The organism is Salinimonas sediminis (assembly GCF_003429285.1).
Lineage (GTDB): Bacteria > Pseudomonadota > Gammaproteobacteria > Enterobacterales > Alteromonadaceae > Alteromonas > Alteromonas indica.
The window spans coordinates 1326446-1383782 of the sequence record NZ_CP031769.1; the positions used below are offsets into that span (position 1 = coordinate 1326446).

Annotated in this window: 54 protein-coding genes and 8 tRNA genes (2 of these 62 cut by a window edge); 37 read left to right on the top strand and 25 right to left on the bottom strand. The window is 48.1% G+C overall.

What is annotated here, in order from left to right; translation table 11 throughout:
• On the bottom strand, positions 1-1408 hold the 5' portion of the coding sequence (locus D0Y50_RS05965) for a M3 family metallopeptidase (protein ID WP_117315948.1). Its footprint begins 731 nt before the window's first position; the window shows 1408 of its 2139 coding nt (coding positions 1-1408); its start codon is at positions 1406-1408; its stop codon lies beyond the left edge, outside the window.
• A 272-nt stretch (positions 1409-1680) separates the two neighbouring features.
• On the opposite strand from D0Y50_RS05965, the gene D0Y50_RS05970 reads away from it, so the two are divergent.
• Complete coding sequence (locus D0Y50_RS05970) at positions 1681-2295, top strand: TetR/AcrR family transcriptional regulator (protein WP_232366466.1); 615 nt, start codon at positions 1681-1683, stop codon at positions 2293-2295.
• 22 nt (positions 2296-2317) lie between these two features.
• On the opposite strand, the gene D0Y50_RS05975 is transcribed toward D0Y50_RS05970, so the two are convergent.
• Complete coding sequence (locus D0Y50_RS05975; protein WP_117315950.1) at positions 2318-2800, bottom strand: GNAT family N-acetyltransferase; 483 nt, start codon at positions 2798-2800, stop codon at positions 2318-2320.
• A 249-nt stretch (positions 2801-3049) separates the two neighbouring features.
• Between D0Y50_RS05975 and D0Y50_RS05980 the strand changes: the two genes are divergently transcribed.
• From D0Y50_RS05980 to efpL, 5 genes are all read left to right on the top strand, one after another.
• Positions 3050-4954, top strand: coding sequence for a GGDEF domain-containing protein (locus D0Y50_RS05980; RefSeq protein WP_117315953.1), 1905 nt, complete (start codon positions 3050-3052; stop codon positions 4952-4954).
• Positions 4955-5030: 76 nt separating this feature from the next.
• The gene (locus D0Y50_RS05985; RefSeq protein ID WP_117315955.1) at positions 5031-5531 is read left to right on the top strand and encodes a YehS family protein; all 501 of its coding nucleotides are present in this window, start codon (positions 5031-5033) and stop codon (positions 5529-5531) included.
• Positions 5532-5839: 308 nt separating this feature from the next.
• On the top strand, positions 5840-6982 hold the full coding sequence (locus D0Y50_RS05990; protein ID WP_218023562.1) for an MFS transporter: 1143 nt from the start codon (positions 5840-5842) through the stop codon (positions 6980-6982).
• Positions 6983-6987: 5 nt separating this feature from the next.
• On the top strand, positions 6988-7515 hold the full coding sequence (locus tag D0Y50_RS05995) for a phosphoribosyltransferase (RefSeq protein ID WP_108566586.1): 528 nt from the start codon (positions 6988-6990) through the stop codon (positions 7513-7515).
• A 252-nt stretch (positions 7516-7767) separates the two neighbouring features.
• The gene (efpL, locus tag D0Y50_RS06000; RefSeq protein WP_117315957.1) at positions 7768-8343 is read left to right on the top strand and encodes an elongation factor P-like protein EfpL; all 576 of its coding nucleotides are present in this window, start codon (positions 7768-7770) and stop codon (positions 8341-8343) included.
• A gap of 248 nt (positions 8344-8591) precedes the next feature.
• Here the strand turns inward: efpL and D0Y50_RS06005 are convergent, their stop codons facing one another.
• From D0Y50_RS06005 to asnS, 8 genes are all read right to left on the bottom strand, one after another.
• Positions 8592-9647 carry an alcohol dehydrogenase family protein gene (locus D0Y50_RS06005; protein ID WP_117315959.1) on the bottom strand — a complete coding sequence of 352 codons (1056 nt, stop codon included), beginning with the start codon at positions 9645-9647 and terminating at the stop codon, positions 8592-8594.
• On the bottom strand, positions 9644-10171 hold the full coding sequence (locus D0Y50_RS06010) for a TetR/AcrR family transcriptional regulator (protein WP_117315961.1): 528 nt from the start codon (positions 10169-10171) through the stop codon (positions 9644-9646). The genes D0Y50_RS06005 and D0Y50_RS06010 overlap by 4 nt, the downstream gene beginning before the upstream one ends.
• A 1582-nt stretch (positions 10172-11753) precedes the next feature.
• The gene (locus D0Y50_RS06015) at positions 11754-14918 is read right to left on the bottom strand and encodes an efflux RND transporter permease subunit (protein WP_108566590.1); all 3165 of its coding nucleotides are present in this window, start codon (positions 14916-14918) and stop codon (positions 11754-11756) included.
• Between the two features lie 12 nt (positions 14919-14930).
• Positions 14931-16082 carry an efflux RND transporter periplasmic adaptor subunit gene (locus tag D0Y50_RS06020; RefSeq protein ID WP_108566591.1) on the bottom strand — a complete coding sequence of 384 codons (1152 nt, stop codon included), beginning with the start codon at positions 16080-16082 and terminating at the stop codon, positions 14931-14933.
• A gap of 151 nt (positions 16083-16233) precedes the next feature.
• A complete protein-coding gene (locus D0Y50_RS06025) occupies positions 16234-16812 on the bottom strand; it encodes a PqiC family protein (protein ID WP_117315963.1) in 579 nt (192 codons plus the stop codon).
• Complete coding sequence (gene pqiB, locus D0Y50_RS06030) at positions 16809-18455, bottom strand: intermembrane transport protein PqiB (protein WP_108566593.1); 1647 nt, start codon at positions 18453-18455, stop codon at positions 16809-16811. The genes D0Y50_RS06025 and pqiB overlap by 4 nt, the downstream gene beginning before the upstream one ends.
• Entirely contained in the window at positions 18448-19596 is a 1149-nt protein-coding gene (locus tag D0Y50_RS06035) for a paraquat-inducible protein A (protein WP_108566594.1), read from the bottom strand. The genes pqiB and D0Y50_RS06035 overlap by 8 nt, the downstream gene beginning before the upstream one ends.
• A gap of 230 nt (positions 19597-19826) precedes the next feature.
• Complete coding sequence (asnS, locus tag D0Y50_RS06040) at positions 19827-21224, bottom strand: asparagine--tRNA ligase (RefSeq protein WP_117315965.1); 1398 nt, start codon at positions 21222-21224, stop codon at positions 19827-19829.
• 270 nt (positions 21225-21494) lie between these two features.
• On the opposite strand from asnS, the gene D0Y50_RS06045 reads away from it, so the two are divergent.
• Positions 21495-21902, top strand: coding sequence for a hypothetical protein (locus D0Y50_RS06045; RefSeq protein WP_117315966.1), 408 nt, complete (start codon positions 21495-21497; stop codon positions 21900-21902).
• On the opposite strand, the gene D0Y50_RS06050 is transcribed toward D0Y50_RS06045, so the two are convergent.
• On the bottom strand, positions 21899-22867 hold the full coding sequence (locus tag D0Y50_RS06050; protein WP_108566597.1) for a calcium/sodium antiporter: 969 nt from the start codon (positions 22865-22867) through the stop codon (positions 21899-21901). The genes D0Y50_RS06045 and D0Y50_RS06050 overlap by 4 nt on opposite strands.
• A gap of 213 nt (positions 22868-23080) precedes the next feature.
• Here D0Y50_RS06050 and D0Y50_RS06055 point away from each other — a divergent pair, with 213 nt between their 5' ends.
• Together D0Y50_RS06055 and D0Y50_RS06060 are read left to right on the top strand one after the other, a co-directional pair.
• Positions 23081-24562 carry a RimK family protein gene (locus D0Y50_RS06055; RefSeq protein ID WP_108566598.1) on the top strand — a complete coding sequence of 494 codons (1482 nt, stop codon included), beginning with the start codon at positions 23081-23083 and terminating at the stop codon, positions 24560-24562.
• Entirely contained in the window at positions 24562-25689 is a 1128-nt protein-coding gene (locus tag D0Y50_RS06060; protein ID WP_108566599.1) for a GNAT family N-acetyltransferase/peptidase C39 family protein, read from the top strand. Before D0Y50_RS06055 ends, D0Y50_RS06060 begins: the two co-directional genes overlap by 1 nt.
• Positions 25690-26110: 421 nt before the next feature.
• Here D0Y50_RS06060 and D0Y50_RS06070 read toward each other — a convergent pair whose 3' ends face one another.
• The 3 genes from D0Y50_RS06070 to bioA form a co-directional block, all read right to left on the bottom strand.
• On the bottom strand, positions 26111-26392 hold the full coding sequence (locus tag D0Y50_RS06070) for a hypothetical protein (protein WP_108566600.1): 282 nt from the start codon (positions 26390-26392) through the stop codon (positions 26111-26113).
• A 257-nt stretch (positions 26393-26649) separates the two neighbouring features.
• Positions 26650-27198, bottom strand: a complete 549-nt coding sequence (locus D0Y50_RS06075) for a DUF2937 family protein (protein WP_108566601.1) — start codon at positions 27196-27198, stop codon at positions 26650-26652.
• A gap of 28 nt (positions 27199-27226) precedes the next feature.
• Positions 27227-28498, bottom strand: a complete 1272-nt coding sequence (gene bioA, locus D0Y50_RS06080) for an adenosylmethionine--8-amino-7-oxononanoate transaminase (RefSeq protein ID WP_408640692.1) — start codon at positions 28496-28498, stop codon at positions 27227-27229.
• A 98-nt stretch (positions 28499-28596) separates the two neighbouring features.
• Here bioA and bioB point away from each other — a divergent pair, with 98 nt between their 5' ends.
• The 4 genes from bioB to bioD are packed head-to-tail and all read left to right on the top strand — an operon-like array spanning position 28597 to position 32318.
• Complete coding sequence (bioB, locus tag D0Y50_RS06085) at positions 28597-29685, top strand: biotin synthase BioB (protein WP_108566603.1); 1089 nt, start codon at positions 28597-28599, stop codon at positions 29683-29685.
• A complete protein-coding gene (gene bioF / locus D0Y50_RS06090) occupies positions 29685-30854 on the top strand; it encodes an 8-amino-7-oxononanoate synthase (protein ID WP_108566604.1) in 1170 nt (389 codons plus the stop codon). Before bioB ends, bioF begins: the two co-directional genes overlap by 1 nt.
• Complete coding sequence (locus D0Y50_RS06095; protein ID WP_117315971.1) at positions 30847-31644, top strand: methyltransferase domain-containing protein; 798 nt, start codon at positions 30847-30849, stop codon at positions 31642-31644. The genes bioF and D0Y50_RS06095 overlap by 8 nt, the downstream gene beginning before the upstream one ends.
• 2 nt (positions 31645-31646) lie before the next feature.
• Positions 31647-32318 (top strand): dethiobiotin synthase, encoded by a 672-nt coding sequence (gene bioD, locus D0Y50_RS06100; protein WP_108566606.1) that lies wholly within the window; start codon positions 31647-31649, stop codon positions 32316-32318.
• Here the strand turns inward: bioD and pepE are convergent.
• Positions 32295-33011: a dipeptidase PepE gene (pepE, locus tag D0Y50_RS06105; RefSeq protein WP_108566607.1), complete on the bottom strand. Its 717-nt coding sequence runs from the start codon at positions 33009-33011 to the stop codon at positions 32295-32297. The genes bioD and pepE overlap by 24 nt on opposite strands.
• Before the next feature lie 723 nt (positions 33012-33734).
• Between pepE and azu the strand changes: the two genes are divergently transcribed.
• From azu to D0Y50_RS06130, 5 genes are all read left to right on the top strand, one after another.
• Positions 33735-34181, top strand: a complete 447-nt coding sequence (gene azu, locus D0Y50_RS06110; protein ID WP_108566608.1) for an azurin — start codon at positions 33735-33737, stop codon at positions 34179-34181.
• Between the two features lie 166 nt (positions 34182-34347).
• Positions 34348-34824 (top strand): low molecular weight protein-tyrosine-phosphatase, encoded by a 477-nt coding sequence (locus D0Y50_RS06115; RefSeq protein ID WP_108566609.1) that lies wholly within the window; start codon positions 34348-34350, stop codon positions 34822-34824.
• The gene (locus tag D0Y50_RS06120; RefSeq protein WP_176582448.1) at positions 34821-35789 is read left to right on the top strand and encodes a FecCD family ABC transporter permease; all 969 of its coding nucleotides are present in this window, start codon (positions 34821-34823) and stop codon (positions 35787-35789) included. Before D0Y50_RS06115 ends, D0Y50_RS06120 begins: the two co-directional genes overlap by 4 nt.
• A complete protein-coding gene (locus D0Y50_RS06125) occupies positions 35786-36544 on the top strand; it encodes a vitamin B12 ABC transporter ATP-binding protein BtuD (RefSeq protein ID WP_117315974.1) in 759 nt (252 codons plus the stop codon). Before D0Y50_RS06120 ends, D0Y50_RS06125 begins: the two co-directional genes overlap by 4 nt.
• Positions 36545-36736: 192 nt before the next feature.
• Positions 36737-38080, top strand: coding sequence for a class II 3-deoxy-7-phosphoheptulonate synthase (locus D0Y50_RS06130; protein ID WP_108566634.1), 1344 nt, complete (start codon positions 36737-36739; stop codon positions 38078-38080).
• 13 nt (positions 38081-38093) lie between these two features.
• Here D0Y50_RS06130 and D0Y50_RS06135 read toward each other — a convergent pair whose 3' ends face one another.
• On the bottom strand, positions 38094-38438 hold the full coding sequence (locus D0Y50_RS06135) for a hypothetical protein (RefSeq protein WP_108566611.1): 345 nt from the start codon (positions 38436-38438) through the stop codon (positions 38094-38096).
• A 96-nt stretch (positions 38439-38534) separates the two neighbouring features.
• Here D0Y50_RS06135 and D0Y50_RS06140 point away from each other — a divergent pair, with 96 nt between their 5' ends.
• Positions 38535-38942, top strand: a complete 408-nt coding sequence (locus D0Y50_RS06140; protein ID WP_117315976.1) for a DUF3224 domain-containing protein — start codon at positions 38535-38537, stop codon at positions 38940-38942.
• Between the two features lie 49 nt (positions 38943-38991).
• On the opposite strand, the gene D0Y50_RS06145 is transcribed toward D0Y50_RS06140, so the two are convergent.
• Together D0Y50_RS06145 and D0Y50_RS06150 are read right to left on the bottom strand one after the other, a co-directional pair.
• The gene (locus tag D0Y50_RS06145) at positions 38992-39207 is read right to left on the bottom strand and encodes a DUF3820 family protein (RefSeq protein WP_108566613.1); all 216 of its coding nucleotides are present in this window, start codon (positions 39205-39207) and stop codon (positions 38992-38994) included.
• Between the two features lie 250 nt (positions 39208-39457).
• Positions 39458-41458 (bottom strand): acyltransferase family protein, encoded by a 2001-nt coding sequence (locus D0Y50_RS06150; protein ID WP_117315979.1) that lies wholly within the window; start codon positions 41456-41458, stop codon positions 39458-39460.
• Positions 41459-41709: 251 nt separating this feature from the next.
• Between D0Y50_RS06150 and moaA the strand changes: the two genes are divergently transcribed.
• Both moaA and D0Y50_RS06160 read left to right on the top strand, forming a co-directional pair.
• Complete coding sequence (moaA, locus tag D0Y50_RS06155; protein WP_117315981.1) at positions 41710-42678, top strand: GTP 3',8-cyclase MoaA; 969 nt, start codon at positions 41710-41712, stop codon at positions 42676-42678.
• A gap of 41 nt (positions 42679-42719) precedes the next feature.
• Positions 42720-43253: a GNAT family N-acetyltransferase gene (locus tag D0Y50_RS06160; RefSeq protein WP_117315983.1), complete on the top strand. Its 534-nt coding sequence runs from the start codon at positions 42720-42722 to the stop codon at positions 43251-43253.
• Between the two features lie 171 nt (positions 43254-43424).
• Here the strand turns inward: D0Y50_RS06160 and D0Y50_RS06165 are convergent, their stop codons facing one another.
• Positions 43425-43655, bottom strand: a complete 231-nt coding sequence (locus tag D0Y50_RS06165; protein ID WP_232366467.1) for a phage integrase N-terminal SAM-like domain-containing protein — start codon at positions 43653-43655, stop codon at positions 43425-43427.
• 283 nt (positions 43656-43938) lie between these two features.
• On the opposite strand from D0Y50_RS06165, the gene D0Y50_RS06170 reads away from it, so the two are divergent.
• From D0Y50_RS06170 to D0Y50_RS06185, 4 genes are all read left to right on the top strand, one after another.
• Positions 43939-44424 (top strand): hypothetical protein, encoded by a 486-nt coding sequence (locus D0Y50_RS06170; RefSeq protein WP_117315985.1) that lies wholly within the window; start codon positions 43939-43941, stop codon positions 44422-44424.
• 158 nt (positions 44425-44582) lie between these two features.
• Positions 44583-44924, top strand: coding sequence for a hypothetical protein (locus tag D0Y50_RS06175; protein WP_117315987.1), 342 nt, complete (start codon positions 44583-44585; stop codon positions 44922-44924).
• Between the two features lie 113 nt (positions 44925-45037).
• A complete protein-coding gene (locus D0Y50_RS06180; protein WP_108566618.1) occupies positions 45038-45352 on the top strand; it encodes a hypothetical protein in 315 nt (104 codons plus the stop codon).
• Positions 45353-45480: 128 nt separating this feature from the next.
• Positions 45481-45885, top strand: a complete 405-nt coding sequence (locus D0Y50_RS06185) for a GNAT family N-acetyltransferase (RefSeq protein WP_117315989.1) — start codon at positions 45481-45483, stop codon at positions 45883-45885.
• A 215-nt stretch (positions 45886-46100) separates the two neighbouring features.
• On the opposite strand, the gene D0Y50_RS06190 is transcribed toward D0Y50_RS06185, so the two are convergent.
• The 3 genes from D0Y50_RS06190 to D0Y50_RS06200 all read right to left on the bottom strand — a co-directional run bounded on the left by D0Y50_RS06190 (position 46101) and on the right by D0Y50_RS06200 (position 46382).
• Positions 46101-46176 (bottom strand) — tRNA-Val (locus D0Y50_RS06190).
• A gap of 27 nt (positions 46177-46203) precedes the next feature.
• Positions 46204-46279, bottom strand: a tRNA-Val gene (locus D0Y50_RS06195).
• Between the two features lie 27 nt (positions 46280-46306).
• Positions 46307-46382: transfer RNA gene (locus D0Y50_RS06200), tRNA-Val, on the bottom strand.
• Positions 46383-46638: 256 nt separating this feature from the next.
• Here D0Y50_RS06200 and gltX point away from each other — a divergent pair.
• From gltX to D0Y50_RS06230, 6 genes are all read left to right on the top strand, one after another.
• Positions 46639-48048 carry a glutamate--tRNA ligase gene (gene gltX / locus D0Y50_RS06205; protein ID WP_108568551.1) on the top strand — a complete coding sequence of 470 codons (1410 nt, stop codon included), beginning with the start codon at positions 46639-46641 and terminating at the stop codon, positions 48046-48048.
• A 107-nt stretch (positions 48049-48155) separates the two neighbouring features.
• Positions 48156-48231 (top strand) — tRNA-Ala (locus D0Y50_RS06210).
• Positions 48232-48482: 251 nt separating this feature from the next.
• Positions 48483-48558 (top strand) — tRNA-Glu (locus D0Y50_RS06215).
• A 121-nt stretch (positions 48559-48679) separates the two neighbouring features.
• Positions 48680-48755, top strand: a tRNA-Glu gene (locus tag D0Y50_RS06220).
• A gap of 229 nt (positions 48756-48984) precedes the next feature.
• A tRNA-Glu gene (locus D0Y50_RS06225) sits at positions 48985-49060 on the top strand.
• Positions 49061-49181: 121 nt separating this feature from the next.
• Positions 49182-49257, top strand: a tRNA-Glu gene (locus tag D0Y50_RS06230).
• A gap of 210 nt (positions 49258-49467) precedes the next feature.
• Here the strand turns inward: D0Y50_RS06230 and D0Y50_RS06235 are convergent.
• The 3 genes from D0Y50_RS06235 to D0Y50_RS06245 all read right to left on the bottom strand — a co-directional run bounded on the left by D0Y50_RS06235 (position 49468) and on the right by D0Y50_RS06245 (position 53002).
• Complete coding sequence (locus D0Y50_RS06235) at positions 49468-50202, bottom strand: SDR family oxidoreductase (RefSeq protein ID WP_117315991.1); 735 nt, start codon at positions 50200-50202, stop codon at positions 49468-49470.
• 156 nt (positions 50203-50358) lie between these two features.
• Entirely contained in the window at positions 50359-50958 is a 600-nt protein-coding gene (locus D0Y50_RS06240) for a TetR/AcrR family transcriptional regulator (RefSeq protein ID WP_117315993.1), read from the bottom strand.
• A 910-nt stretch (positions 50959-51868) separates the two neighbouring features.
• Positions 51869-53002, bottom strand: a complete 1134-nt coding sequence (locus D0Y50_RS06245) for an energy transducer TonB (RefSeq protein ID WP_117315995.1) — start codon at positions 53000-53002, stop codon at positions 51869-51871.
• A gap of 573 nt (positions 53003-53575) precedes the next feature.
• On the opposite strand from D0Y50_RS06245, the gene D0Y50_RS06250 reads away from it, so the two are divergent.
• The 6 genes from D0Y50_RS06250 to dusC all read left to right on the top strand — a co-directional run.
• Positions 53576-53881 carry a YkgJ family cysteine cluster protein gene (locus D0Y50_RS06250; RefSeq protein WP_108568540.1) on the top strand — a complete coding sequence of 102 codons (306 nt, stop codon included), beginning with the start codon at positions 53576-53578 and terminating at the stop codon, positions 53879-53881.
• 461 nt (positions 53882-54342) lie between these two features.
• Positions 54343-54669 carry an antibiotic biosynthesis monooxygenase family protein gene (locus D0Y50_RS06255; protein ID WP_108568539.1) on the top strand — a complete coding sequence of 109 codons (327 nt, stop codon included), beginning with the start codon at positions 54343-54345 and terminating at the stop codon, positions 54667-54669.
• Between the two features lie 577 nt (positions 54670-55246).
• The gene (locus tag D0Y50_RS06260) at positions 55247-56161 is read left to right on the top strand and encodes a M14 family metallopeptidase (protein WP_108568538.1); all 915 of its coding nucleotides are present in this window, start codon (positions 55247-55249) and stop codon (positions 56159-56161) included.
• A 74-nt stretch (positions 56162-56235) separates the two neighbouring features.
• Entirely contained in the window at positions 56236-56427 is a 192-nt protein-coding gene (locus tag D0Y50_RS06265) for a hypothetical protein (RefSeq protein ID WP_117315997.1), read from the top strand.
• A 5-nt stretch (positions 56428-56432) separates the two neighbouring features.
• Positions 56433-56633: a DUF1289 domain-containing protein gene (locus D0Y50_RS06270; RefSeq protein ID WP_117316000.1), complete on the top strand. Its 201-nt coding sequence runs from the start codon at positions 56433-56435 to the stop codon at positions 56631-56633.
• Positions 56634-56712: 79 nt separating this feature from the next.
• Positions 56713-57337, top strand: partial view of a tRNA dihydrouridine(16) synthase DusC gene (gene dusC / locus D0Y50_RS06275; RefSeq protein WP_108568535.1) — the 5' portion only. It continues 326 nt past the right edge of the window; only the first 625 of its 951 coding nucleotides appear in the window; the start codon lies at positions 56713-56715; its stop codon lies beyond the right edge, outside the window.

The window sequence follows — 57337 nt, forward strand, 5'->3', positions numbered from 1 at the left end:
TATTATTGTGAAAGCTCTGGGTAACAAATTCGCTCATCCACGCGCCGCCAGCTTTACCTTCACGTGCGTAAGGGTCAAAGAAGAACAGACCAATAGCGCTACCATCTTGGTTGAATACCTCAAAGGCGCGGGCGTCTTCAACGTATAGTGGAAGGTCAGTACGCTCTTTAAACGTGATACCGTAAAGCTTTTCCATGGCAAAAAATAAACCATTTTCCAGTACACTGGTCAGCTCGAAATACGGCTTAACTTCGCTGTCGTCCAAATCGTATTTCGCTTTCCGGACTTTTTCAGCATAAAACGCCCAATCCCATGGTTTAACGGCGCCACTGATGCCTTCTTCATGCATCACTTTTTCTATATCCGCAGCTTCCCGTTTGGCCTTTTCTACGGCTTTGGGGGCAAGGTCATCCAGAATATTAAAAACATTATCCGGGGTGGCAGCCATTTGATCATCAATCTGGTAAGAAGCCCAGTTGTCGAAACCCAGCAAGGCAGCTTTTTGTGCGCGAAGCTTAGTGAGTTTTAAAATAATCGGACCATTAACATCCATCGCGCGGGTAGCCGACTGCCGCCAGATTTTCTCACGCAGTCCGCGGTTTTCAAGGCTGGACAAAATAGGCTGGCGAGTTGTATTTACCAACGAAATTAAGTAGCCGTCTTTACCCGCTTTTTTCGCGGCAGATTTCAGGCTGGTTTTGTCGCTATCCGACAATCCGGCTAACTGGCCAACATCAGACACTAACAGCGTATCGTTTTTAAATGACGCCAGAACGTTCTGGGAAAAGTCCGTTTGCAAGGTGGTGATTTCTTCATTCAGCGCCCGCATCGTCGCTTTGTCGTCATCCGACAAATTCGCCCCGGCTCGAATAAACTGTTTATAGTAATACTCGGTTAAACGCTGATCTATTTTGCTTAGCGCCTCTTTATTTTCGTATACTTTTTTCACCCGCTTAAACAAGGTGTCATTCAAAAAAATATTATCAGAATGAGCCGCCAGCTTTGGCGCGATGTCAGCTTCAATGCGCTGAATTTCATCGTTTGAAGCAATGCTCGAAAGATTGAAAAACACGGTTTCCGCACGGCTTAGCAATACGCCGCTATCTTCCAGCGCCAGGATGGTGTTTTCAAAAGAGGCAGGTTGCTCGCTTTGGGCTATCAGCTCAATCTCGGCGGCTTGTTCACGCATGCCCTGGGTAAACGCTGGCTCATAGTCGGCGGTCTTAATTTTATCAAATTGGGGCGTCTGATAAGGCAGCTCGCTTGGCTGCAAAAGCACATTTTGAGTTTGGTTCTGCATTTCATTCATGGTGTTTTCGGCACTGTCGGTAGCACTGCTGTCGCTGCCTGAGCAGCCAGCAAGAAGCAGAGCTGTGGTAACAGCACTGGCGAGTAATGTCTTACGCATTAACGTCTCCATTAATTATTGTTCTTCGGCTCATTAGAAGCCGGATTGGATTGTGACCCTACCAATGTAGCAGTGTAGGACAGGGGGCTCAAACAGCTTCCTGTGTGGCGCCACTGTACGGTGCACAATATGAAGGCAAATTAGCAGTTATGCAGGAATTGTGAGCCGAATGAACGTGAAATAAAGTCAAATTGTAGCGATGCTTAGATTTTAATCCACCGTGGGGCTGTGTAGAATGCTGACAGGTATTTACAGCAGGTAGTATAAAGTCAGTGAACCGAACGCGTAGCGATATTAAACGGGATGCCATAATATGTGCTGCCAAGCAGGCATTTCAAACTTATGGCGTGGCCGGTACCAGCATGGACAAACTGGCAGAAATCGCCCAAGTGTCTAAGCGCACCGTTTATAATCACTTCCCGTCAAAAGAAGTGATAGTCATGCACCTTATACGTTCTTTATGGCACAAGTGCATGGTCAGTATTCCGGTACAGTATGAACCCGACACGGCACTGGAGCCGCAACTCACCCGGCTATTACGCGCTGAAATAGAACTGGTAACAGGCGAAGAATATCTGGAGCTGGCTAGAGTAGCCTTTGGTTATCTGTTTTATAATCCTGACCGGTTGCGCGACGAAGTAGACCAGCTTACAGCGCAGGAAACGGTGCTGCATCGCTGGATAAAGGCCGCCAGTGAAGACGAAAAGCTGCATATTACTGATCTCGCCTATAGCGTAAAAGAGTTATCCAGCTTAATAAAAGGGCACTGCTTCTGGCCCCAGTTAATGAAAATGGAGCCGCCGCTAGATGACAGCAACAAAGATTGTATTGCGCGCTGTACCGCCCAATTATTTTTAAGTCATTACGCTACCGCGTTAGCCCAATAGGTCTCGGGGCTAACCCTTATCGTTAACGTGATGCCAGAGCGTGCAAAGCATCTCCACTAAGCCGATACCCCAGCCATTCGCTTTTGGCTACGGCGCCAAGAGATTCATAAAAGTCGATGGCGGGCTGATTCCAGTCCAACACACTCCACTCAAAACGTCCGCAGTTGTGCGCCACAGCATGGCGCGCCAGATAGCTTAGCAAGGCGGTGCCAGCGCCATGGCCTCGGCGGTCAGGCGTAATATATAAATCTTCCAGGTACAAACCGTTGCGGCCCTGCCAGGTAGAATAATTGTAAAAATAGACGGCAAAACCTATTGGCTTGCCGTGTTCTTCGCATATCAGGCAATGCGAGGTGGCATTGTCGCCGAATAAGGTGGTTTGGATATCATTTACACTGGCTTCTACTTCATGTTCGGCTTTTTCGAAGATAGCGAGTTCGGTGATAAAGGTAAGGATTTGCTGACTGTCGTCAACTGTTGCGGGGCGAATTGTAAGTTCTGACACGTGGGCAGGATCCTGTCTGAATAAAAAAGTAGCTTAGCATAGCGGGGCAGGCGGGCCATAGTGCAGCCTACATTTACATCTGTAAATGCCTTTAGAAAGATATTTATTTACTTATAAATTATGGTGTTACATTTAATCTTTGAGCGCTTTTAAGCAACTGTAAAGCTAGGTATAGTGTGTTTACAGACGTCCTGTTACCCCTCGGCAAAACGGTAACAGAGTTCAGTACTCTTGCCAGCGGATAGACATTTGAGAATTTTTTTACTGCTTCTATTGTGCAGCGCCAGTTGCGTTACGGTAGCCGCGCCTCTCGCACAATACGACTACGCCCGTCAGCAGGTGCTGGCCCTGCCTGTGGGGCAACAACAAGATGCCCTAAACACCCATGCACTGTTACAGGCCGATAGCCCTGTGGCCCGCTATTATCGAATCTCACTGTCCTATGCATTGCAGGCGCACCCCGTTAAAGCAGTACAGCGTACCGCCCCGGCCACTCCGCCCTTAACCACCCCTACCGCACTTGATGATCTGATTATTGACCGAAGCCTGTTACTAGCCCTTGAACCTTTCGCCCGGGTGCATTTAGAAGCACGCCTGTTGCAATGGGCGCTAGCCGACGATTTATCCTATCAAACGCGTAGTGAGCAACTTAAACCCTTGTTAGATGAAGCGACGGATAAACAATGGCCAAGGCTTGAGCGCTGGGCCACCCGGTTGTGGGTACAAGCAGCAATAGCCAACGGGGATTACCTTACCGCTATTATGCAAATTCAGCATATAGCTGGTACTGCCAGTGCACTACGAACCCCCGTCGACGCGTTTGATTACCCGCTGGCGGCGGCGTACCTGGATATGGCGGATGCATTCTTTTATTTAGGTAATGCTGGAATGTCACTACAGTTTTGCCAGTTTTACAACCAGCATCTGGCTAGCGATCCCTTGCGGGTGGCGGCTGGCTTATTGTGCCAGATTCGCGCCCATACCAGTGACGGGCAATACAAAACCGTATGGCCGTTATTAAGCCAGTTGAATCATCTCGCTACTGCGCACCAGTTAACCTCAGTCAGAGTTAATTCAGCGCTAGCCTCTGCCCGGGTTTATTTGCATAAAGGAAATTACCGGTTAGCGGAAGAATTTGCCCAAGAGGCGCGGTTTCATGCCCGCCATAACGAATTAGCGTTCGCCCCCTGGCATTATGCGTATTATCAAATACGTATGCAGGCGTCGCTAGGGCGCGGGCAGGCCGCAGACGCTCGCCAACACTGGCAGAATATGATGCTGGGGTACAATTCGTTAGCCCAGGTGCAAGCACCGGGCTTCGAACGTATCAAACAATTAGTGCTGGAAGCCACCCTGCTGGGACTGGAACAGCAACACCAGCAAGCTTCACAGCGCTATCAGCAAATTCATGCACTGGAACATCGTCAGAAAAAGCAGTTCAGGTTGCTGGAACAATTGGCGGCGTTTACCGATGAAATCAGCCGACAGCAGTTGGCTTATCTGCAGCAGCAGGCACGGCTGAACGAAAGCCAGTCTCGCACCATGACTCACCTGGCTATTTTTACCAGTTTTTTTACCCTTATCCTGCTTATTTTACTGGTAAGGGTTTTCCGACAAAAACGTGAAATAGAACGCAATGTGACATACGACGGCCTGACTTCGCTGGATGCCCGTTGGTTTGCGCTGGATAAGATTCAACGGCACCTAAACAGCGGTGATAATCCGGGGTGCGTGGTATTGTTGGATATCGACCATTTTAGTGAGATTAACCAACATATCGGGCCTATTGAAGCGGATCAGGTACTTATACAGCTGGCACGGCTGTTTAAATATCAGGTGGGCAATAATAATATTATCGGCCGATACGGGGGAGAGAAATTTGTTTTTACCCTGTCAGGCTACCCGCTTGCCGCTGCTGAAAATTTTGTTGAGGACCTGCGGTGTGCCGTTAACCGCATGCAAGCGGGCCGCGACGCCCGTTTCAGTGTTGCCAAGTTAGGACCAATACATTTTTGTGCTGCCATCATTGAGGTCACGGCCAGGGCCAAAGTGGATATCATTATGGAGCGGTGTGAAAAGCAACTTTATCAGGCTAAAAGCCAGGGAAGTAATAAAACCTGTAGTTATGGGGGTGACCTGGCTGGGCAGTTATAAAAGCACTGTTAATATATGCGCCTAAAACCGCAACTATGTATACTGTCGCTAATCTAACTAAAAAACTGAATTGTGAATGCTGCTAAACGATGTTTTGCGACGCCTGCGCTTTGCGCTAAGCCTGGACAACAGCGCTACCATTAGTATCTTTAAGCTGGTTGACTATAGCCTTGAGGAAGACTATTTAACCAGCATGATGCGCCGCGAAGAAGAACCGGGTTTCTTACCTTGCCGGGATAAAATACTAGGCTTGTTTTTAGATGGGCTGATTATCAAAAACCGAGGTAAAAAAGAGGGCGTTACCCCCCCACCATTAGGTGCAGGCGATCGCCTGAGCAATAACGATATTCTTCGTAAAATCAAAATTGCTATGAATTACCAGCAAGATGACATGATGAATATATTGCGCGCGGCTGAGTTTCCGGTGGGCAAAAGTGAGTTAACAGCATTGTTTAGAAAATCGGACCATCGTAGCTATCGGCCGTGTAACGACCAGTTACTGAGAAACTTTTTACAAGGCATGGTTAAAGTGAACCGACCGGATGCCAAAAAGTCTCAAGGTAAACCTAAACCGTAAGCTCAACCACGCAAGGCCGTCCTTCGGTGTCAGCACACGATAGCCGCTTATTGTTTTGTTTAACCAATAATACCGGTCAATAGCGAGGCAGCATGGTCGAAGGGACGGTGTAAGCTAATGTCGTGGCAAAAGCGATATGGGCCAATAGGTTGCTGCAATAATTCACAAACCGCGATGCAGATTACACAATGCCATTCAGCTTATTATTCCCGCTACAATAAAATGTTTGGCGATGCGCCGGTTTATCAACAAATTATCCGACTGACTACACAGTTATGCATGTTAAAAAACAGGAGCAGTCTCTCAAAATGACAGGGTCACTGGCTATCGGAGGTTACCCGCAGCGTGTAGCAACCCGCATAATGTTCTTTATTGCGGGGATGATGACCGCCTCCTGGGCATCCATTATTCCGTTTATCAAACATAGCCTGAATGTAAGTGATAGTGTGATTGGAGGCTTTTTGCTTTGCCTGGGCGCGGGCGCTATGGCCGGCATGCCCCTGGCCGGTGTAGGTGCTAGCCGAATAGGCTGTCGGCCAGTATTGCTCACTTGTGTAGGTGGTTTCGCCCTGCTTTTTGCGTGTATACCGTTAGTTAACAGCCTCGTCGGGCTGGCTATTGTTTTATTGCTTTTTGGGATGTTGTTAGGCATTACCGATTGCGCTATGAATATTCAAGCGGTGGCCGTGGAAAAGGCTGCATCATTGCCTTTAATGTCTGGATTTCATGGCTTTTACAGTTTAGGCGGCATGGCCGGCGCGGTGTTTATGGCGCTACAATTAACGGTCCATGGCAATGTACTGGCCGCCTGTATGCTTACCTCATTCGTTATCATAGGACTAATGCTATGGAGCGTTAAAGGGCTATTGGGTAAATTGGCCGCCGACCCTGGCCCCTTATGGGTATTGCCAAAAAGTGTGGTGATATTGATTGGTATTGTATGCTGTATTTTATTTCTGGCAGAAGGCACTATCCTTGACTGGAGCGGGATATTTTTAATTGAATTTCGTCAGATATCGCCTTCATTGGCGGGGATGGGGATTGCCTGTTTCTCGGTGGCCATGACATTCGGCCGCTTAACCGGCGACACCATCGTCAGTCGGTTGGGCGCGCGAAAGGTTATTAACCTTGGGGCCATGACCGCGATTAGCGGTTTTTTAATTGTATTGCATATCAACCTTTGGCAAGTCGCGCTGGTGGGTTATGTGCTGATAGGCTTGGGTTGTGCGAATATTGTACCTATTATGTTTTCGGCTACCGGGCGGCAAACGGTAATGTCTCAGGCGATGGCCGTTACTGCGGTGTCAACCTTAGGCTATGTAGGGGTGTTGGCAGGGCCTGCACTGGTAGGTTTTAGCGCCGATATTATTAGTTTGCCTGTATCTTTACACATTATTTTACTATTACTTGGACTGGCTTGGTGGGTAAGCCGGCGCATACCCACAGAGTAAACGTTATGCTAACAATACACGATGAAGATGTGCTGTTTACGGCCCTACAAATACAGCAGGGTGTTGCGCAGGTAGCGGCAAAATTAAACCATCGTTATCAGGATTTGGTGATGATTACGGTCGTGCCCGGCGGGCTTTTTTTCAGTGCAGATCTAGCCCGTCAGTTAACAGCAAAACTCAGCATAGATACCATTTCCTGCCCCCACACGCCCGGCGAAAACGAAAATCGCTCACCGATCATATTTCAGCAAAATGTGCAGCTAACCGGACGTGATGTTGTATTAGTAGACGATGCCATAGAGTCTGGCGGCACAATGGCCCGGCTGGTTAGCTACCTCACCCAACACTATCAGCCGCGCTCGCTGGCGGTGGCAACATTATTTGTTAAAGCTGCCCGGCGAACCATCGAGATCCCCCAATATTATGCCTATGAAGTTGATACTGCTGATCTACTGGTGGGTTATGGACTACCGTGGAACGATCAGTACCGGAATCTACCGTATATTGCCTGCCTGCCAGCTAGTACGCGCTAAACTTCAACAAGGCACCACCCTAATCATAAACAGCACAGCCAAACGTACGATCGCTCACTCTCCCTCCTACGGCGCATGCGGGCAAATTTAGCGCAACGGCTATTATTGCCAGGAGTGAATGCATAATGCGCTTCAATCTGTTTGAAAATATCCCCTGAACAGTCTTTCTCATTGATGCAAAATAGCGGAAAATAGCCAGGTTAGTATGAAGTCCACGCCAGTCTGGTTGGTCATTTATAACAGGATTAAGACATGCCAAAGGCAAGTGAAATTAAAAAAAATAACACTATCGTATTTGATGGAAAGACCTGCATTGTAAGGGATATCGAGCGCTCCGTACCGCAGGGGCGTGCGGGCGGAAGTATTTATCGTATGCGAATGTACGATGTGGTGAGCGGCACCAAATTTGACGAAACGTTCAAAGATTCAGATATGCTCGAGATGGCCGACCTGGTTCGCCGGCCGGCTATGTTTTCTTATATGGATGGTGATGATTTTGTGTTTCTGGATAAAGAAGATTACACCCCTTATCACCTGCATAAAGACAGTATCGCTGATGAAGCGCTGTTTATTAATGATAAAACAGATGGCATTCAAGTGCTGATAGTTAGTGAAGCACCAGTGGCACTGGATTTACCCATGAGCGTGGAGCTGGAAGTGGTAGAAACAGATCCTTCAATCAAAGGCGCTTCCGCCACTTCTCGCACCAAGCCCGCTACTCTGTCAACTGGCTTGGTTATTCAAGTCCCTGAGTACATTAGTACCGGAGAGTGGGTTAAAATCAATACTGAAGAACGTAAATTTCAAAGCCGGGGCGATAAGCATTAACCGAGAAGGGTGACGCTTGCGCTATCATGGTGAACTGTGTGGTAACGCTGGTTTAGCGTATTGTATAAGGCGCTGAACATGCCAGGGCTGGTATATTAAGGCACCAGCTGGTTCAGGTCGCTTGCTGATACTTACCCAGCCCTGTGCGCTGCACATTGCAACAGCTAAACGCTATAGACAATTGTTCGATGCACGGTATAGCGTAAACGGTATAAAGGCTACCCGCGAGGCGGGTAGTTTACTGCTATTTACCGCACTGGCGTGGGTATTTCCAATACAATTTTACCCGCGTGCTGCTTTTCGGCAAAGACTTCCTGGGCTTGGTGGATATCTTTCAATGCAAAGGTATGGGCAACAATTGGGCGAATTTTTCCCTGTTCAATACTGCTAAGTAAGTTTTTAAAAACCGTTGGCCCCAGCACTGTGCAACCCAATAAACTCAAATCTTTTAAGTACAGCGTTCTAACATCCAGCTCAACCATAGCACCGGCTATAGCGCCAGCCACGGCGTAGCGAGAACCGGGTTTTAGCACCTGTAAAAATTGGGGCCACTGCTTGCCTGCCACCAGATCAATAACGACATCGACACTACTTTCACCCAAGGTGGAGACAAGGTCGGCATCACGGTCAATGGTTTCATCTGCCCCTAAGTCAAGTACAGGCTGTTTTTTAGCTGGGCTGGTAACGGCAATAACATAGGCGCCCCGTGCTTTAGCCAATTGAATAGCGGCAGATCCTACGCCCCCCGAAGCGCCTGTGATTAGCACTCGATCTGTGTTGACCACATTGGCGCGGGATAACATGTTTTCCGCAGTAGAATAGGAACAGGGAAAGGAAGCCAGTTCAACATCGGTAAGCGTGCTATTGATAGCGCAGGCGTGGCGGCTATCAACCACGGTATATTGCGCAAAACCGCCATCGCACTCTGAGCCTATATACCAGGGAACCTGGCGTTTCTCGCCATTAACATAGCTAAGGCAGGGTTCCACTAACACCCGCTCGCCTATCCGACTCTGGTCAATATTAGCACCCACCGCGACAATCTTGCCGCACACGTCAGCGCCCTGTATTCGGGGAAACCGTAACGGCTCAGCTGACCAACTGGCATCTTCATCGCTGCTATCACCTTTGGAATACCAAGCTGTTCTGGTGTTGATATCGGTGTTGTTTACCCCCGCGGCCGATACCTGCACTAATACTTCATCAGCGGTAGGTACTGGCACCGGAATATCAGTTCTGTACTCCAACATCTCGGGCCCACCATGGCCAGTCAGGTATACGCCTTTCATTGTATTGGAAATCATTGTCGTTGTGGCTCCTCGGTAATAAGTTGAGACAGTAACCTGTGCGCGGTATCAATAGCTTCATGGCCACGTACCGGCCATGCACTGGATACCCCTTCGTGCAGTAAAAATAGTGCAGTCGACAAGTCTTCACGCCCACTTTGCTGACCTAAAAAGTGTCTGACATCCTCTTTGTGCGTGGTTACTGCATCCGTAATAATGTGATTATCCGGATACGCCGCCATAGCATTCATCGACAAACAACCATTCGGAGCAAAGTCCTGCATCCATTGCTCCAGCCGATTAAAGATATGCTGAACCGCGGCAATCCCTATTGCAGGGGCATCTAACAGTAAAAAGTCCAGATAGCGCTGATGCCGAAATTGTAGCGCCGCTACAATCATCGCGTCCTTGGAAGGATAATATTTATATAGCGTGCGCAGGCTTACCTCACAGGCTTCTTTTAGCTGGGTTACACTTGGTTCGGCGAATCCGTACCGGCTGAACGCCACCTCCAGGTTTGCTGCTATCTGTTCTTTGCGCATTACTCACCATAGGTAGAATGTTTACTCTACTTTTAGGGTAGAGTAAACATTCTACTTCGTCAACACGGCGGAGTTAAACCTGTCTCAAGGACCGTGAATATAGCGGTTCAAAAACAAAAAAATAAAAAAATAAGTTGGTTATGCGCAAATATGCCAATATGCAAAATGTAGCTTATGACCAAATGCTTTGGCGGCGTCAGGCTATTAAGCGACCCATCACAACCGCGTTACACTGTATACCCATAGCAAAGCCAGAATCGGCGGCAAACTCAGGGGGTAGTAACCACTCAGGCGCTCACTTTTCGCACCGCTTTTGGTTAGCAAAAGCGGCACCATAACGCCTATATTATGTGTGACCAGACCGGTGTTTATAGTCTTACGTTACGCTCGCCTCCGTGCCTCGCCTTGGGCTGCCGCGAGCAACTGTGGGCCAGGGCCAAGGCGCCCATTATTTTCGAAATAGGCGACACCACGGGATAGAGTGTTGCCATAAAACGATACTAAGTATTCGACTGACTACGCGTTGCCGCTGGGCTACTTTTAAACAAGGCGCCAGCAAAGCAAACCAGAGTAGCGGTTTGTGCAGCTTACAAAGGGGTATGAAAAAAGCGTCCACGCCGCCTTATATATTTAGCTAGCCGGTAACAACTGGCAGTAGCAATAGCATGGGAAGAGGTGCGCAGTGAACAACATACAGCGCTACGAGCGCACAATGCATCTCTGCCTGCGTTTATCGGGATTTCTTAGCGCCGTAGCTCGTTAGCACTATGGCTTATTAGCACTATGGCACTTTGGTCGGGGTCGGGGCGGGGACGCGGGGCCAGGGCAGAGTGCAGCACATGAAAGAGGCCGCGTGTACGTTCGAAAAGGACCAAATCTGGTGGCATTATGTATTTAGCTATCCGGTAACAACTGGCAGTAGCAATAGCATGGGAAGAGGTGCGCGGTGAACAACATACAGCGTTACGAGCGCAAAAAGCATGTCAGCCTGAGTTTATCGGGGGTTCTTAGCGCCGTAGCTCGTTAGCACTATGGCTTATTAGCACTATGGCACTTTGGTCGGGGTCGGGTCGGGGTCGCGGGGCCAGGGCAGGGCGCAGCACATGAAAGAGGCCGCGTGTACGTTCGAAAAGGGCCAAATCTGGCGGCTTTAATACCACGCCATACAGCACATACAGATGCTCGTGCCCTGCTAAATGGCCGGCTGTCCGGTGAGCTTATTTGCATCTGTGGGGCGGGCTGGGCTGCACGCAGCATACGAACGCCAACATCTACGGCTAAACCAACCGCGATAAGTGCGGCAACATGGACTATACGGGGGAGCCTATAGTGGGGCTACCCGAATCATTATGAAACCTGCAGCATGACGAAATGTAAAAAAAAACAGCAAAGCGGCTGGTTGGGGTAGCCCGGGGGGAAGATCTACCACCATTAGTTAAGCCATAAATATGGCTAAAAGCGTTTTAAACCGAGACCGGTAAAAACCGGCATACAGCGTTATTACCCGCTTATTTCATTACGGATGTATTCATTATATTGATACCAGGCTATACATGTATAGCCTGGCACATTTTACTTTTAGTTAGAGCTGCGAAGGCTCGGCAGGCGCAGGCTTATTGTCGGGACTGCGCTTATTGCTGGCTACACGCCCCACCAGTCGGCCAATGTGGCTGAGGCCGCGGGTAATATCTTGTAGTACCATATACAAACAAGGCACCAGGATAAGGGTTACCAGAGTGGCATACATCACAGCAAATCCTAGCGCCGCAGCCATCGGTACAACAAAGGCGGCCTGCAGGCTGGTTTCAAACAATATTGGTAAAACGCCGGCAAAGGTAGTGATAGAGGTCAGGGTAATAGCACGAAAACGCGCTGTGCCGGCCTCTACTACCGCTTCTTTAATCGAATACCCTTGTGCACGACGCTGATTGACATAATCGGTCATGACCAGGGAGTCGTTAATAACCACCCCCGACGCAGCAATAATCCCGAAAAACGACATCATCGACAGGTCCAGATCCAGCAAGAAGTGCCCCCAAATAGCGCCGGTCATACTAAACGGGATAACTGACATTATAATCAGTGGCTGGCCGTAACTTTTCAGGGGGACCGCCAACAAGATATACACCATTACCATGGCCGCCATAAAGAATAACTGCTGCTCATTCTGTTGAGCCTGTTGTTCTTCAATATCCCCACCCAGCTCGCTCAATACCGACGGAAAAGCTTCCTTAAGCTGTGGAATCAGGTTTTCGTGGACATTTTCAACCACTTCATTAGGTTCGACTTTCTCTTCGTCAATAGAACCCCATACGTACACACTGCGATAGCCACCTTCACGACGTATGTAACTAATACCTGGCTTCTCACTTAAATTAGTCACATCCCCCAGCATCACTTCCTGCCCGGATGGGGTAGTAATAACAGAGTATTTTAGGTCAGCAAATCGTTCCCGGGTCAGTTGTGGGTATCGCACCATAACTTTTACTTCTTCGCCATCACGAATCACCCGCTGTGCCTCACCACCATAAAAACCTGCTCCCACCTGGCGGGCAATATCTGCCAGGCTTAAGCCTAGATCATAAGCAACGGGCCGCAAACTAAGCTGAACTTCTTTACTGGCAGGATCGATAGTGGAGCTCACATCAAACAATCCGGGTTGTTGTTGCAGCATCTCAATAAATTTACGTCCGGCTGCGTTTAACTCATCAATATTTGCGCCGTACAATAGGAAACCAAATTCGCCATCATCACCTCCGCTATTGACGTCATCGTATATTTGCAACGACTTCATACCGGCAATCTCGGGAATTCTTTCGCGCCAGCGTCGGGCCAGTTCAAAGGTGTTAAATGGTCGTAGTGTTTCGTCTACTAAAGGCACCACTACACGGCCCTCTGTACGACCCTGATTAAAGGCCAGTACATCACGCACCATATTCTGACCGGTTTCTTCCTTGGTCTCTTTATCAATCTCCCAAATAATTGCCTCTATTTGTTTCAGTGCATCAATAACTGCGCTATCTGAAACATTTTCGTTCATTGCAATACTAAACTGGGGGAAATCATGGGGCACTTTAGGGTTGGGCACAGTGCGTACGTAGTTGGCCATAATCAGACCTACGCTGATCATCAGTACTGCAAAAAATCCCGCAAATACAGTGTAACGCCAGGCTACCGCGCGTTCTACGGTACGCCGATAAGGGCCATGAACAAAGCCGTTAAAATGCTTATTAAAACGTGCCCGCCAGCTGTTTTCTTTGATAGGGGGGAATTTGGTATGCGCAATATGCGCGGGTAAAATAAGCTTGGACTCTATCAGGCTAAAGACCAGACATAAGATAACCACCACAGAGATATTATAGAAAAACGCGCCTTCCGGACCGCTGCTAAGTGTAGAGGGCGCAAACACAGCGATAGTGGTTAATACCCCAAAGGTAGCGGGCGTAGCGACCTTTTTGGCACCCCGTATGACATTGTCAATTCCTCCGCCTTTTTGTTCCACCTCCGTGTAGGCACTTTCACCTATGACGATGGCATCATCCACCACAATACCTAAGACCATGATAAAGGCGAACAGGGACAGAATATTAATGGTAACGCCAAATAGCGGCATCATCATAATCGCGCCTAAAAAGCAGATAGGGAGTCCTAACATTACCCAAAACGCCAGCCTGAAACGCAAAAACAAGGTAAGCAATAAGGCGACCAGTAACGCCCCTTGCGCCAGGTTCGACAGCATCATATTAAGCCGCGCATTCAGGTAATAAGTCATATCTACCAGGATCTCTAACGAAATACCGTTGGGTAGCGTCTTATTGCGAGCTTCGATGTAGTCTCTGACTGTTTGTGCAACCGGTACAATGTCCTGTGTGCGCGTTGCTTTAACGGCGATATAGATTGAGTTTTTGCCTGAATAGTTGAAGTACCATTCGCCTTCGGTAAAGCCATCGCGGATAGTGGCCACATCAGAAAGTAATACCCGCGCTCCGGTAGCGCCAAATTTGACCGGTATCTGGCCAAAATCTTTACCCGTGTAGTATTGGTTTTCTACCCGTACCGAGACTAAACCGGCATTGGTCCGCAGCTGGCCTGCCGAAATGTTAGCCGAATACTGGCTAATGGCCTGCGTGACTTCATCTATCGTTAAATTATATTTACGCAGCATATCCGGCATGATTTCAATCGCAATTTCATCTTCCGGGTATTCCACCTGCACCAGTGATACATTATCCAGTTGCAATAATTCATCTTCAATTTCACGGGCCAGTGGCTTCAATTGCTCCAGCGGTACATCCCCAACCAATGGCAGTTCTAGTACCTGTTGCTGAAATTCTTCCTGGTAAATCGTTACTGGCTCCATGCCGGCAGGGAAGGTGGCAATACTGTCTACACGCAATTTTACTTTGTCTAATACCTCGGTAAGCTCTGCCTTCTTATCTATTTCCAGCGTTACCCGCCCATTATTGCGAAAGGCCCGCGAGGTTACCTTATCGATTTCGGTAACATCTTTAATTGCCTCTTCAATTTTTATCATAATGCTTTCTTCAATTTCCTGCGGCGAAGCCCCGGGATATTGCGCAGCAATACTGATGTAATTGAACTCGATATTAGGGAACATTTGGCGCTGAATACTGCTAAAGCTAGCCAGTCCGACTACCAGAATAAAGCCCATTAACAGGTTAGCGGCCACAGAATTGCGCGCAAACCACGCAATCAGGCCTTTGTGCGTTTCGTAATCAGTTTTCATGTTGTTATCCTGTTACGTACGTGGGCGATGGGCAACCAAGTCCTGGTCGCTCTTTAGCACCTTAACCGGCATGCCTTCCTGGGGGTATTCAGGCGGCGTCATGACTATGCGGGCTCCATCAAAGTCCCCGGTAATAAAGAAGTCACCAGCTTCTTCACGCAGTACAGTCACTTGTTTTGCATACAGTTTGCCTTCGTCATCCAGCAGCCATAATTGGTTATTCGTTATCAGCTCCTGGGCCACCCGATAAACCTTGTCCAGGGTTTTGCCGCTAAAAGTAACATTGACATAGGTACCAAATTTCACTTTGGCTTCGCCACTGCGAATACCGTAAGGATCATCAATACGTAAAATAAGGTGCGTCATGCGGGTCGCGGTGTCGATAAGCCCGGCATCGCGATTGATCACAGCGGTAAACTCTGTGGCCATCGGACCGGCAGTGGAAACTACCGCCGGATGTTGGGCTAAATCAGCAGGAAGAAACGCGCGGTCAAAACCGGCTACCGGAAACATAATTTCTGCTGTTTCAACATTATTAAGGGTGGCAGTAAGGGTGCCCACGGTAACATAGTCACCCACACCAACTTCTTTTGTAGCTATCAGCGCATCGTAAGGAGCGGTGACTTCACAATTCGCCAAATCGCGACGCGCAATTTTCAACATGGCTTCGGCTGATTTTACTGCCGCCTGCGCGCTTAGCATTTGCGGCTTACGCAGGTATAAGTCAGAAATATTGCCACTGGTCAGGCTTTTTGCTTCCTGCTCGGCTACGCGCCCTTGGGCCTGTTCCTGGATGAGCTGGGCTTGCGCCGATGCTAATGCTGCTTCGGCTTGCAGTAAGGCTGCTTCATAGGTGTCTTTTTCAATGGTGAACAGTATATCCCCCCGTTTAACCAGCCCCCCGGTAACAAACGCCGGGTTCCAGCTCATTACCTCGCCATCGACCTGAGCCGCGAGGCGGGTACGCTCCAGTGGGGTGACTTCACCATAAGATGTAATTTGCACGGTGTAATCAACAGGGGAAAGTGTTTCAACAGTGACTACGGGGCGGGTATCTAACGCTTCTTTTACTGTTTCATCTGATGCAGTAGCTACAACAGCGTATGTGCCTAAACCGCCGACCACAATAACGGCCAGCGGGGCAACAAATTTAATCCATTTCATAAAATATCGCTTCTTTAGCAGATTTGTCCCTATGTTATACAGCTATGATAAGACAAACTTTGTACAAATGTAACGTAATGTTTAACATTCGTAAGCTGGGTAACATCCTGCGCAGTGACGCTTGCTAACCTAATGATAAAGTACTGGTTTTTTATTTTACGTCTGACACACTTTTTGCAACGTCCGCCGCCAGCAGCGTAACTAGCTCACGCATGTTAATGACCGCATGCTCAAACCCGTCTGCGGTTAATTCCCGCCGATAGTCAAAACGTTGCATAACGGGCTCGGCTGCAGCAGGGTACAGCCAAAAGTGGCCCCTCAGCACAACTTCATTATTGTTGGTAGCGATGAGGTCATCTACATGAATTGCCACATCGTGAACTGTGAGGTGTTCGTAAACGCCATTGGGTATCACATCTATGTGCTGTTCCTGCCACAAAGATTCACTGAGTGACTGAACTAAGCCGCTGGCTAGTGGCTCCGCCCAGACATGGCTGGAGGAAAAAAACACAGTTGCCGGCCCGGTCTGCATAGCCAGTCCCCGTTGCTTGAGATAATCAGGTAGTGCAATACGGTTAAACCGAATATGTGCAGTAGCGGCGCGTTGCTCTTTTTCGACCACTTTTGAGGGCGAGTGTAGGAGGTAATAATGCAAATTAACCGGGTCACTGGCGCAGCCTGATAATAACATCGCCGTCGCGGCGCTTATGGAGATGAACACGCGCTTCATTGCGACTTTCCTTTTGGTTTGGCCTGCGGTTGAATATCAACTTCGCGGTTATCAGAAAAGATAAAACTGTTAGGGGTTTGGTTAAGCTGCAACAACAAAGGTTGTAGGTTGCGTAAGGTGTCCTGCATAGCATCTACCGTTTCTTGTATTTCAGATGAACTCAGCCCGCCTTGCGAATAATTTCGCAATAGTCCCGACATGTCTGATAACACTTGATTCAGATTTTGGTTGAGCGCTTTTACATCGACCTCTGCCAGCACCTTATCAAAATCTGTACTGGTCTGTTCTAACGAGACTGCCGCAGCTTGCATATCGGTTATTACCTCGCGCACATCTGTGACCATATCACTAAGCGGCAACTGGTTTATCTTATCCAAAATAGCGTCGGCTTTTTGGGTAATTTGGGTGAATTCATTCGACATCGTGGGTATTACTTCCAGTCCGTTAACCACGGTGATACTGGTAGGTTTACTGTTTTTAGCATGGTGCAGGTCAATATATAAGCCGCCGGTGAGCACATTACCCATTCGCAATGTGGCCCGCAGATCCCGTTGAATCCAGCTGGAAAGGGTTTCTTTTACCTTTTGCAACGCCTGGTGGCTATCTTGCTGACGAACTTTACCCGGATAGATATTAATGAGTACCGGTATAGGGAAGTTCTCATCCAATATATTACCTTCAACCTGTTCTACTGCATTAATTTTTACCACTTCACCAATTTCAATGCCGCGGTATTCCACCGGTGCTCCCACGGTCAGGCCGCGCACGGTTTCATCAATTAACAGTAAGTATTCGGCGGACAATTTATAGCGGGCATTGGAGGCCGCGCCTTCATCTTCATATACAGTAAAAGTGGCATCCTCTCTTACTTGCTGGCCGGGCAGAATCCCTTTAGGGATACCAAATGTTACGCCGTTTGCTAACAGAGTTTCCAGGCTGCCAGTTTCAATTTTCACACCGCCCGAACGTAATTGTAGTTTTACCCCGCTGATATTCCAGAACCGGGTATTACGGGTAACCAGCTTATGGTAAGGGCTTTCAATAAAGGCGCTGTAATACACCACGCGCTCTTCAATATTAAATTCGGCTTCTTCAAATTCGCCTACTTTAAAGCCTTTATAAATGATTGGGTCGCCAGATTTGAAGGCAAAGCGGTCATCACTTTTCAGCGTTAAATGTAGTCCCGGGGTGCCCGGTGGCGTAGCGGGGGGCCGCTCCAGCGCCACAAAATGACGTTGTTCCGCGCCTTTATCATTGCCCGACATAGCAATATAACTGCCTGATAACAGGGTGTTAAGCCCACTGACTTCGGAAAAGCTGATGCGCGGGGCCACCATCCAGAATTTTGTGTTTTCTGTAAGCAGGCGTTCGGCACTGGCTTCCATGCGGGCGGTAACCAATACGCCGTCAAGATCGGGTTTGAGTTCTATCTTTTTTACCTGGCCAACATCGAAGTCACGCACCTTGATGGTGGTTTTGTTTACTTCAATACCACTGGCTGATTTCAACTCAATAGTAATAAGCGGGCCCTGGTTTTTCCATTGGGTATACACCATCCAGCCGCCTACGATGACTACCAAAATAGGTACAATCCATATTTTGGATATTCGTCGGGTGGATTTTACCTTTGCCTGTTCACTCATTAATTGTTTTCCTATCTATCCATATCAGCCTGGAATCAAACGTAATAGCAGCGACCATGGTAACAAATACCACGGCACAAAATGCTAACGCTGCAGGGCCCGGATATATTGAAATAGTATTTCCCAGTTGAATTAAGCCAACCAGTATCGCGACCACAAATACGTCTATCATCGACCAGCGGCCAATTGCTTCGGTGAAGCGGTAAAACTTAACCCGGGTTTGTCGGCGCTGGCTGAAACGATGCTGCACGGTAAAGTTCAGCCAGGCCAGAATAGCAATTTTAGCCACCGGCACCGCCACGCTGGCTATCAGAATAACGATGGCTACCGGGTAGGATCCTGACTGCCATAATGAAATTGCGCCGCCCACAATGGTGCTGGGTTCACTGCGGCCAAATAACTCAGTATGCATGATAGGTAGTACATTGGCCGGTATATACAGCAGCGCGGCTACCAACAACAGTGCCCAGGTGCGCTGAACGCTCACTGAGGCACCGCTTACCGTCAGTTTTTTGGGTTTGGGTAAACGATTGCGAAAAAGCCATAGGCCCAGCCGGTTCTTATCATAATTTACCAATGCCAGGGTCAGGCATATAGCAAAACCAATAAAGGTATAAAACGAAATGCCATAACTAACTTCAGCCAGCGAGGTAATTTTAATCAGGCTAACCAGTGTGCCCACCATAAATACTTCAGCCATGCTCCATTGACTTAACGTATTCACACTGCGGTAGGCCAGGCGCAGGCCCGGCCAGCGCTGATTACGAATACATAATAAGGATAATACTGAGATACCCAGCAGAACAATAAACGGAATTATCAAAATGGCCAGGGCGGTAATTACCGCCAGGGATAAATAGTCTTGTTCAATAAGCACATTGAGGGTATCGGTAATATTAATGCTGTGCTGTTGGCCGTTACTTTTAAAAATGAGAAAATTAAAGGGCAGGCTAAGGAGTAATAAGAACAACCCGGAAACGGCAAATGCCAGACTATGCTCATGGCCGTTTTTGCGAAAACTGAGTAGCTCGTGCTCACATTTAGGACAAAACGCCTCCTGGCAATGGCTCAGAGGGGGAATGGCTACATCGGTGTAGCATTGATCACAAGTTATGGTGGTCTGTTGCCCCGTGGCGCTCATATTACATCGCTGTATAGATTGGCTAAGAGTTTACCGGATAACAGCCACTATGAAAGTGGTAGCGGGTATCGGCATAGTGCATTTATAGCATTAATTATAATAGCATTTTACGCGCTGATCAGATCATTTGCTGCTATTGAAAAGTGTTACGAAAAGAATAGCTTACCCCTTTGTAAAAAGATACAAAAAAGCCGGTCTTATAACCGGCTTCAACTATGGGGTACGGCTCGTTAGAACGAGGCACTACCTGGTGTACGCGGGAAGGGAATGACATCCCTGACATTCTGCATGCCAGTAACGTACGCAACCAGGCGTTCAAAACCAAGGCCGAATCCAGCATGGGGCACGGTACCGTAGCGGCGCAAATCGCGATACCAGGCATAATCTTCTTTGCTCAGGTTCATCTCTGCCAAGCGCGCATCAAATACATCCAGCCGCTCTTCACGTTGCGAGCCGCCGATGATTTCGCCGATACCTGGCGCCAGAACATCCATCGCGGCAACCGTTTTACCGTCTTCATTCAGGCGCATATAAAACGCTTTGATGTCTTTCGGGTAGTTTTGCATGATGATGGGCGCACCTACGTGCTCTTCAGCGAGGTAACGCTCGTGTTCAGAAGATAAATCGACACCCCATTCCACTGGGAATTCAAAGGTTTTGCCACATTTTTGCAATATATCGATGGCATCGGTGTAATCCATCCGCACGAAGTCTGAATCAACCAGCTTTTGCAACCGATCGACTGCGTCTTTATTAATACGCTGGGCAAAAAAGGCCATATCATCAGCACGTTCCTGCAAGACTGCCTTGCACACGTACTTCAGCATATCTTCAGCCAGTTGGGCAACATCGGCAAGTTCTGCAAACGCCACTTCTGGCTCAATCATCCAGAACTCGGCCAAATGGCGCGACGTGTTGCTGTTTTCTGCCCGAAAGGTAGGCCCGAATGTGTAAACCTTCGACATAGCAGTACAATAGGTTTCAACATTTAGCTGGCCTGATACCGTCAGATAGGTTTCCTTACCAAAAAAATCTTCGCTGTAATCAATGTCACCTTTATCTGTTTTTGGCGGATTCATCATGTCCAGCGTGGATACACGAAACATTTCACCGGCGCCTTCAGTATCGCTGGCAGTAATAACCGGCGTACTTATCCAGAAATAGCCTTTTTCATGGAAAAAGCGGTGGATAGCCTGCGATAAACAGTTACGAACCCGCGTTACTGCGCCGATAACATTGGTACGTGGGCGCAAGTGAGCATGCTCACGCAAATACTCAATCGAATGGCGCTTAGCAGCCATAGGATAACTATCGGGGTTTTCCACCCAGCCAATAACTTCCACCTGCTCGGCTTCCAGTTCAATGGCCTGGCCCTGACCCTGCGATTCTTTGACCTTGGCACTGACGGCCAGCGAACAGCCTGTCGTCAGGCGCTGGATATCAGCATAATTAGGCAGAGAATTTAACGCGATTACCTGCACGGCATCAAAGCAACTGCCATCGTGCAAAGCAATAAAGGACAAACCGGCTTTTGAGTCCCGGCGTGTTCTTACCCAACCTTTTACGGTCACCGTTTCGCCTACCGCGTACTTGCCCTCAAGTACCTCGACAACGGGCGCATGCGTCATTGTATATTCTCCGTCACAGTTTATAGATTAGCTATTGCGAGACATCATCGCACACTCCGTGGGAGCATGCATCTTGTCTGATAAAACCGGGGGGCATAGCCGAATATTGCGTCATATATCCCCAACCTGTCGCCTTATTTTTCAGGTTGTGAAAAAGTACCAACCTAAGAAAAAGTGACCCCGATAACCCGATTTAGACGAATTCCTGATGTCTCGCGTATAAAGTCAGGCTAGTATACTTAAACCATAACGGGATGCCAGAGTTCATTAATGCATACACACGCCCACCATAGCCCCGGGGCGGGCCATCGTCCTGAGTTGAATAACCGGCGTCAGCAACCGCGAAAATACAACGCGGTGTATCAGGTTGCGGTGGGGTTAAACGTTGCCGCCTGGTTGGTATTATTCGGCGCTCTCCTGGTATTTCATTTCGCGCGGCCTGACTTTATCGCGGGGGTGCAGCGTTACTGGAACTTACCGGGTAATACCCTTTGGTCGGCAGAGTTGGTTCAATGGTTATTTTTATTACTACAAGTGTGTTTAAGCCTGGGGCTGGTGGCTATCGGCATTAAATGGCGGCGCAATCGCCGCCGCCATGATGAATTTGGGGTTAACTTATTTATCCTGTTAGGGATAGGCCTGCTCAGCTTGCTTGGGCTGGCGCTAAACTTTGGCTAAACAAATGCAGAGTTAATCAAATACCACGTATAACCTACATACCCCAATACAAACACACTGCCTTCCAACCGGTTAAGACGCCCCTGACCCTTAATGCCAATGCAGAAAACAAACAGGGCCACCGACACGCCGAGCATAATCATAATATCCCGATAGAAAAAGCTGCTATCAATGGCGGTTGGGTGAATAGTGCCCGCCAAACCAACCACGGCAAGCGTATTAAACATATTCGAACCAATCACGTTACCCAACGCTAAATCATGCTCGTTTTTACGGACCGCCATAAGCGAAGAGGCAAGCTCGGGTAATGACGTGCCAATGGCAATCACTGTCAGGCCTATGATGGTATCGCTGACACCAAAATGGCTGGCCACTTCCACCGCTCCCCAGACCAGAATGCGGGAGCTGGCAATCAGTAACACTAAACCTGCCAGCAGCCATACCAGATTCATTTTAACCGGCGAAACACTGGCGCTGATTTGTTCTGAATATTCATCAGCAAGGTTGTCGCCACTGCCTTTCATGCCTTGCCAAACACTCCAGCCAATCAAAATGACGAACAGGCCTAACAGGGTAAAGGCGTCATCTTTAGACAGGGCCAAGTCCATCAGTTGCCACGCCGCAATAAACGTGATGGCTAGCATAATGGGCAACTCGCGTTTGATAATTTCCGAGCGCACCGCAATAGGGCTGACGATAGCGGTTAAGCCAAGAATCAACGCAATATTAGCAATGTTAGAACCAAACGCATTACCCAGCGCAATACCTGAATTGCCTTGCGTTGCTGCAAATACCGATACAATGATCTCCGGCGCTGAGGTACCAAAACCAATAATCAACATACCAATAAGCAGTGGCGACACCCCAAAATGTCGGGCGATGCCTGCTGAGCCGTCAACAAACTTACCGGCGCTCCATAATAAAACCGGCAAACCAATTAAAATAGCAACCGTTGGCAAAACCATAAAAACTCCTAAAAACCGCAATCCGGCAATAATACGTCAATTGTTGTAGCAGGTACGTTTTTCATCACAAAAGCTCATCGTTACGATGAAAATTTACCGTGCTGATTTTACTATGCAAAAAGCGCGCTTGCATTACACTTTCAGCCACATAAGTTGAGGTTCGGCGCAATTGGGTGTCTTCGCCTTCAACACGACTAAAATAAGATTCCGATTATGCATAACACATTGATTGTGGCCGATGACTTAAGCCCTTTTGCGCAGACCAGCCTGAACGTTATTACGTTCGATAGTTATCTGGCAGACTTTCCTAAACTTAATGAGCCAAAGACCCGGGTCATCAACCTGTGCGATACGGGCAAGTATTTGTCGCAAGGATACTATTGTTCACTGCTGGCCCAGGCGCGTAAGCATGGCGTACTGCCTGCGGTAAAAACAATCAATGACCTACGAATGACGGACGAAGGGCATGGCTTACCACGGTTGTCATTACCCGATACCTTCATCTGGCCAGACAACGAATCCCTGCCTGATGCCATTTATGTACTGTTTGGACAAACGAAAGATCAGCATTTTGCCAAGGTGGCAGAAGTGGCTTTTCGCTACTATCCCTGCCCGATTTTAAAACTGACCGTACATTTAGCCGGCGAAAATGCAGTCACTTCTACCGGTGGGCCAATAGGCGTGGTGGAGTGCGAGGCCATTGGTTTTAATGATGTGCCTGCCTCGCTGCAGGGGTTTGCGATTGAACGCTTACAGGCATTTACCGAATCGCATTGGCGTGAGCGCCCGCAAAGCAAAAAAATGCGTTGGGATATGGCAATTTTGGTTAACCCGGATGAAACCACACCACCAAGCGATAAAAAAGCCATCAGCCAGTTTGTGAAAGCCGCGCACAATGTGGGTATTAATGCCGAAGTGGTCAGCCATTTACGCCCCGACGATGTGGGCCATTATGATGCCTTGTTAATCCGTGAAACAACGGCCATTGACCATCATACATACCGCTTGGCGCGCGCCGCTGAACGGGAAGGGTTGGTGGTGATTGACGATACCCAGTCAATATTACGGTGTTGCAACAAAGTATTTTTACAGGACGCTTTCACCTATCAGCAGGTGCCTGCGCCGCAAAGCCAGTTTGTCTCCTCTCATGAGGATAGCGTATGTGAAAAGCTGATCAGCGACTTAGGGCTGCCGCTGGTCTTGAAGCTGCCGGAAAGCTCGTTCAGTCGGGGGGTGTATAAAGTTGAAGATGCTGCTGAATTAAAGGCCAGACTGGTCGAGATGCTTAGTGCGTCTGCGTTGGTGCTGGTACAGGAATATGTTTACACCGAATTCGACTGGCGTATTGGTATGCTGGGTGGCAAACCTATTTATGCCTGCAAATACTATATGGCAAGAAATCACTGGCAAATTTATAACCACAAAGGTGACGGTACCGATTCAGGTGATTTTGCCACTATGCCTACCTTTGAAGTACCCAAAGCGGTACTGCAGGCAGCGACCAAGGCCGCCAAAGTGGTGGGTAATGGGTTATACGGCGTAGATATTAAGCAGTCTGGTAATAAGGTTTATGTGATTGAAGTAAATGATAACCCGAGTATTGATTCCGGTGTGGAAGACAAATACCTGGGTAAAGCCCTGTACGAACTAATTATGCAGGAATTTGTTAACCGCCTGGAGTTAAGGGGGCGCTAATGGAAGCCCTGATCTTGCCTGCGGGCAGTGAAATTGAAACCCGTGAAGTGGCTGCGGCTGACGTCGCCAGGCTATGGGCATTGGAGCAGCGCTGCTTTGTGGCAGACCGGCTAAGCCAGCGCCGAATGCGTTTTTATGTCAACGCCGCTCATGCCGAATTTATTCTAGCTGAACAGGATGGCGAGTTGTTGGGCTATGCCTTGTTGTTATTGCGTCGGGGGACCCAACTCACCCGGCTTTACTCTATCGCAGTGGCGCCTGAAGCCAGAGGCAAAGGCATTGCCCAGTACCTGATTGACGAGCTGCAAAGGAGGGCTCTGGAGCGGGGAAAGCGATTTATGAGGCTGGAAGTGGCGGAGGACAACGACGCTGCGATCCGGCTATATCAACGCCTGGGATTTAGCCAGTTTGGTATATACCCTGGCTATTATGCTAATAATGCCAACGCATTACGGATGCAAAAGGTGCTTAGCCACCCGGCTACCTATGCCCCTGCAAATGCGTACCCGTGGTATCGGCAAACCACCGAATTTACCTGCGGGCCGGCAGCGTTGATGATGGCAATGCGGGCGCTAAGCGCAAATGTTGATATGTCGCAAACCGAAGAGTTGCGCCTTTGGCGGCGGGCTACCACTATTTTCATGACCTCAGGTCACGGTGGTTGTCATCCGCTAGGACTGGCGTTAGCGGCGGTAGATGAAGGTTTTACAGCTAGCGTGTGGTTGAACCGGCAATTGCCGCTGTTTTCTGATGGCGTGCGCAGTACCCATAAAAAGCACATTATCGAAGTGGTGGAAGCTGATTTTGCTGAGCAGGCCGAACAAAAAGCGGTCGCGATAGAGTATCGGGAATGGCGTATAGATGATTTGGTAGCGACACTGGCCAGTGGCCATACGGTGGTCTGTTTAATCAGCACGTACCAGTTCGATAAACGCAAAGCGCCCCACTGGGTGACGATTACCGGCATTGATGAGCGCTGTGTGTATATTCACGACCCTGATCCTGAAAATGTAGATGAACATGTGGAGTGTCAGCATATTCCCATTGCCAAAGACGATTTTTTGCGTCTGGCTAGCTATGGCAAACGTAAAATTCGTACGGCTGTGGTTATTGCGAGCTCACTATAATCAGCATAAATCTGTGCCTCTTACCATGCGGTCTGGGAGGCCAGGTGCAAAATATCAAGGGCTATGGTTAACAAGTGAGTAAGGCAAACCGGAAAGGCCAAAAAGGGAAATAGCGCCCGTTTCATACCCAGACCGCCGCACTGTTACCCTGTGATCGCCGCGCTAAGCCGGGTGAGTCGCCGAACAGCGTAGTACTGCGAGGGCATTCGCAGCACGGAAAAATCCGCTTGGGAAACCAGCATAAAATATGGCCGCGCGGGTTGGCCATCCTTAATAAACCGACCTATATAAAAAGCCCGGCGAACATGTTCGGCGGGCTTAAGTGTTCATCTGACATCGGCACATTATCTTTGAGACCGCAGCATCTTTGCGACCGCAGCATCTTTGCTACCGCAGCGCGCACCGGCGCCGGGAAAGCCGCTCAGTGATGACGAGTATTGCCGGCAATACGTTGATCGAATTCTTTTAGCGAAGACACCAACGCGTTAAGCTCGCTGGCACTGCCATTATAGACAGCGGGCTTGGTAAAGGCATGCCCTTTAACAGCGCGATCAAAAGGATGATTGGAGTCGAAATTTTCCGTTTGTGCTTGTAGCCTGCTCCATTCTTTCATCATAGAAGACGGAATGGCATGCCGCTTAGCGACGAGTTTGTCTCTAATTTGCAACGCTTGTCCAATCAATAATGTATTTTCATTTTTCATAATACAACCTGCTTATTCGCGGTAAATTCAAAAACCTTTTACGCATCAGGTCTATGAGTCTTACATCTGGCTCATCGGCACTTGTCAAAGGTTTACACTCCTAACAGGTTTTGCAAAATGAATACCGGGATGTCACGAATCCGTCATCAATATGTCATGAAGCCCTTGTGGGGTATAGGATAGCAATGTTTCCCTTACCCGTTAGTAACGGCCGGCAAACCAGCGGCATGTCATACTTTGTTTGTAAATGTGAGGGATCAGGTGTGTAAGTGTGTCTTACCTTGTGATCGGGCTTCGCGGCGGCGCTGGCGAATACGGCGTACCCCGCGCACGCACCATAGCGGCGACCAGATAAACACATTAATGAATAAGGCTAACAATAAGCTATAAAGCACGGCCGACGGGGCAAGTGGCAAAGAAGGAGCAAAATTTTCGCCGACCCGTTTTAATGTAGTGAAGCGCTTGGGGTCGAACATATACCAGGCCTGCTTGAAGTAATTACCCTGGTTTAACACGTTAAGCCCATACTGCAAATTATGGAACGTCTCCAGGGTGCGGGCCTTATTGCGCGCGTCTTCGCGAACCAGTGCCACGTCGTTTTGTTCCAAAGCAGCAATCATTTGCGCCACATTGCTATAGCCAAATTGGTTTGCCAGCGCCTGATATTCTTCTATCGTGCGCTGCGTAGCATCATAATAACCGCTCAGGTATTGCCGATAATGGTCAGCAAGGATGGGAATCTGCATGGCGGCGATAAGCAGCACGGCAAATAGAAATTTATCAACCAGATTAAACAGCACCTTCATACAGAGTCCTTGGTATTAAACTGCCACACTAGCCCTCATGCAGGGCATGGTAAATAGCTGCCGTCAGCTGGGATAACGCCTCGGGTTTAATAATATACGGTGGCATGATGTAAACCAGTTTATTAAAAGGACGAATCCACACCCCAGCCTTTACAAATATTTTCTGCAAACGAGCCACATCCACCGGCTGGTGGGTTTCTACCACTCCGATAGCGCCCAGTACCCGTACATCCTTCACACAGGCCAGCTCGCCACAGCGGGCAAGCTCCTGTTGGAGCTGCGTTTCGATATTACTAACCTGCTGCTGCCAGTGGTTTTCCTGAATTAGGGCTAAACTTTCCGCCGCCACCGCACAGGCTAACGGGTTGCCCATGAAAGTAGGGCCATGCATAAATACCCCAGGTTCACCCTGACAAACGCCCAGCGCGACGTCTTCGGTACACAGTGTAGCTGCCAGTGTCATGTAGCCGCCGGTGAGCGCTTTACCTAAACACATTATATCCGGGCTGATCTGGGCATGATCGCAGCCAAATAATTTGCCGGTACGCCCGAAACCGGTGGCAATTTCATCACAAATAAGTAACACATCGTAGGTATCACACAACTGCCGACAGCGTTTCAGATATTCCGGATGGTAAATACGCATACCCCCAGCGCCTTGCACCACAGGTTCAATAATCAATGCTGCTATTTCGTGATGATGCCGGGCAAACAATTCTTCAAGAGGTAAAATATCGTCTTCACTGAATGTCTGCCCGAAGCGGGTTTGCGGCGCAGGCGCAAATATCTGGCGGGAGAGTACCTCAGCAAATAAACTGTGCATTCCATTTACCGGATCACAGACCGACATAGCGGCGAAGGTATCGCCGTGATAACCATTTCGCGGGGTGATTATCCGATGTTTATCTGGCCGGCCCTGGCAGGCCCAGTATTGCAAAGCCATTTTCAATGCAACTTCGACCGCCACTGATCCGGAGTCGGCTAAAAAGACCCGTTCCATACCATCTGGTGCCATAGCAAGCAATTGCTTACATACCCGGACTGCCGGATCATGGGTTAAGCCGCCAAACATCACGTGAGAAAATTTATCAATTTGCGAATGGGCTGCTTGATTCAGGCGCGGGTGATTATAGCCATGAATGGCAGCCCACCAGCTGGACATGCCGTCGACCAGCGTTTCGCCGCTAGCCAGGTGAATATTAACACCTTCAGCGCCAGTGACTTCATAGCAGGGAAGGGGGTGAGTAGCAGAGGTGTAAGGGTGCCAGATATGGCGCTTATCAAATTCAGTATTGGTCAAAATATCGCCATTGGTAAAGGTTGGTAAATGGTCAGAGTTGACAACTCTGATGGTGTGCATAGACTAAGCCAGCATTTGACAATAGTAAAGGACAGGCTATGACTGCCGCATTCCCTCAGCACACGGCCCTTGGTACAGTGCGCCACGACTGGACTCACCAGGAAGTTAAGGCACTTTTTGAGATGCCCTTCAACGATTTGGTATTTAACGCGCAATCGATTCACCGACAGCATTTTAATCCTAATGAGGTGCAGGTATCTACGTTGCTTTCGATAAAAACTGGCGCCTGCCCGGAAGACTGTAAATATTGTCCGCAAAGCGCGCGCTACGATACCGGTTTGGAAAAGGAACGTTTACTGGAGATTGAAAAGGTAATAGAGCGCGCCAAAGAGGCCAAAGCGGCAGGCTCGACGCGGTTTTGTATGGGCGCTGCCTGGCGCAACCCAAAGGCGCGGGATATGCCTTACGTCACGCAACTGGTCGCAGAAGTGAAAAAACTTGGCCTGGAAACCTGTATGACGTTAGGTATGTTAAGCCGAGAGCAGGCGCTATCGCTAAAACAGGCGGGCCTGGACTATTACAATCATAATCTGGACACATCCCCTGAGTATTATGGCGATGTTATTACTACCCGTACGTATCAGGACCGGCTGGATACACTGGAAAATGTTCGCGGCGCGGGTATGAATGTATGTTCTGGCGGTATTGTCGGGATGGGCGAAACGGCTAAAGACAGAGCTGGACTGTTAATGTCTTTGGCAAATTTACCAACCCAACCGGAAAGTGTGCCGATTAACATGCTGGTGAAGGTAAAAGGCACCCCCATGGATAACGTCGACGATCTGGAACCCTTTGAATTTATCCGTACGATAGCGGTAGCCCGAATCATGATGCCAGCCTCCCACGTGCGATTATCTGCCGGCCGGGAGGATATGAACGAGCAAATGCAGGCGCTATGCTTTATGGCAGGGGCGAATTCAATATTCTATGGGTGCAAACTACTGACTACATCTAACCCCGATACCCATGAAGATGTGCAACTGTTTCGTAAGCTTGGCATCAATACGGAACGCCGACGCGATTATTCAGATGAAGCCCATGCCCAAACATTGCGCGAAGAGATAGCCCAGGGGAATACCCGAGATTTGTTTTATGATGCGACCCGCAAGGGCACGGTGGAGGCCTGATGCCATTTGACTGGATGGCCCGGGAGCTTGAACACAAACAGCAGCAGGGCTATTTGCGTTCACGCACCGTGGTAGAGTACGAAAAAGACAGTGTCATCTGTATTGCAGGTAAGCATTATTTAAATTTTTCCAGCAACGATTACCTGGCGATGCGACAACATGAGGGCTTATTGCAATGTTGGGTAGAAGGACTGGCCCAATTTGGCGCGGGAAGCGGCGCCTCGCCATTGGTGACGGGCTATACCCAGGCCCACCAGGCCTTAGAAAGCTATTTAGCCGAGCATCTAAAACGTGAAGCGGTATTGTTATTTAATTCAGGGTTTAGTGCTAACCAGGCGCTATGCCAGGCACTGTTTCCCGCTGGCGGCAATATTGTGGCGGATAAGTATATGCATGCGTCTTTCATCGACGGCGCGCAAGGGTCCAGTGGTCAGCTGCGCCGGTTCAAACATAACGATATAAGCCACTTACGGCAACAGTTAGCTGCCTGTGATACAGCTGATACGCTTATAGCCTGCGAGGGTATTTACAGTATGGATGGCGACGCCAGCCCATTAACTGAGCTTGCCAGCCTAAGTCATCAGCACGACTGCTGGATGATGGTTGATGATGCCCACGGCCTGGGCGTGCTAGGCGAAACCGGGTTGGGCAGCGTACAGGCATATGGACTCAGCCAGCAACAGGTGCCAATAGTAATGGGCACTTTTGGTAAAGCCATCGGAACTGGGGGCGCGTTTGTAGCGGGCTCTCAATTATTGATTGATTATCTGGTGAACAATGCCCGCCATTATATTTACTCTACAGCGATGCCGCCGGCACAGGCATTAGCCACGCTGTATTCTTTTGAACATATTGCTACCGCAGATAAACGTGACACGCTGCAACAGAATATCGCTTATTTTAAAAAGTACGCGGCGCAATGTGGAATAGCACTGATGCCTTCAACCAGCCCCATTCAACCGGTGATGATTGGCAATCCTCAGCGCGCGGTAGCCTTCAGTGAAGCATTAAAACAACGCGGTATATGGGCCCCAGCTATCCGCTATCCTAGCGTACCCAAAGGTACTGATCGTATTCGTATTACACTGAACAGCGGCCACACCCGACAGGATATTACCGCGGTTTGCGATGCGCTAAGTCTGGCAGCACAAGAGACCAGCCATGTCTGACGTGGGGCAGCCTTTAACGGCGTCTTTACGTGGTGACGCTGTTTTACACAATATTGCCCGCCAGTTTAGCCGCGCCGCGCCGCGCTACGATAACTGCGCGACGATTCAACATACAATCGCTACGGCCGGACTGAACCGGGTACCGGGCAACATAGGCACATTACTGGATATCGGTTGTGGTACCGGACGCAATACCGCCAACCTGGCGGCGCGCGGGTTTACCGTTACCGGCGTGGATTTAGCTCCTGGCATGGTGGCCTATGCCAGCCAGCGTTTTGCCCGTTTGACCTTCAAAATAGCCGATGCCCAAGCGCTGCCCTTTCATCACAATACCTTCGACAGGGTATTTTCATCTATGGCATTACAGTGGTGTGCTTGCCCCCGACAGGTTATTGGCGAAGTGGCCCGGGTGCTAGCTCCTCAAGGCATAGCGTGCCTAACCATCATGGTATCGGGCTCGTTTGCTGAACTGGACGCTGCCCGGGCAGCGAGCGGGCTTGCTCCGGCCACAAATAACATGGCAAGTTTTGCGCAATGGGAAGAGGCCAGCAAGCAATGTAACGTGCGGCTAATTGAATCCACGGCAGCATTGTATATCGATACTTTTACCGACATTTTGGAACTGTTGCGCTCAATAAAAACGGTTGGGGCGGGGACCCGGCTGACATCCTCACCTACACCGCCGTTATCCCGTCCGGCAATCGCGGCTCTGGCTGATGCCTACCCGCGTACTGCCGACGGTGGACTACCGTTGAGCTACCAGGTAGCACACCTCATTTTGGAAAAGTAATCATGCAGACTTTTTTTATTACCGGCACCGACACCGAAGTCGGCAAAACCTATTTTACTGTTCGCTGGCTAAAGACGTTGGCAGCCAATGGTGACAAGGTTTTAGGCTACAAACCCGTGGCGGCTGGCTGTGAAATGGTAGACACCCAGCCTGTTAACGAGGACGCATTAGCCATCTTCGAGGCGTGCAATATGAAGGTCACCCTACGCGAAGTGAACCCCATAGCGCTAATGCCGCCTATCGCGCCTCATATAGCTGCCTGTGAGGCTGGTATACCTATTAGCCAGCAACAGATTCTATCAGGCTATAAAGTGCTTGAAGCGTATCAGCCAGATGTTTTACTTATGGAGGGGGCTGGTGGCTGGCAGCTGCCGTTGGGGAATGGCTTATGGATGCCGCAAATTGTGCAACAACTAGGCCTGCCGGTCATTATGGTAGTAGGGATGCGGCTGGGATGTCTGAATCATGCCTTGCTGACCGCGCAGGCTATTTCGCAAGCGGGCCTTACGCTATATGGCTGGGTGGCAAATCAACTTACTTCCGCGCCCATGCCATATTATCGGGAAAATTTGCGCACCTTATGCGATGCGCTGGAAGCTCCACTGCTAGCCGAACTACCTTATGCTACAGCGCCCAGTCCGACAGACGGGTTACTGGCTAATATATTGCGATAAGTCGGCAGTAGGCTGAACCGTCCTTTTTTCGGTACCACAAAATACAAAGCCTTCCTTGTCGCCGACCAGGGTTAACCTGCCGTCGGTAAGCCTCAAAGCGGTACCTTCAGCAATGGCCAGCACCGCCACATCAGGATTTAGCGTAGTAAATTCAGCCAGCCGCTGGTCGCGGGTTTCCCCATTGTGGCCCGCCGGGGCATAATTACTGTAATGGGGGTTTAACTGGCAGTTCAGCACGCCCAGTGCGTTGAAGGAGGGGGGCTGCACAATAGGCATATCATTGGTCGTTTTAATACTGCGCCCGCAGATATTTGAGCCCGCGCTCCAGCCTATATACGCGGTTCCTTTTGCTATCGCCTGTTTTAGCGGTTCCAGTAAGCCTCGTGCATAAAGACTATGCAACAAATTAAAGGTATTGCCGCCGCCCACCACGATTGCTTGCTTTTTCTCATACGCCTGGGCCAGTGCTTCTGCCGGGTCGGCAAAGGTGTGCAAACCGGTAACCGTAAATTCAGGTAAGGCATTGGCGACCTTTTCGCAATAGTCATCCCACGCCGTAGTTACCCCTGCATAAGGAACGAATAGTAAGTCCTTACAATCACCAAGGTGCGCGAAAATAAATGGCTTTGCATGCTCAAGATAGTCTTCATTACCTTGCCGGGAACTGCTTAACATTAAAACCTGTGGGTGCATACCTGCTCCATGATAAAAGCCTAAGCCTAACGCATTCGGTCGAAGATATGTAGCTTGCCGTACGTCATATTAACTTTCGCTGTAAACACGTCAGACAATAACATGAGGTGTTTAAATAAAGCAGAATATAGAAGCAAAACGGGCTTTGCTTATTCCTCTGGCTCCTCTATGGCTTTTACGCAACCTCGCTTCTGGCTTAAACACAACACCAACGGTTTGGTAGGTTGGTTGCCGCCGCTGGTCTTTGCCTGTTGTGTGCAAGGGGAGAATAGCCGTGCATCCCGTGCGGCTCTCTGGGCATCTACGGGGCTAGGATGAAGGGGCTAGCGAATTATCGAGCAGGAATAGGGCATGAGTCTGCTCAGTTGCGCGTAGGGTTGGCTATATTCATACGGCTGAGAAAATAATGATGGCCAAAAGGGGTAGAGCTGGAAATGGACAAGTCAAGCACCACTACCACCTGTTCCTTTAACAGATTTTATCTTAAACCAGCTATGTGGCAGAACACAGCGACATCAGTTACCGCTGATTGGTGATTCAGACAGGATAGGGCAGTTAAAGGGGTTATCGTCCCATTCTTGTGCATGGTATTGTATCGCAGGTAAACTTTACGTGTAATATGCGCGTAATAAGCCAGGTCATCATAGCGGTGCGACCTGGTTTTACCGCTTTTCCTAATATGCGCGGCTCATGCGCGACAAATCCGTTCTATAAGGAGCGATTATGAAAGTTAAAGGCTTACTTGCAGCATCACTATTACTTACCGCCGGCGCGGTAAGCGCCCAAGAATGTGAAACAACTATCGACAGTACTGATTCAATGCAGTTTGGTAAAAAAGAAATGAGCGTACCAAAAAGCTGTGATGAATTTACCGTTACGTTGACTCACAGCGGTAAAATGGACAAAAGCGTTATGGGCCATAACTGGGTCTTAACTAAGCCGGACGATGCCCAGGCCGTCGCGACCGATGGCATGACCGCGGGCATGGAAGAAAATTACCTTAAACCCGATGATGAGCGAGTAATTGCAGCCACAAAAATTATTGGTGGAGGTGAACAAACCTCTGTGACTTTCTCGGTTGATGAACTGGCCGGAATGGATGAATACACATTCTTTTGCTCTTTCCCAGGCCATATGAGCATGATGAAAGGCACGCTTACCGTTAAATAATATCGGTCTATTCGGGGCTGGCGTATGCTGGCCTTCTATTTTTATTGTCCTCTATTCTCTGTTTCCCCCGCCATGGTACACTCTAGCACTATTTTGCCTGTCCTCGGCTTCGTTCCGTTAGCAGGTATATCAGCGTCAATAGTTAGTATTAATTAAGGTTTGTTTGATGTCGCAACAGCAGAAACCCGCCGTTTTGTTCGTTTGTCTGGGTAATATTTGCCGCTCGCCCACCGCTGAAGCGGTGTTTCGCCATAAGGCAGCGGCCGCCGGGCTCGATGTTACTATCGATTCTGCCGGTACCCATGGTTATCACATAGGTAGCGCGCCCGACAAACGTTCGCAAAGCGCGGGGATCGCCAAAGGTTATAAATTTGATGGTATAGCGTGCCGTAAGGTGGCGCATGAGGATTTTGATAAATACGACTATATCCTGGCGATGGACAAGAGCAACCTGGCCAATTTACAAAAAGTGTCAGACAGTGCATACCACCCCAAAATAAAGCTTTTTTTATCCTTTGCTAACAGTGACCATCAAGAAGTACCGGATCCGTATTATGGCGGTAAGAAAGGCTTTGAGCTGGTATTGGATTTAATTGAACAAGCCAGCGACGGTTTGATAGAGGATATTAAAAAACGGCAGTGAAACGTTTAGCCTTCACCACCTATACCGGCTTGACTACGGCTGGCCTGGCGCTTATTACCGCGGTGTTACTTACCGATTGGCAAGAAAGCGTCGCCAGCGAGGTATTCTGGCATATTCTATGGCAGCTACAGTTACCATTGGTAATAACCGCTATTTTAGTGGGGGCGGTACTGGCTGTCAGTGCCGCCTCTTTACAGGTAGTGTTACACAATCCGTTGGCCGACCCGGGGATCATTGGTATTTCAAGCGGAGCCAGTCTGGTAGCGGCGGGTTTGCTTATTGTACAGCCCATTCAGCTTGCTCAGGGGGCGCTTTATTTATTGCCGTTAGGCTGCTTCATTGGTGCGTTGCTATCGACCTGGATGATATACCTGGTAGCCAGAAGGTTACGCGGTGCAGCCATGGCGGTAATTTTAGCCGGCATTGCTATTTCTACCGTAAGTGGGGCGCTGATGGCCTGGCTGTATGTACTGGCGGATGCACAGGCGCTGCGTAATCTCACCTTTTGGTTGATGGGAAGTCTGTACCAGACTGACTGGATGATTTTAAGTGTAGCAGGGCCAGTAATGCTGGGCAGTGTGGTTTACCAATGTTGGCAAAGCCGGCAACTTAACTGGCTTTACGGGGGGGAAACCCTGGCGGCAGCGGCGGGGGTTACGCCGGAAAAACTGATTAAAAAGACATTGCTGGCAAGTGCGCTGGGGGTAGGGGCTGCGGTATCGGTGGCCGGTTCTATTGCGTTTATTGGCCTATTGGTACCGCACTTTCTACGCTTGGTAATAGGCTATAATAATCGCGCCTTGCTACCGGCATGCGCCCTGTGTGGTGCGGTAGTACTGTTAGCCGTAGCGACATTGACCGAATACCTGCACCTGATAACCCTGCCAGTTTCTATGATTACCGCCACAGTAGGCGGGCCGCTATTACTGTTGGCTTTGTATCGCGGCCAGTGGAAAGTGGCATGATTACACTATCAAAGGTGGGCGTGAGCGGTCGCCTTGACGCTATTAATCTGGTGGTGAACAAAGCTCAGCATTGGCACATTTTAGGGCAAAATGGCGCCGGCAAGTCGACGCTGCTCCAGATAATGGCGGGATTAGCCCTGCCACAACATGGTCGCTGCCTGCTTTCAGGCACTCCCATCAGTGACTATAATCTGGCACATCTGGCGCGATTCAGAGCTTTTCATGGGCAGCAGCAAGTACACTCTTTTGCCATCCCCGCCGGGCAGTATATTGATTTTTACGGGGCGGGGAAGGGCGCTCATCCTTTACCGGCAGTGTTAACCGAAGCATTGGAACTCAAACCGTTATTATCCCGGCCGGTTACCCGGTTATCCGGGGGCGAGCAACAGCGAGTTAACTTGGCGCGGGCACTGTGGCAGGTCTGGACGGCTATTGAAGCCGGTGAGGCGCTGCTGGTGCTAGATGAACCAATGCAAGGATTGGATATCCGCCATCAACTTACCTTTCTTACGTTTTTGCAACAACTTTGTCAGCAAGGCAATAGTACCATCATCAGTTCACATGATCTGACGCTGAGCGCTCGCTTCGCCTCTCATGCGATGTTGCTTAATGGCGGGCAGCAAGTGGCCAGTGGCACAATTTCACAGGTATTTACCGCCGAGAATCTCAAAATGGGTTACGGCATAGCGTTTGATATAACAAATAACCAAAACACGCTACAAATTCACCCTCAGTGGCCTCCTGTACTATCATAAATATGGTAAGCTGGCCTTAAGGGCCGTCTTATGCCGTCGCCTGCGAAAAAGGCGCTGTCAGTGTTTGTTCTGGTGAGTTCACCAATACAATTAAGCTATTTTCATGCCGCACTGATGACAATTTTCAGCTTATGCCGCAAGGCCCGTTCCCTTATCATTAATAGCAATGAAGCAATAGCAACAGGAGACTTCGTGGAAAACTGGCAACCCGATAGCTGGAGAAGCAAACCAATTCTACAGCAACCCGAATATGATGACCTGGCACAGGTCGCTCATGTAGAACAGACCTTAAGCAAATACCCGCCGTTAGTTTTTGCAGCGGAGACCCGCGAACTACGCCGGCAATTGGGCGAGGTCAGCATGGGTAAAGGCTTTTTGCTTCAAGGCGGCGACTGCGCAGAATCGTTTGACGAGTTCAACGCTCCTAAAATCCGCGATACGTTTAAAGTTATCTTGCAAATGGCAATTGTGATGACCTTCGCAGGCCGCTGCCCGGTAACCAAAGTTGCCCGGATGGCCGGGCAATACGCCAAACCGCGGTCATCGAATCTGGAAACGATCAACGGTGTCACTCTGCCGAGCTATCGTGGCGATATTATTAACAGCTTTGAATTTACCGAAGCTGCGCGTCGTCCCGATCCTAACCGTTTACTGGATGCCTATCATCGCAGTGCCGCCACCCTTAACCTGCTGCGCGCTTTTGCCCAGGGCGGGTTAGCGGACTTACATGAAGTAAATCGTTGGAATATGGCGTTTGTGGAAAATAACCCACTTAAAGAGCGCTATCAGGATATTGCACGACGTATTCAGGATACGTTACAGTTTATGGATACTATTGGGATTAACTCTGCCAATACGCCTTCACTGCATGAAACCTCTTTGTTTACCTCGCATGAAGCGTTGTTGCTTAACTATGAACAGGCGCTAACCCGCACCGATACCTTAACCGGTAAACCATATAATTGCTCCGCGCACATGGTTTGGATAGGTGAGCGTACCCGCCAGCTAGACCACGCCCATGTTGAGTTTTTCCGTGGTATTCATAACCCCATCGGGGTGAAAGTTGGCCCGTCAATGGATGAGGACGAGTTGATTAAGCTAATAGATGTGCTTAACCCAACTAATGATCCTGGCCGGTTAACCTTTATTACTCGGATGGGCGCAGAGAACCTTGAGCAGAATCTGCCAAGATTGTTACGTCGGGTGAAGCAGGAAGGGCGCAATGTGGTATGGAGCTCTGACCCAATGCATGGCAATACCATTAAGGCCAGCAATGGTTATAAAACGCGTAATTTCGATGCTATCTTAAGCGAAATTCGTCAGTTTTTTGCAGCCCATGAAGCCGAAGGAACCCACGCGGGAGGGGTCCATCTGGAAATGACCGGACAGCATGTTACCGAGTGTACCGGTGGCGCTTATAAAATTAGCGATGATGACCTTAAGCAAGCCTATAAAACCCAGTGCGATCCCCGCCTGAATGCGGACCAAGTGCTAGAAATGGCCTTTTTAGTCTCGGATCATTTGCGCAGTAACTAGCCCGTAAAAACCACTAATTCAGCTCGCTGGCGATATACGTCGTCAGCGCGGCTTCGCGTTCTGCCTCAGTTAACACCCCGCCAAATATCGTTTTACGCCGTAAAGCCTGGGTTCTGCTATCGGTTGCTAATACTAACGAAGCAAAGAGTTCAGGCTGGTCGCGGGTTTCCAGAATGCTGTGCCATAGCAAATAACTGCCATAACGAATTATCCCCTGGGTATGACGGGTTTCAAGATTTTCCAGCACCTTAGTAAAAAGTGTTGGTTCGGCCAGGCACTTTGCCACCATCACTTCGTGTAGATACAAAATCTGACGGTCAACAATAACCTGCTTATTTCGCTTTGGACGGGCAAACATAGGCAATACATCACAACATTATTGGTTGAAAATTGAGCTTTACAGCGGCACTGTGTAATTATACAGTGGTCATTACACATTTCTAGAGAGAATGCGATGAAAAGTATACAAGGAAAGTTCTCGGTAGACCTGGCGCCGCTGGATGGCCATTTAAGTGGTGAGCAGGGCATGGTGACCCATCGGATGGCGATCACCAAACACTATGACGGCATATTGACCGGTGATAGCAAAGGAGAAATGCTAAGTGTGGTGACGCCCTTTAAGGGTTCGGCTGGCTATGTAGCGATAGAACAGTTCACCGGTTTGTTAGATGGCCGACAGGGCAGTTTTGTTCTTCAGCATTCAGGTATTATGAACCGAGGTGATGATACCTTACAGTTGCAGGTAGTGCCTGATTCTGGCACCAATGAGTTGGAGCATCTGGTAGGCACGATGCAAATCCATATTGCAGACGGTACACATACATACCTGATGCAATACGATTTACCGCCGGTGAGTACCTGAATTCAAAAGGGCATCACGACAAGGCGCGACCAAGCCGCCTACAGCAAATTTACTCTTCATCTAACAATGGTGCCACCACGCTTTCCAGCCCGTTAAGCTTTATTTCGTACATCAACGCTAATTGTTGCCCCAGCGTTGAAGCCGGAAATCCCTGTTTGTGAAACCATACTAAGTAGGGTTCAGGTAAATGGAATAAACGGCGGCCAGCATATTTGCCGTATGGCATGACCTGATTAATAGCGTTTTTGATTTGTTCTGGCTGCATAGCATTGGTATTGATTATCTGTGAACATCATTATGCTCGGGGAGGTGAATTAACACAACAACCCCCTACGTAAGAGAGAACCCCATTATTAAGCTGATCCCAGCCAGATAGACCTAAATAAAATAGCGCTGCGACCTATGCCTTAACCCGGCGCTACACCGGCTGCACAGGGTTTAGCGCAGCGCCGATAAATATTGGGGGCCCGGTCACATACACTTTGGGTAGACTATACCAGCTTCGTCATACGGCATTAGCCAGAGGCGTTTTTCCCTGCCGGCGGGGATGCTGCTTGTTGGCTATGTACCATCTGCATGATGGCCTGCTTAAAAGAAGGGTACAAAACCCGATTCCCATGGGCAGATAAATGGTCTGCATCGAAGTAAAGCGGCGTGTTGTTGTCGTACACCGGGCAACGCGTTTTATTACACAATGCGGGAAGCGGGTCCCACACCGTTAATTGGGCAATATGCTGTTGTACCGTATCCAGGTTTTGCATTACCGGTTCTCTAAAGCTTTCCATAAAGGCACGATCCTGATGGGTAGGGCTTTCACAGGTGGGATTATCCTGGTTGAACCAATCACTACACCGAAAGGGAATGTAAGAAAACACCGGTTTCGGCGCATCAGTAATAATATGTGGTGTCACAGCAGCTATCTTACGCATAATTTGCAGCGTTTCCTGCATGGCTGCATCGCGAGCTTGCTCTGCTTCCTTGCTATACATAGTTGCTACCACCTGTGGTTTGGGCTTGGGCGTAATACGGTATTGGTTGGTAAGCCGGTAGGCCTTTAACGTGGCGAAGAACACTATGTCGTTATCGGTGGCATTCTGCTGTATATGGTGCAACCAACGTTGTAGCTTTGCAGCGCACGCGTTGTCATCAACCAATACCGGCTCGCGCATATTGGCGGCGCCGCAGCCCCCCTGGCTGTGTATTTCGGTTTGTATGCCGGTTTCATCAGCCAACATGCGTAACATGGTACCGTACGCGCCAGCATGGGAATCGCCAATAACATAAATGGTACGGCCTGAGAGCTCATTGCCAGAGGGTAGGTCGGTGGGGTGAGAATAATAGGGGTACCAGTTATATTTATCGTTTGTGTTACTTATTTTTATTTTCGGCTGATTATTAAAACCCCAATATGCCCCAGCGCCACTTACACTAATCACCACCAGGCCCGCCGCCACTGTTTTCCAAGCCACCATGTGTTGCAATAAAGGGCGGCGCGGCAGACGTTGTTCTAGCAGATGATACGATAACATTGCCGGGATAAACGTCAGGCTGAAAGCAGCCAGCCACTGCAAAGGGGTTTCCAGGCCCACAGACCATCTGAAAAAGGTGTAAACCGGCCAATGCCATAAGTACAGCGAGTAGGAAATTTTTCCTATATAGCGTAAGGCGGGCAGACAGAAAATACGGCTAACTGACCCCGCCGCCTGAGGGGTAGAAAAACTGTGTAGAAGGAGTACCGTACCTACTACGGGCAGGATAGCCCAGGGCACCGGAAAGGCTTCTTTGCTGGCCAGCCACAAACCCGCGCCGGTTATCAGCAGTCCGGCTACCGGCAGGGGAGGAAGCGTAAAAGTCGGAGTACGTTGTTTTGCTTGCCATTGAAACAACAACGCGCCGGCCGCTAATTCCCAAAACCGACTGGTAAGTAAATAATAAGAGGCATTAAGATTCGTGTTGCTATAGTACCAGGAGGCGGCCAGGGACAAGATAGCTAGCATTGCTGTGGCATAACGTGCCCGGCCTTTAAGATACCAATACATCAGGATAGGGAATACCACATAAAACTGTTCTTCCACCCCCAGGCTCCAGGTATGCACAAACGGGTTAAATTCCACCGAGGGCGAAAAGTAAGTTTGTGTGTTGGCCGCTAACACTAGGTTGCTTACGCCGAAAAACGCGCCCAACCCGGTATGGCTAATCGACTGACTAAGCCAGGCTTGGGGAATAAACAGAACCACAATAGCAGTACAAACCAATAAACAGGCCAGTAGGGCAGGAAACAGCCTGAGTATGCGGCGTCGGTAAAAAGCAACAATATAAGCCTGAAAGGCGGTGTATTGATGGCCACTTAATGAACGTGCAACCACGTACCCGGAGATCACAAAAAAGATATCTACCCCGGTGAAGCCCCCGGGTAATAGGCTGGCATCTAGATGGAAGACCATCACGGCCAGCACAGCCAGTGCCCTAAGGCCATCGATGGCGGGAATATAACCCCGAGAAGTTGATTGCGTCATAATTATCCTGGCGCAACCTGCAAAGGCTGCCTATAAAGTGATGAACAAAGGTAAGGTAGTTAGCAGAAACGATGCCATGTTCATCGCAGCGGTTTTATCCGGGGGTTCATCGCGCCCTGCGATTAACCGTCGATTAAGCTAAACTGTAAAGCGCGCGGCCACGTATCCACACCAGCACACACAAGTTAGCGGTTTGCGTATTCATCCATCTGTGGCATGGTATACCTATCGCTTCACACCAAGGTTAAATATTGTTAGAAGATAGTTTCGGTCGCCGTTTCCATTATCTGCGGTTATCAATTACAGAGGCGTGCAACTTTCGCTGTCAGTACTGTTTACCAGATGGGTATGACGGTCCGCCTAATAGCGCGTTTTTAAATATACATGAAATTCAGACCCTGTTGACGGCATTTGCCCAGATGGGCACGTCCAAGGTTCGTATAACCGGCGGCGAACCGAGTTTACGGCGCGATTTCACCGATATCATAGCCGCCACTGCTAATACACCAGGAATTAATCGTATTGCCGCCACCAGCCACGGGGCGAGGCTGGCAAAAGATGCTCATCGCTGGGCGCAAGCCGGGTTGCATCAGGTTAATGTCAGTATCGATAGCCTTGATCCTAATCAGTTCGCACTGATTACCGGTCAGGACAAACTTAAACAAATCCTGAACGGGTTAGATGTGGCGGTAGAGGCGGGTTTGAATGTCAAAATTAATACCGTATTGCTACAGGATTTTTCCAGCAATCGCTTACAGCGCTTCTTGACCTGGCTGAAAACAACGCCGGTGACGTTACGGTTTATCGAGCTGATGGAAACAGGCGAACATCATAATTTCTTTAACCAACAGCATATGTCAGGCGCACCGCTACGCGACAAATTGCTGGCCGAAGGCTGGCAACCTATTATCCGCCGGCGCGATGCGGGTCCGGCGCAGGAGTTTTGTCATCCGGACTATGCCGGTAACATTGGGTTGATTATGCCCTACAGCAAAGATTTTTGTGAAAGTTGCAATCGACTTCGCGTGGCAGCTAGTGGTAAATTACACTTGTGCTTATTTAGTGAGCAGGGTTTAGACCTGCGACATTATCTCAGCGCTGGCGATGTAGAGGGGGTTAAACAGTTTGTCACTGAGTCATTAGGCGATAAACACATATCCCATTACTTGCAACAAGGCAGTACCGGGGCAACCAAGCATCTGGCCATGTTAGGTGGCTGATTACCGGTAATAATAACAAAAATTAGATTTTGAGGTGGAGCATGGAGTTCGCAGAAACCGACCGGCTGATATTCGACTATATCACAGCAGCGGATGCTGATTTTTTATGGCAACTTGATCAAGATGTAGAGGTAATGCGTTACCTCAACGGTGGGTTTAAAACCAGCCGTGAAGACATCGAAAGTGTTTTTTTACCCCGCTTGGCAGCGTATGCAAACCCGGCACTTGGTTGGGGCCTTTGGAAAGTACTGGAAAAAACCTCCGCCGAAGCACTGGGCTGGATTTTGGTTCGACCTTTTGGCTTTTTTACTTCCCACCCGCAAATCGACAATATCGAGCTCGGCTGGCGTTTTAAGCGTTCAAGTTGGGGAAAAGGCTATGCCAGTGAAGCCGCCATTGCTGTACGTGATGGCCTTGCCTATACCGGTATAAGTACCTTTTCTGCTATTGCCGCGCCGGATAATACGGCTTCAATAGGAGTAATGAAAAAGCTGGGCATGACTTTCAGCCATACTCAGTTTTATGAAGACAGTATTTATAGCGAAGATGTGGTGGTGTATACCCAAACCTTGTAGGTTAGCTTAACTACCGATAGTTTATTGGCAGTAAGTAGAATTGCTTGCTGCCAGCGCTTTAATCCTCCGTAATCTCAGCTACACAGCTCAAATACAGCATAAATAATCCATGAAGCCAGCGCTACGCCTAAATAAGCAGAGCTATTAGAGAGCATCTGACAGAAGTCAGATTCAAAAAAGTGGTTTATTAGTAATATGCTTATAAAGAAATGACAGCGAATTAAATGCCGTCGCTTGGGTTTGTGGTGACACATTTACTTTCAACGCAAAATGCGCCAGGCATCTCTCTACTTCATTATCACCCATAGATAAAGGGTGACGTTTGTCATGAAAATGTATAAATGCGGAAATCCACTTCAAATAGATAAAGACAGCCCTTAAAAAATACTGCTTCAAAAACATGTATTCAGAGACATAATTTTAAAATGGGGGCTTTATTCTTATCGCTCAACAATATATGCATACGTCTACAGTTATAGTTGCTTTCCCCTATATTCAAGAAAACGATCCAATTGCGCGTTTTCGTGCTTTGTGAAATTAGCTCCGCTATTTTATAGGCATTGTCATCATTGACTTTAAGCGATATGGTTCTTCTGACACTATAGGTAAAAACGAGCTCACGCTCGGTAGAAAAGCTTGCGATTTGCGTACTATTAAATTGTTAGGTCGTCAGGAGGTAGTTAACATGGAATGGTTTTTTGTAATATTTGAAAATGTCTCAGACAGGGCAAAGTTTTTCGCTATCTTTATTTCTTCCGTGGTAGCGATTTCTGTCGTCATTCTCAACAACTACTTTTCAAGAAAGACTGCGAGCAGAACCCTCGACATTGAAAAGCTAGAGTTAATGTATCGAGAATTATTAAATTTCCGTACCAAGTCAAAAGCTTTCATTAAGAAGTTATATACAAAAGAAGAACAAACTGAAGAGCTACGTGAATTAATGAAAAGCGCTGTTAATTCTCTAGAGCCATTGGAAGTCATAGCAACACTTCATTTCCCAGATATTAAATTTGATTCAGAAAAATCTCGGAAAATATCATCAATATGTATAACGACCTCATTCCAACTCGTTACAAGGGCGGGGACGACTGGTACGAAAAGCAAAGAGATTGCTATCAATATATCAGCAATGTTTTTGAATCAATTTCTACTCAATGCATTAAACAGATGAAAAATAGTCGCCATTAGCTACACGCACCTAACAAACAACTATTGGCGCTTACTGCGTTCGCCGGGACACAAATACGTAGGCTCCCGTCGCTTCGCTCCTTATTTTAGCCTACGCATTTGCGCCCCAAAATTGGGCGTTATGCCATTTGGAGAATTGAGATGTTTAAGCAGGTAAGTTGTTTTGGGATAGTATTTTTCCTTGTGGCATGTAAAAGCACTGGTGTCGTCCCACTGGGTCAAGATACATATTATGTGGGGAAAAAAGATGGAACTCCCGGTTTAGGTGTTTCGTTAGAAAATAAGACGGCCGTTTATTCCGAAGCTAGACAATTTTGTGAAGATAAAGGCTTGGAAATTAAACTCCTAAAAGAAACTGTCACACCTGCAATGCCTGCCAAGCTTGGTTCTACAGAATTAGAGTTCTCTTGCGTACCAATAGGAAGTTTAGAAACACCAACGGAAGAGAAACCAGACCAAATAATCGAAACTAGGCAGCGCTAATGGTTTGGCATAACAAAACACTGTTGGCACACCCTTCGGGCGCCGAAACGTATACAGGGGACCGTTTGGCGAATATCACCCCATGTATGCGCCCCAAAGCTTAGCGTAAGACCATGGAAATACTCTTTTTTACAATTGGCGCTGCTATATATTTAGTTGCCGTAAATTCGTTGGTTAAAGGTCAAAAGTTGCTAAATTGTCACTTCGGTTGGCCAAGTCCATCAGGATTGGCTAACAACGCCTTTTGCTATTTCTTTTTTGCTGTATTTATTTGCGTGGTTATTCCGTTCGCTTTCTTTTTTCCATTATGGCTCAACACACTTGTCCCAGTATTGCAGGAAACTCAAATTAACAGAGCTCTTCTCATATTAATCGGTGGTTTTGTTCTTTCCGTTACAATGTGGTCAAACTATAAAAAGATCAAATAAGGCAGTTTTAACAGTAGCTTATAACAAATAAATTATGTAACTCGCTGGGACGCTAACACGTAGACGGCTTCGCCATTATGCCCTACGCATCTGTACCCGTTATTGAAAAATTATGCATTGGAATAAGCATGGAAGTATATTTTGACTTAAATGAATCTCACGCTACTCAAGTTCTATCTTTATTTAAAGAAACGTGGTGGGCAAATGAACGAACATTAGTGGAAGCTGCGGCCTGTATTGAAGGATCGCAGATTACGGTTGGTATTTTCAATAATAATGAGTTAGTTGGCTTTGCTCGTGTAGTAACAGATTTTATTTACAAAGCCATCATTTTTGACGTAATTGTGTCAAAACAGCAGCAAGGAAAAGGTCTTGGCAAGAAACTAATTGCAGCGGTCAAATCCCATCCAAGGTTAATAGGTATTAGGCACTTTGAATTATATTGCTTGCCAGAAATGGAAGCTTTTTATGAAGACTTCGGCTTTACAACACAGGTAGGTGGTATCAAGCTTATGCGGTGTACCAATGCATAACAAAACACTGTTGTCATTCCCTTCGGTCGCTGGGAGGCAAACACGGTGCCGCTTCGCAATTATAGCCCCGCGAATGTCAAACTTCAGAGGCTATTTGCGGTTACGGTACTATAGATAAAGTTGGAAGTCGTTAAGATATATAAAAATAACAAGAGGTGGTGAACGCTGCTGTGACTCGCTAGGAACCGCTTGAGAAATATAAGAATAAAAAGAGATGGTGGACGCTACTGGACTTGAACCAGTGACCCTCGCCTTGTAAGGGCGATGCTCTCCCAACTGAGCTAAGCGTCCGTATAGTATTTGATTGCCCGTGGAAAATGGTGGACGCTACTGGACTTGAACCAGTGACCCTCGCCTTGTAAGGGCGATGCTCTCCCAACTGAGCTAAGCGTCCGCAATCAAAATATTCAACAAATCAAAGTGGTGGACGCTACTGGACTTGAACCAGTGACCCTCGCCTTGTAAGGGCGATGCTCTCCCAACTGAGCTAAGCGTCCTTTGATTTGTCTTTGCCGTAGTGGGCAAGTGGGGCGGTATTATAGAGTTGCTTTTCACAGAGTCAACAACAAAGTTGAATAAAAAGTTCCGTTTGGCTGAAAAGTGTTCGTTATCCTCTATTTTGTTCAATAATAAAGCAAAAATAGCCTTTTATTGACGGTTTTTCCGCTTTGACTTCTACCAGTGTTTTGCCGTTGCCAGAACACTGGTAGAATGCGCAGCAATCATTATTACAGTATTAACAGAGAGTTTGCTATGTCGGTCGTAACCAGATTCGCCCCAAGCCCTACCGGATATTTACACGTTGGTGGAGCCAGAACAGCCTTATATTCATGGCTATACGCGAAAAGCCAGGGTGGGGAATTTGTACTTCGTATTGAAGATACAGATATAGAGCGTTCTACTGAAGAAGCTAAACAAGCTATTTTAGATGGCATGCAGTGGCTGGGATTATCCTGGGACAAAGGGCCGTATTTACAGACCGAACGCTTCGACCGCTATAAAGAATTAATTGAGCGTCTACTTGAAGAAGGCAAAGCTTATAAGTGCTTCATGAGTTCGCAGGAATTAGATGAAATTCGCGAGCAACAAAAGGCCCGTGGTGAAAAGCCGCGTTACCCAGGTACGTGGCGCGATCGCACCGACCACCCTGAAGGCGAAAGTTATGCTGTTCGTTTTAAAAATCCTCTCGATGGCAAAGTCGTTATTAACGACCACATCCGCGGCACTATTGAAATAAGCAATAGTGAACTCGACGATCTTGTTATACAGCGAAGTGATGGCACCCCTACCTATAATTTCTGTGTGGTAGTTGATGATTGGGATATGGGCATTACCCATGTAGTACGCGGTGAAGATCATATTAACAATACACCTCGCCAAATCAATATCCTGCAGGCGCTGGGTGCACCTGTACCCGAATATGCGCATGTATCAATGATTTTGGGTGATGACGGTAAAAAGTTATCTAAACGCCATAATGCTGTGAGTGTGATGCAGTATCGTGATGACGGTTTTTTACCCCAGGCATTGCTCAACTATCTGGTGCGGTTAGGTTGGGCGCATGGCGATCAGGAGATATTTTCACTTAGCGAAATGATTGAGCATTTCAGCCTTGATGCCATCGGGCAGTCTGCTTCAGCGTTTAATACTGAAAAGCTAATCTGGCTAAATCAGCACTATATGAAAACAATGCCAGCCAGTGAAGTAGCGGTATTTGCAAAATGGCATTTTGCTGAGCAGGGTATTGATACGGCAAATGGCCCCACGCTGGAAAATGTTATTGCGATACAGGCCGATCGGGTTAAAACACTTAAAGAGATGGCCCAGATAAGCCGTTACTTCTTCGAAGATTTCGATGAGTTTGATGAAAAAGCGGCGAAAAAACATTTGCGCCCGGTAGCCAAAGAGCCATTGTTAGTGGTTAAAGATAAGCTATTGGCATTAGAGACCTGGACCCCAGAAACTATCGGTGAAGCGATTAATGCTACAGCTGAAGCATTGGGTGTAGGTATGGGAAAAATAGGCATGCCGTTACGTGTGGCGGTAACGGGTAGCGGTAATTCGCCTTCGTTAGATGTAACCCTAAACCTCCTCTCAAAGCAGAAAGTAGAGCAAAGAATAGACAAGGCGGTTAGTTTTATAGCAAACAGAGAAAATTCATAGATTTTCTTTAAAAAACCGTTGACAGGGCAGTGGGGTATGCCTAGAATGCGCCCCGCTGTCACAGAACAGGCACGCAATACCCAAGGGTGGTGTGTGTAGTGATAGACGGGGCCATAGCTCAGCTGGGAGAGCGCTTGCATGGCATGCAAGAGGTCGGCGGTTCGATCCCGCCTGGCTCCACCAAATTTCGGTGTTAAGCATTGTTTAATACCCGCAGGTTACTTGTTAAATGTGACCAAGCTGTTTGCGTTATTTTGCGAATATATCAGGTTTAATAATGATGTGTGGCAGAATACACCTTGAAACAGGTAGGCCAGAGGAAGCATTCCTCAGGACTAAAAATCCCTTTCGGTAAGATAAAGGTCGCTCGGTTCGCTGGCTCACCTCGCCTTACTGAAAATCCACGAAGCTAAGCTTCGTGATAAAGATTTTCAGTCCCCTTCGTCTAGAGGCCTAGGACACCGCCCTTTCACGGCGGTAACAGGGGTTCGAATCCCCTAGGGGACGCCATTTATACGGTGTCGTAGTCCGCAACTACGACATGTTCTTAGGATAAGGTCGCTCTATTTCTTAACAGAAATATCGCCTTACAAAAAATCCTGAAAGCAATGCTTTCAGAAGAAGATTTTTTGTCCCCTTCGTCTAGAGGCCTAGGACACCGCCCTTTCACGGCGGTAACAGGGGTTCGAATCCCCTAGGGGACGCCATTTTTACGGTATTGTAGTCCGCAACTACAAGATACTCTTAGGATAAGGTCGCTCTATTTCTTTATTGGAATAGTACCTTACCTAAAATCTGCAATAGCAGATAGGCCAGAGGTAGTAGCATTCCTCAGGGCTCAAAATCACTTTCGGTAAGATAAAGGTCGCTCGGTTCGCTGGCTCACCTCGCCTTACTGAAAATCCACGAAGCTAAGCTTCGTGATAAAGATTTTCAGTCCCCTTCGTCTAGAGGCCTAGGACACCGCCCTTTCACGGCGGTAACAGGGGTTCGAATCCCCTAGGGGACGCCATTTTTACGGTGTCGTAGTCCGCAACTACGAAATGTTCTTAGGATAAGGTCGCTCTATTTCTTAACAGAAATATCGCCTTACAAAAAATCCTGAAAGCAATGCTTTCAGAAGAAGATTTTTTGTCCCCTTCGTCTAGAGGCCTAGGACACCGCCCTTTCACGGCGGTAACAGGGGTTCGAATCCCCTAGGGGACGCCATAAACCCAAAAAAGCCAGCTAATTAGCTGGCTTTTTTGTATCTGTAGCTCTTACTTTTCATATTAACGGTAGTCAAAACACCAAGCTCCAATCATCATCATTGCTATAAGCTTGGTGCAACTTCAAAGGTTTTTCACTTGAAGTAGGGATTGTCTATACCGACTCTGACGGTATCCATAGCACCAACAGCGGTATACGGTCTATTCGCTATCACACCGAAAAGTCGCCCAAGATAATGTTATCTGCGTAGCTCTGATAAGCTTCTCCCAATTGCTTAGCCATAGGATCGGGGAACAGATGAAAGTCGCCCGACTCAAGGGCTTCAATAATACCTGCAGCAACTGTGTCAGGCCCTGGGGCATCATCAAAACCTGCACCTTTACCCATATCGGTGGCAATAGGGCCTGGATGCACACTCAACACGCTTACGCCTTTTTCACCCAGCTTCTCTTTAAGTCCCTGAGTAATTGAATAAGCAGCTGCTTTAGACGCACAATAGGTCGACATGTCGCCAAATGTTTTTATCGAAGCGATAGAGTTTAGTTGTACCAGTGTACCTTTTGTTTTCTCAAGAACCGGGGCAAACGCCTGTGCGACTCTGATTAATCCGAATACGTTAATTTCAAATTCTTGCTTTAAAGCATCTTCGGCTTCGCTTGCCAGTGGTGAGTAAAGGTTCATTACACCCGCATTATTCACCAGAATGTCTACATCGTCTGCTTTTTTGGCAAGCGCCTGGATAGACGCAATATCCGTTACATCAACGGGTAAAGTTTCCACTTTATCGCCAAATTGCTTTGTAAGTGCTTCGGTGGATGAAGTATCTCGAACTGCCAAATACACCTTCTTCACGCCATGTTCAAAGAATGCCTCAACAATAGCTTTGCCAATACCCCGGTTAGCGCCGGTCACCAACGCTGTTTTACCTTCAACAGATACGCTCATAGGTTCTCCATTTTAATTATTTACCAATCGGTATGTTTTATAAGAGAATTGAGCACAGAAGTTCAGGTGGTCGGGAAGGAATACCCTAGACGGCTGATTTGCAATGTAAAAAAATCTCAAAAAGGAAGGGGGATTTAGTTAAACCGAACCTTTAGTTTATAAACCCATACCACTTAGCGTAGTGTCGATAACCCCATATAACTGCGCAGCCTTTTTGCCAGTGCGTGCCATACTTGCCGTGCCTTTAAGGACGGTGTAAAGCGTCAAAGCATGCTCATCGGCCCGATTGGCTACGCCAAGCGCCCGCGCATGAGCATCCTCTTTAAAAAGACGTACAAGGCGGGTGTAGGCCTGCGCATCTATATCTTCAAGTAAGGCTTTGGCCTCGTGAGGGATATGGCTACCAGCAATTTCATTTTGACATAACACCAAATAGCAACCACGACCTGAAGACTGTTCGCACTGCATATTAACAATGCTCTTCATATAGCGTCGTAGCCTTTCCCCAAGGGCGCAATTGTAGCCTTCTAATTCCGCCAGATGGTGTTGCATATTTTGCTGTATATAGTGTTCCGTAGTTCGGATAAATAGCGCTTCTTTATTCCCAAATGCACTGTATAAACTGGGTTTGTTAACGCCCATGGCCTGAGTAAGATGAGCAAGAGATGCGCCTGCATAGCCTTTGGTCCAAAACACATTCATTGCTGCATCCAGTGCGGCCTGTTCATCAAATGCTCGTTTTCTTCCTGCTGGCATGGTGTCTCCGTTACTGCATAGATAGGGGTACTATTGAGCGATTCGTAGCGGTGTACTAACCAATTACCAGCACCGCTTGCCAGTTACATAACCTGGGGTATATTCGGGTGCCCGGGCAGTATAATCGCGTTACCGTTATCAAATACAAAGGCCCTGTACCCCGCTAGAAAAATACCTGACGTAGGTCCCGTAGGGTGGTTAAGTAATTAATAACTGGCTCCATTATAAACATTCTACCGTGCTGATATACGTCAAAATGCTTTGCATCCTCATTTCCTAAAAGAAAGCAAAACCCAGGCAAAGTTATCAGCGACAGGCAATTCCGTCTTACATACTGGATTTTACCGCCATGATGATGCCAAAATGTATGACCATTGCAACCTGGCAAAACGGTGGCCGTATATCATTACCACCGCGACCTTTTTGCTTACGGGCTTTGTATTTTATTGATTACGTGGGATGCTATTGCTTGGCTCTTCATTCACCCAGCTACTTTCACTTAGGCACCTTCTCTCAAAAGTTTTCACCACTGAACTCTTATTACAGAGCTCTTATCATAGAACTCATACCACAGAGCCCAGATCATAGAGCTCACATCCGTGTATTGCGACAGGTTAGGGTATTTATACTGTCTTATCTTCGAAAATAAGCTTGCCGCAATTAAGCTAATTACACTGTATCGCCGAATAGCTTTAGTACCTATGCCTCAACAACACAACCTTTCACACCAAGCGATCAGCATGTATATAGCCACGTGTAAGGTAGGTATTGCGAAAATGTCTCAGGCGGATTATCTAAAACCAATTGCCAGCAAAATGTGTGACGATGGTTTACAAAGCATCAGCAGCGTTTTTTTCAAAAAGGTTGTCTGAAACATTGCTAGCCTGCGGCATTCAGGGGGTGACATAGGCTAAATGCCTAATGTAAAGTCGAGTATTACCTTTAGTTCTGTTGAATCTATTGGCTTCCCATCTTTAAATTGTGGCGCATATCGCCACTGAGAAAGTGCTTTGATTGCGGCATCAGCGAAGCTCTCATTGCCCTGTGTACTCACCACTTTAATATTTTTAACCAAACCTTGGGTATCAACCCGAAAGGCCAGTTGAACCGATCCTTCCTGGTTTCTTCTAGCTTGAGATCTTGGGTAGTCTGGGTTTACGCGATACAGCGGCTGGGGATCCTGGTTGGTATCCCAAGGGGTCATTTGGCCAATTGCCTGACAATGGTATGTTGCCTGCTCAGACTCGCCACCCTCTTCGTATAACGTTACTAAACGGGCATGAGATGCTAGAGAATAAGGATGAGAAAACGAGTTATTATTATCAAACCCTGTAGCTACAGATAGATAATTATCAATAGCATCGGTACGATGGCCTTTGGCTTCTAACCCTCTTGCCAGAAAATAACGGGTTTCCAGCGTCTGCTGATTATTGGGACCCCATTGTTTTTCGGCTTTGCCTACTGCTGTATTTAAAAAGCGGATTAATTCACTTAACTGCACTGGCATATAGGTTATCTGAATAACTTCTTTTGCCACTTGCGAGTAGAGGTATGCGTGTTCCTGCTCGCTGGCATCCTGCACCTCCTCTATATTTCTTAAAAGATACTTAGCTAGTGCAGGTTTGAGTGTCTTAACCTCACTCTTATGCACAATCTCATACGACAGGGTATTCAGATTTTTTAGTATACCAGTATAGGTTAATAGCGTATCGATATGAGTGTCGCCGTACACTGCTTTATATTGCTCTATTACAGACCTATATTCGCGCGCCGCGTTATCATACTGCTGCGCTAAAACCAGCATGTTTGCATAAGAGTAATGTAATTTAAGCGTGTTCTCACTGGTACTGCCAAATTGTTTCCCAGCAAGTTGCCAGGCTTTTTGGCTCAACGTCACACTGGCGGCAATATCATTTTGCTCATAAGCATGCTGGAATGCTTCGTAAACATCGGAAAATGTATCTGCGTGCGCGTGGGAATTTATCGTTAATGATAAAACGATAACCAGTGGCAAAATGCGCGATGGCCCAAAGATGCTGTACATAATGAAAATCCTTTTTTATGTCAGTGCTTATTCACAAGTGCTAGTCCACAAGTGCTTATCCATTCATCCTCAGGATAATATTTGGTGCGCTAATTTACAACCCGGGTACACCTGCTGGGTTGATGGCGGCTAGTAGCAAATGTAAAGTAAGCGACGTTCATTTTCGTCGCTAATTTCGTCGTTTAGCTGGGTCAAAGGCGCGTAGAATGAGATTAGACCTCGGTACTGCGTAAAGTTGCGATTACGCTTAATTAAGTAGTATTGATAAATGACGGCTCTACTGTAACCATAAAGAGGCGGACATAGGCGTAGTCTGGAAACAAGGTACTATTTTTGTTCAGTGCAGAGTCCATATAAAGTTGTTTGCTGGCGATACGAAAAGTACGCGAAAAGATGAAGGTGCAAAAGAAGCCAGATGTCATAGTATTATTTCGCGCGCGGTTGTTATTCACGCTGTGTTGGCTGAATAACCGGCCCGTACGTTAAAAATTCAATGCGGAATGTTTAAGCTATTTACTTATCATTTGGGTATGATGTTCACCTGAGTTAATCGTTTAAAAGTAACCCGTCCCTATGCCTTCATCTACCCAAATTCCGGTAACCACCGAACCCGCTTCCGCCATTTCTTGTGCTAACTGCAAAGCGTGTTGTTGCCGCCTGGAAGTAATGATAATCGATGATACCGGCGTGCCAGAAAAGCACATTCAACGCGATAGTTGGGGAAGTGAAACAATGCGAAGACTAGACGACGGCTGGTGTTCAGCGCTGGACCGTGAAACTTACATGTGCACTATTTACGAAAACCGGCCCTGGATTTGTCGGGAATTTGAAATGGGCTCGTATGAGTGCCGCGAAGAACGTGAGGAATGTTTGAAATAACAGGGTAGCGGTGATGAACGTATATTAATACTGCATTCATTAAGCAGGGCTAGGCTACATAGTGGCTATAGCTCATGACCAGTGAATTACACAGGCGGACTGACTGATAGACAGCCAAAAAATAACGTTTTATCTTCTCGGTACAGGGCTTTTTGTGCCCGCCCACCACTGCCTAAACACCCTATATTTATGGTGCCCGGCGCCCCCGTCATATTGGCTGAATAAACTTTTTATTTAATTAAAGACCCAACATTTCACGCCCATTTTGCGAACCTCTGGTATTGCTTGTGTAATGCGGCTAAGTTACTCATTTAATAGCTGGCTATTTGCACTTAATACCGCGGATCAGCACTAAACTAATAAGGTAATGATGGGTACAATAAAGTCTGCTGCATGGAGGGTAGCCCTGCAAGTGGCGGCGGTTACCTGGGTATAGCGAATATCAAAGGGAAGCGAATTATATGTTTATTGTTATGTTCGAATTTGTTGTCAAAACAGGCTTTGAAGAACAGTTTCTGGCTAGCTGGCCTAAAACCACCCAAGGCATTTACTTATTTAAGGGCAGCCTGGGCTCGCGTTTACACCGTGATAGCAACGGGGCGTTTATCGCTTACGCGCAATGGCCTGATGAAGCCACTTATCGCCAAGCAGCCTCAATCAATATGTCCCCGGAATACGAAGCGCAGCGCAAATTAATGCGTGATAGTCTTAACCTTGATTCGACCAGAGTCTTACACGAGATGGAAGTAGCGTTCGACTATCTTCAGCGTCGGCGCTTTGCTGTTTAAGCCGGGTCGATGTAATTCCCTACGCCTGAAATTACCTAAGCCGCTCGGTCTGATTATCGAATGGCTTTGGCGTAAAAACTTAGTATCGACTCCCAAGTGCAACATTGACCTCGCATAATCATTCTTCATCTCCTAACGCATTTTAAATCTATACCGGTTGGGGGGCGACTGTTCAGCCGCCACTTAACGGCGTCATATTGCTGCTGGGTAACGTCTCTCATCGATAACCGCTTTGGTAAATACTGCCTTATTAGTCAATTCGCATTTTCGTTGCTTCCTTGTTCCCATGAGTGATGCCCGGTAGCGCAGTAAAGCTGGTGTTCTCACAGTCCGCTCGTTGCTTATCCGTTATTCTTGAAAGTGCAAGCTACTATGCGCGATGTTGAATTGCGCTAACCAGCGTATTCAGGAATGGGGCATAAAGTAGTAGGCCGGAACACCAGATCGACCCAGCAAGTAATACTGCCTAAACCTTCGGGTAAGTTTCCACTCTCCGTAATGCAATCTACCCTGCCACTTCGATGCAACTTTACAGCTATGTTAGTATGACCGCCTTTCAGTACTAAAGAGACGACTTATGCAGTCATATTCCATCGGCACGCCGGGCCAAGCCTGGAACGATGAACATAAACAGCAATGGCGCGATGCGCAGTCTATTGAGCGTAGTTATGCTGACGAAGTGTTAGCTAAGCTGCCGAATAACCTTAAAGGGTTTTCGGTTATCCAGTATGGCGCGTTACCCTATGACGAAAATCGCTATCCGTTGTATGCGGTGGTCAGCGAAAAAATTTCCCTCAGCAAACCAACGGTACTGATTACCGGTGGTGTTCATGGCTATGAAACCAGTGGAGTGCAGGGCGCGCTACAGTTTATTAATAACGAGATGGCCCTGTATGCAGCGCGCTACAACTTTATTGTGGTGCCCTGCATTAGCCCCTGGGGTTATGAAACCATCAACCGATGGGATCCGATGGCGATAGATCCTAACCGTTCTTTTTATGCCAATAGCCCAGCGCCCGAAGCCGCCCAAATTATGGCCTTTGTGGCATCGCTTAATACGCCCGTGCTGGTTCATGTGGATTTGCACGAAACCACTGATACCGATAACAGTGAATTCAGGCCCGCGCTGGCTGCGCGTGAAGGAACCGTAAACCACAATTGGAATATTCCTGACGGCTTTTACACGGTGGCTGATACCACACGTCCTCAGCTGGAGTTTCAAAAAGCGGTGGTACAGGCGGTAAGTCAGGTTACCCATATTGCCCCAGCGGATGACGACGGGCGTTTAATCGGTGAGCCGGTGCAAAGCGAAGGGATAATTTGCTATGACAAAAAAGCCTTACATCTGTGTGGCGGTATGACTGAAGCAACGTACGTTACCACTACCGAGGTTTACCCTGACAGCCCGAACGCCACGGCGCAAATATGTAATCAGGCCCAGGTGGCGGCGATATGCGGCGCATTAGACTTTGTCTTAGCTGCTAATATCTAAATATTCGAATAGACGTTTGAATGTTTAGACGTCTAGATGTATATTGGGGTCTCGTATGGTTTAGGGGCTCCTTGATGTTTCATTACTCCGCATTAATTTATACTGGCACCGGTCAGGCCCTTGTGCACGGCACTGCGGTCGCTAAATATGACTTTGAACAACAACTGGTTGCCCGGTTTGGTATTTATGTGTGCCTGTGGTGTAGTGAAGGGACACCTTGTGCCAGCCCCCTCGCGCCTTCTGTTTTACCTCACTGCAACGAATAGCCTGTATGTCTCAGTACTGTTCATCTAGGAGTCTGCCGGTACTCTCGCCCTGTATTGGACAGTGTCAATTAGATGCTGCCGCTCGCTGTACCGGCTGTTTTCGCGATCTTAGCCAGATTACCACCTGGACCCAGCTAACCGCCAGGGAGCAGCGCCAGGTTATTGCGCTGTGTGATCAACGTCGCTCTCAGACAACTAAGTGTTAAATTACCCCCGTACAATGGAGTCGCGCTAGGCTATTTGGTACACTGCGCGCCCGTTTTTACCTGAGCGTTTAAAATCGTTATGACAGTAATGCTGGCCCCGATGGAAGGGGTGGTTGATCATTTAATGCGCGAAATGCTGACCGAAGTGGGCGGCTTTGATTTGTGCGTAACAGAATTTGTGCGCGTGGTAGACCAAAAGCTGCCAGCAAAAACATTCTATAAGCTATGTCCTGAATTGCTGCAAGATGGTAAAACCAAAGCGGGGGTGCCGGTGCGGGTGCAGTTATTGGGGCAACACCCTCAATGGCTGGCTGAAAATGCACTAACTGCCGTAGAACTCGGCTCGCCCGGGGTCGATCTCAATTTTGGGTGTCCGGCCAAAACCGTCAATAAAAGCAAGGGTGGGGCAGTACTGCTTAAAGAAACCCAGGCACTTTATGATATAGTCCATGCGGTGCGCCAGGCGGTGCCAGACCATCTTCCGGTCACGGCAAAAATAAGGTTGGGCTTTGAAGACAAAAGCCTGGCGATAGATAATGCTGTAGCCATTGCCAACGCAGGAGCCAGCCATCTGGTAGTCCATGCCAGAACCAAAACAGAAGGCTACCGGCCGCCCGCGTACTGGGACTGGATTGCTCGAATCAAACAGCATATCGACATTCCGGTTATTGCGAATGGCGAAATTTGGAGTGCGCAGGATGCGC

What these genes read in the sequence shown, in the direction of transcription:
- D0Y50_RS05985 (WP_117315955.1), top strand. Translation starts at nt 5,031, where the DNA reads ATGCTGCTAAACGATGTTTTGCGACGCCTGCGCTTTGCGCTAAGCCTG.
- D0Y50_RS05990 (WP_218023562.1), top strand. Translation starts at nt 5,840, where the DNA reads ATGACAGGGTCACTGGCTATCGGAGGTTACCCGCAGCGTGTAGCAACC.
- D0Y50_RS05995 (WP_108566586.1), top strand. Translation starts at nt 6,988, where the DNA reads ATGCTAACAATACACGATGAAGATGTGCTGTTTACGGCCCTACAAATA.
- efpL (WP_117315957.1), top strand. Translation starts at nt 7,768, where the DNA reads ATGCCAAAGGCAAGTGAAATTAAAAAAAATAACACTATCGTATTTGAT.
- D0Y50_RS06005 (WP_117315959.1), bottom strand. Translation starts at nt 9,647, where the DNA reads ATGATTTCCAATACAATGAAAGGCGTATACCTGACTGGCCATGGTGGG.
- D0Y50_RS06010 (WP_117315961.1), bottom strand. Translation starts at nt 10,171, where the DNA reads ATGCGCAAAGAACAGATAGCAGCAAACCTGGAGGTGGCGTTCAGCCGG.
- D0Y50_RS06015 (WP_108566590.1), bottom strand. Translation starts at nt 14,918, where the DNA reads ATGAAAACTGATTACGAAACGCACAAAGGCCTGATTGCGTGGTTTGCG.
- D0Y50_RS06020 (WP_108566591.1), bottom strand. Translation starts at nt 16,082, where the DNA reads ATGAAATGGATTAAATTTGTTGCCCCGCTGGCCGTTATTGTGGTCGGC.
- D0Y50_RS06025 (WP_117315963.1), bottom strand. Translation starts at nt 16,812, where the DNA reads ATGAAGCGCGTGTTCATCTCCATAAGCGCCGCGACGGCGATGTTATTA.
- pqiB (WP_108566593.1), bottom strand. Translation starts at nt 18,455, where the DNA reads ATGAGTGAACAGGCAAAGGTAAAATCCACCCGACGAATATCCAAAATA.
- D0Y50_RS06035 (WP_108566594.1), bottom strand. Translation starts at nt 19,596, where the DNA reads ATGAGCGCCACGGGGCAACAGACCACCATAACTTGTGATCAATGCTAC.
- asnS (WP_117315965.1), bottom strand. Translation starts at nt 21,224, where the DNA reads ATGACGCATGCGCCCGTTGTCGAGGTACTTGAGGGCAAGTACGCGGTA.
- D0Y50_RS06045 (WP_117315966.1), top strand. Translation starts at nt 21,495, where the DNA reads ATGCATACACACGCCCACCATAGCCCCGGGGCGGGCCATCGTCCTGAG.
- D0Y50_RS06050 (WP_108566597.1), bottom strand. Translation starts at nt 22,867, where the DNA reads ATGGTTTTGCCAACGGTTGCTATTTTAATTGGTTTGCCGGTTTTATTA.
- D0Y50_RS06055 (WP_108566598.1), top strand. Translation starts at nt 23,081, where the DNA reads ATGCATAACACATTGATTGTGGCCGATGACTTAAGCCCTTTTGCGCAG.
- D0Y50_RS06060 (WP_108566599.1), top strand. Translation starts at nt 24,562, where the DNA reads ATGGAAGCCCTGATCTTGCCTGCGGGCAGTGAAATTGAAACCCGTGAA.
- D0Y50_RS06070 (WP_108566600.1), bottom strand. Translation starts at nt 26,392, where the DNA reads ATGAAAAATGAAAATACATTATTGATTGGACAAGCGTTGCAAATTAGA.
- D0Y50_RS06075 (WP_108566601.1), bottom strand. Translation starts at nt 27,198, where the DNA reads ATGAAGGTGCTGTTTAATCTGGTTGATAAATTTCTATTTGCCGTGCTG.
- bioB (WP_108566603.1), top strand. Translation starts at nt 28,597, where the DNA reads ATGACTGCCGCATTCCCTCAGCACACGGCCCTTGGTACAGTGCGCCAC.
- bioF (WP_108566604.1), top strand. Translation starts at nt 29,685, where the DNA reads ATGCCATTTGACTGGATGGCCCGGGAGCTTGAACACAAACAGCAGCAG.
- D0Y50_RS06095 (WP_117315971.1), top strand. Translation starts at nt 30,847, where the DNA reads ATGTCTGACGTGGGGCAGCCTTTAACGGCGTCTTTACGTGGTGACGCT.
- bioD (WP_108566606.1), top strand. Translation starts at nt 31,647, where the DNA reads ATGCAGACTTTTTTTATTACCGGCACCGACACCGAAGTCGGCAAAACC.
- pepE (WP_108566607.1), bottom strand. Translation starts at nt 33,011, where the DNA reads ATGCACCCACAGGTTTTAATGTTAAGCAGTTCCCGGCAAGGTAATGAA.
- azu (WP_108566608.1), top strand. Translation starts at nt 33,735, where the DNA reads ATGAAAGTTAAAGGCTTACTTGCAGCATCACTATTACTTACCGCCGGC.
- D0Y50_RS06115 (WP_108566609.1), top strand. Translation starts at nt 34,348, where the DNA reads ATGTCGCAACAGCAGAAACCCGCCGTTTTGTTCGTTTGTCTGGGTAAT.
- D0Y50_RS06125 (WP_117315974.1), top strand. Translation starts at nt 35,786, where the DNA reads ATGATTACACTATCAAAGGTGGGCGTGAGCGGTCGCCTTGACGCTATT.
- D0Y50_RS06135 (WP_108566611.1), bottom strand. Translation starts at nt 38,438, where the DNA reads ATGTTTGCCCGTCCAAAGCGAAATAAGCAGGTTATTGTTGACCGTCAG.
- D0Y50_RS06140 (WP_117315976.1), top strand. Translation starts at nt 38,535, where the DNA reads ATGAAAAGTATACAAGGAAAGTTCTCGGTAGACCTGGCGCCGCTGGAT.
- D0Y50_RS06145 (WP_108566613.1), bottom strand. Translation starts at nt 39,207, where the DNA reads ATGCAGCCAGAACAAATCAAAAACGCTATTAATCAGGTCATGCCATAC.
- D0Y50_RS06150 (WP_117315979.1), bottom strand. Translation starts at nt 41,458, where the DNA reads ATGACGCAATCAACTTCTCGGGGTTATATTCCCGCCATCGATGGCCTT.
- D0Y50_RS06160 (WP_117315983.1), top strand. Translation starts at nt 42,720, where the DNA reads ATGGAGTTCGCAGAAACCGACCGGCTGATATTCGACTATATCACAGCA.
- D0Y50_RS06165 (WP_232366467.1), bottom strand. Translation starts at nt 43,655, where the DNA reads ATGTTTTTGAAGCAGTATTTTTTAAGGGCTGTCTTTATCTATTTGAAG.
- D0Y50_RS06170 (WP_117315985.1), top strand. Translation starts at nt 43,939, where the DNA reads ATGGAATGGTTTTTTGTAATATTTGAAAATGTCTCAGACAGGGCAAAG.
- D0Y50_RS06175 (WP_117315987.1), top strand. Translation starts at nt 44,583, where the DNA reads ATGTTTAAGCAGGTAAGTTGTTTTGGGATAGTATTTTTCCTTGTGGCA.
- D0Y50_RS06180 (WP_108566618.1), top strand. Translation starts at nt 45,038, where the DNA reads ATGGAAATACTCTTTTTTACAATTGGCGCTGCTATATATTTAGTTGCC.
- D0Y50_RS06185 (WP_117315989.1), top strand. Translation starts at nt 45,481, where the DNA reads ATGGAAGTATATTTTGACTTAAATGAATCTCACGCTACTCAAGTTCTA.
- gltX (WP_108568551.1), top strand. Translation starts at nt 46,639, where the DNA reads ATGTCGGTCGTAACCAGATTCGCCCCAAGCCCTACCGGATATTTACAC.
- D0Y50_RS06235 (WP_117315991.1), bottom strand. Translation starts at nt 50,202, where the DNA reads ATGAGCGTATCTGTTGAAGGTAAAACAGCGTTGGTGACCGGCGCTAAC.
- D0Y50_RS06240 (WP_117315993.1), bottom strand. Translation starts at nt 50,958, where the DNA reads ATGCCAGCAGGAAGAAAACGAGCATTTGATGAACAGGCCGCACTGGAT.
- D0Y50_RS06245 (WP_117315995.1), bottom strand. Translation starts at nt 53,002, where the DNA reads ATGTACAGCATCTTTGGGCCATCGCGCATTTTGCCACTGGTTATCGTT.
- D0Y50_RS06250 (WP_108568540.1), top strand. Translation starts at nt 53,576, where the DNA reads ATGCCTTCATCTACCCAAATTCCGGTAACCACCGAACCCGCTTCCGCC.
- D0Y50_RS06255 (WP_108568539.1), top strand. Translation starts at nt 54,343, where the DNA reads ATGTTTATTGTTATGTTCGAATTTGTTGTCAAAACAGGCTTTGAAGAA.
- D0Y50_RS06260 (WP_108568538.1), top strand. Translation starts at nt 55,247, where the DNA reads ATGCAGTCATATTCCATCGGCACGCCGGGCCAAGCCTGGAACGATGAA.
- D0Y50_RS06265 (WP_117315997.1), top strand. Translation starts at nt 56,236, where the DNA reads ATGTTTCATTACTCCGCATTAATTTATACTGGCACCGGTCAGGCCCTT.
- D0Y50_RS06270 (WP_117316000.1), top strand. Translation starts at nt 56,433, where the DNA reads ATGTCTCAGTACTGTTCATCTAGGAGTCTGCCGGTACTCTCGCCCTGT.